General features: G+C 55.0%; 55 protein-coding genes, 1 tRNA gene, 1 pseudogene and 2 riboswitches (2 of these 59 running past the window's edge). Of the genes and pseudogenes, 14 read left to right on the top strand and 43 right to left on the bottom strand.

The features are described from left to right. Positions 1-1,264, bottom strand: the 5' portion of a protein-coding gene (locus AC4ED1_RS05590) for a class I SAM-dependent rRNA methyltransferase (protein ID WP_490936521.1). The gene continues 95 nt to the left of window position 1, outside the view; only the first 1,264 of its 1,359 coding nucleotides appear in the window; its start codon is at positions 1,262-1,264; its stop codon lies beyond the left edge, outside the window. 120 nt (positions 1,265-1,384) lie between these two features. Between AC4ED1_RS05590 and AC4ED1_RS05585 the strand changes: the two genes are divergently transcribed. Beyond that, a complete protein-coding gene (locus AC4ED1_RS05585) occupies positions 1,385-2,317 on the top strand; it encodes a Na/Pi cotransporter family protein (RefSeq protein ID WP_490936519.1) in 933 nt (310 codons plus the stop codon). A gap of 127 nt (positions 2,318-2,444) precedes the next feature. On the opposite strand, the gene AC4ED1_RS05580 is transcribed toward AC4ED1_RS05585, so the two are convergent. The 11 genes from AC4ED1_RS05580 to AC4ED1_RS05530 all read right to left on the bottom strand — a co-directional run bounded on the left by AC4ED1_RS05580 (position 2,445) and on the right by AC4ED1_RS05530 (position 10,314). After that, positions 2,445-2,642, bottom strand: a complete 198-nt coding sequence (locus AC4ED1_RS05580) for an FmdB family zinc ribbon protein (RefSeq protein ID WP_490936517.1) — start codon at positions 2,640-2,642, stop codon at positions 2,445-2,447. An 83-nt stretch (positions 2,643-2,725) separates the two neighbouring features. Continuing rightward, entirely contained in the window at positions 2,726-3,493 is a 768-nt protein-coding gene (locus AC4ED1_RS05575) for a LamB/YcsF family protein (protein WP_490936515.1), read from the bottom strand. 15 nt (positions 3,494-3,508) lie between these two features. Continuing rightward, positions 3,509-4,510 (bottom strand): 5-oxoprolinase subunit C family protein, encoded by a 1,002-nt coding sequence (locus AC4ED1_RS05570; protein WP_490936513.1) that lies wholly within the window; start codon positions 4,508-4,510, stop codon positions 3,509-3,511. Continuing rightward, positions 4,507-5,178 carry a 5-oxoprolinase subunit PxpB gene (gene pxpB / locus AC4ED1_RS05565; RefSeq protein WP_490936555.1) on the bottom strand — a complete coding sequence of 224 codons (672 nt, stop codon included), beginning with the start codon at positions 5,176-5,178 and terminating at the stop codon, positions 4,507-4,509. The genes AC4ED1_RS05570 and pxpB overlap by 4 nt, the downstream gene beginning before the upstream one ends. Positions 5,179-5,279: 101 nt before the next feature. Next, positions 5,280-5,396 (bottom strand): IclR family transcriptional regulator domain-containing protein, encoded by a 117-nt coding sequence (locus tag AC4ED1_RS05560; RefSeq protein WP_490936511.1) that lies wholly within the window; start codon positions 5,394-5,396, stop codon positions 5,280-5,282. Between the two features lie 24 nt (positions 5,397-5,420). Next, positions 5,421-6,182 carry a deoxyribose-phosphate aldolase gene (gene deoC / locus AC4ED1_RS05555; RefSeq protein WP_490936509.1) on the bottom strand — a complete coding sequence of 254 codons (762 nt, stop codon included), beginning with the start codon at positions 6,180-6,182 and terminating at the stop codon, positions 5,421-5,423. Further along, positions 6,166-6,651: an NUDIX hydrolase gene (locus tag AC4ED1_RS05550; RefSeq protein WP_490936507.1), complete on the bottom strand. Its 486-nt coding sequence runs from the start codon at positions 6,649-6,651 to the stop codon at positions 6,166-6,168. The genes deoC and AC4ED1_RS05550 overlap by 17 nt, the downstream gene beginning before the upstream one ends. 54 nt (positions 6,652-6,705) lie before the next feature. Continuing rightward, positions 6,706-8,079, bottom strand: coding sequence for a tRNA (N(6)-L-threonylcarbamoyladenosine(37)-C(2))-methylthiotransferase MtaB (gene mtaB / locus AC4ED1_RS05545; RefSeq protein ID WP_490936505.1), 1,374 nt, complete (start codon positions 8,077-8,079; stop codon positions 6,706-6,708). Positions 8,080-8,083: 4 nt separating this feature from the next. Beyond that, positions 8,084-8,854: a 16S rRNA (uracil(1498)-N(3))-methyltransferase gene (locus tag AC4ED1_RS05540; RefSeq protein WP_490936503.1), complete on the bottom strand. Its 771-nt coding sequence runs from the start codon at positions 8,852-8,854 to the stop codon at positions 8,084-8,086. A gap of 19 nt (positions 8,855-8,873) precedes the next feature. Continuing rightward, positions 8,874-9,815, bottom strand: coding sequence for a 50S ribosomal protein L11 methyltransferase (gene prmA, locus AC4ED1_RS05535; RefSeq protein WP_490936501.1), 942 nt, complete (start codon positions 9,813-9,815; stop codon positions 8,874-8,876). Between the two features lie 97 nt (positions 9,816-9,912). Beyond that, on the bottom strand, positions 9,913-10,314 hold the full coding sequence (locus AC4ED1_RS05530) for a FixH family protein (RefSeq protein ID WP_490936499.1): 402 nt from the start codon (positions 10,312-10,314) through the stop codon (positions 9,913-9,915). 488 nt (positions 10,315-10,802) lie between these two features. Here AC4ED1_RS05530 and AC4ED1_RS05525 point away from each other — a divergent pair, with 488 nt between their 5' ends. Both AC4ED1_RS05525 and AC4ED1_RS05520 read left to right on the top strand, forming a co-directional pair. Beyond that, complete coding sequence (locus tag AC4ED1_RS05525; RefSeq protein WP_490936497.1) at positions 10,803-11,570, top strand: ABC transporter ATP-binding protein; 768 nt, start codon at positions 10,803-10,805, stop codon at positions 11,568-11,570. Beyond that, complete coding sequence (locus AC4ED1_RS05520) at positions 11,560-12,351, top strand: ABC transporter permease (RefSeq protein ID WP_490936495.1); 792 nt, start codon at positions 11,560-11,562, stop codon at positions 12,349-12,351. Before AC4ED1_RS05525 ends, AC4ED1_RS05520 begins: the two co-directional genes overlap by 11 nt. A gap of 44 nt (positions 12,352-12,395) precedes the next feature. Here AC4ED1_RS05520 and yihA read toward each other — a convergent pair whose 3' ends face one another. From yihA to uvrC, 19 genes are all read right to left on the bottom strand, one after another. Beyond that, complete coding sequence (yihA, locus tag AC4ED1_RS05515) at positions 12,396-13,037, bottom strand: ribosome biogenesis GTP-binding protein YihA/YsxC (protein ID WP_490936493.1); 642 nt, start codon at positions 13,035-13,037, stop codon at positions 12,396-12,398. Continuing rightward, the gene (gene lon, locus AC4ED1_RS05510) at positions 13,034-15,358 is read right to left on the bottom strand and encodes an endopeptidase La (protein ID WP_490936491.1); all 2,325 of its coding nucleotides are present in this window, start codon (positions 15,356-15,358) and stop codon (positions 13,034-13,036) included. Before lon ends, yihA begins: the two co-directional genes overlap by 4 nt. Positions 15,359-15,566: 208 nt before the next feature. Beyond that, on the bottom strand, positions 15,567-17,273 hold the full coding sequence (gene lonB, locus AC4ED1_RS05505) for an ATP-dependent protease LonB (RefSeq protein ID WP_490936489.1): 1,707 nt from the start codon (positions 17,271-17,273) through the stop codon (positions 15,567-15,569). 110 nt (positions 17,274-17,383) lie between these two features. Further along, a complete protein-coding gene (gene clpX, locus AC4ED1_RS05500) occupies positions 17,384-18,655 on the bottom strand; it encodes an ATP-dependent protease ATP-binding subunit ClpX (RefSeq protein WP_490936487.1) in 1,272 nt (423 codons plus the stop codon). A gap of 12 nt (positions 18,656-18,667) precedes the next feature. Continuing rightward, on the bottom strand, positions 18,668-19,258 hold the full coding sequence (gene clpP / locus AC4ED1_RS05495; protein ID WP_490936485.1) for an ATP-dependent Clp endopeptidase proteolytic subunit ClpP: 591 nt from the start codon (positions 19,256-19,258) through the stop codon (positions 18,668-18,670). A gap of 89 nt (positions 19,259-19,347) precedes the next feature. Then, complete coding sequence (gene tig, locus AC4ED1_RS05490; protein ID WP_490936483.1) at positions 19,348-20,640, bottom strand: trigger factor; 1,293 nt, start codon at positions 20,638-20,640, stop codon at positions 19,348-19,350. A gap of 345 nt (positions 20,641-20,985) precedes the next feature. Continuing rightward, positions 20,986-21,062 (bottom strand) — tRNA-Arg (locus AC4ED1_RS05485). A 171-nt stretch (positions 21,063-21,233) separates the two neighbouring features. Then, positions 21,234-21,761, bottom strand: coding sequence for a metallophosphoesterase (locus AC4ED1_RS05480; protein WP_490936481.1), 528 nt, complete (start codon positions 21,759-21,761; stop codon positions 21,234-21,236). After that, complete coding sequence (locus AC4ED1_RS05475) at positions 21,758-22,348, bottom strand: XTP/dITP diphosphatase (protein WP_490936479.1); 591 nt, start codon at positions 22,346-22,348, stop codon at positions 21,758-21,760. Before AC4ED1_RS05475 ends, AC4ED1_RS05480 begins: the two co-directional genes overlap by 4 nt. Positions 22,349-22,372: 24 nt before the next feature. Further along, a complete protein-coding gene (gene rph / locus AC4ED1_RS05470; protein WP_490936478.1) occupies positions 22,373-23,161 on the bottom strand; it encodes a ribonuclease PH in 789 nt (262 codons plus the stop codon). Between the two features lie 123 nt (positions 23,162-23,284). Continuing rightward, positions 23,285-24,286: a GerMN domain-containing protein gene (locus AC4ED1_RS05465; RefSeq protein WP_490936476.1), complete on the bottom strand. Its 1,002-nt coding sequence runs from the start codon at positions 24,284-24,286 to the stop codon at positions 23,285-23,287. A gap of 67 nt (positions 24,287-24,353) precedes the next feature. Further along, positions 24,354-25,166 (bottom strand): glutamate racemase, encoded by an 813-nt coding sequence (gene racE, locus AC4ED1_RS05460; RefSeq protein ID WP_490936474.1) that lies wholly within the window; start codon positions 25,164-25,166, stop codon positions 24,354-24,356. A 96-nt stretch (positions 25,167-25,262) separates the two neighbouring features. After that, positions 25,263-25,490: a helix-turn-helix domain-containing protein gene (locus AC4ED1_RS05455; RefSeq protein ID WP_490936472.1), complete on the bottom strand. Its 228-nt coding sequence runs from the start codon at positions 25,488-25,490 to the stop codon at positions 25,263-25,265. Positions 25,491-25,694: 204 nt separating this feature from the next. After that, positions 25,695-26,447: a succinate dehydrogenase iron-sulfur subunit gene (gene sdhB, locus AC4ED1_RS05450; RefSeq protein WP_490936470.1), complete on the bottom strand. Its 753-nt coding sequence runs from the start codon at positions 26,445-26,447 to the stop codon at positions 25,695-25,697. Beyond that, the gene (gene sdhA, locus AC4ED1_RS05445) at positions 26,444-28,201 is read right to left on the bottom strand and encodes a succinate dehydrogenase flavoprotein subunit (RefSeq protein ID WP_490936468.1); all 1,758 of its coding nucleotides are present in this window, start codon (positions 28,199-28,201) and stop codon (positions 26,444-26,446) included. The genes sdhB and sdhA overlap by 4 nt, the downstream gene beginning before the upstream one ends. A gap of 16 nt (positions 28,202-28,217) precedes the next feature. Further along, the gene (locus AC4ED1_RS05440) at positions 28,218-28,829 is read right to left on the bottom strand and encodes a succinate dehydrogenase cytochrome b558 subunit (protein ID WP_490936466.1); all 612 of its coding nucleotides are present in this window, start codon (positions 28,827-28,829) and stop codon (positions 28,218-28,220) included. A gap of 342 nt (positions 28,830-29,171) precedes the next feature. Further along, a complete protein-coding gene (metX, locus tag AC4ED1_RS05435) occupies positions 29,172-30,266 on the bottom strand; it encodes a homoserine O-acetyltransferase MetX (protein WP_490936464.1) in 1,095 nt (364 codons plus the stop codon). An 87-nt stretch (positions 30,267-30,353) separates the two neighbouring features. Further along, a riboswitch (SAM riboswitch) is annotated at positions 30,354-30,479 on the bottom strand. Between the two features lie 197 nt (positions 30,480-30,676). Further along, positions 30,677-31,915 carry an aspartate kinase gene (locus tag AC4ED1_RS05430; protein WP_490936462.1) on the bottom strand — a complete coding sequence of 413 codons (1,239 nt, stop codon included), beginning with the start codon at positions 31,913-31,915 and terminating at the stop codon, positions 30,677-30,679. Between the two features lie 253 nt (positions 31,916-32,168). Next, a riboswitch (Lysine riboswitch) is annotated at positions 32,169-32,357 on the bottom strand. A 103-nt stretch (positions 32,358-32,460) separates the two neighbouring features. Beyond that, positions 32,461-34,239, bottom strand: a complete 1,779-nt coding sequence (uvrC, locus tag AC4ED1_RS05425; protein WP_490936460.1) for an excinuclease ABC subunit UvrC — start codon at positions 34,237-34,239, stop codon at positions 32,461-32,463. Positions 34,240-34,391: 152 nt separating this feature from the next. On the opposite strand from uvrC, the gene AC4ED1_RS05420 reads away from it, so the two are divergent. Continuing rightward, on the top strand, positions 34,392-34,730 hold the full coding sequence (locus AC4ED1_RS05420; protein WP_490936458.1) for a hypothetical protein: 339 nt from the start codon (positions 34,392-34,394) through the stop codon (positions 34,728-34,730). Between the two features lie 43 nt (positions 34,731-34,773). Here AC4ED1_RS05420 and AC4ED1_RS05415 read toward each other — a convergent pair whose 3' ends face one another. After that, entirely contained in the window at positions 34,774-35,646 is an 873-nt protein-coding gene (locus AC4ED1_RS05415; protein ID WP_490936456.1) for a metal-dependent hydrolase, read from the bottom strand. Positions 35,647-35,754: 108 nt separating this feature from the next. Between AC4ED1_RS05415 and chrA the strand changes: the two genes are divergently transcribed. Continuing rightward, positions 35,755-36,942, top strand: a complete 1,188-nt coding sequence (gene chrA, locus AC4ED1_RS05410; RefSeq protein WP_490936454.1) for a chromate efflux transporter — start codon at positions 35,755-35,757, stop codon at positions 36,940-36,942. Between the two features lie 140 nt (positions 36,943-37,082). On the opposite strand, the gene AC4ED1_RS05405 is transcribed toward chrA, so the two are convergent. Further along, a complete protein-coding gene (locus AC4ED1_RS05405; RefSeq protein WP_490936453.1) occupies positions 37,083-37,511 on the bottom strand; it encodes a universal stress protein in 429 nt (142 codons plus the stop codon). A 183-nt stretch (positions 37,512-37,694) separates the two neighbouring features. Here AC4ED1_RS05405 and AC4ED1_RS05400 point away from each other — a divergent pair, with 183 nt between their 5' ends. Both AC4ED1_RS05400 and AC4ED1_RS05395 read left to right on the top strand, forming a co-directional pair. Continuing rightward, on the top strand, positions 37,695-38,189 hold the full coding sequence (locus AC4ED1_RS05400) for an Lrp/AsnC family transcriptional regulator (RefSeq protein ID WP_490936451.1): 495 nt from the start codon (positions 37,695-37,697) through the stop codon (positions 38,187-38,189). Then, positions 38,186-39,349, top strand: coding sequence for an aminotransferase class I/II-fold pyridoxal phosphate-dependent enzyme (locus AC4ED1_RS05395; RefSeq protein ID WP_490936449.1), 1,164 nt, complete (start codon positions 38,186-38,188; stop codon positions 39,347-39,349). Before AC4ED1_RS05400 ends, AC4ED1_RS05395 begins: the two co-directional genes overlap by 4 nt. 64 nt (positions 39,350-39,413) lie before the next feature. Here the strand turns inward: AC4ED1_RS05395 and AC4ED1_RS05390 are convergent, their stop codons facing one another. From AC4ED1_RS05390 to AC4ED1_RS05365, 6 genes and pseudogenes are all read right to left on the bottom strand, one after another. Continuing rightward, positions 39,414-41,315 carry a bifunctional homocysteine S-methyltransferase/methylenetetrahydrofolate reductase gene (locus AC4ED1_RS05390; RefSeq protein WP_490936447.1) on the bottom strand — a complete coding sequence of 634 codons (1,902 nt, stop codon included), beginning with the start codon at positions 41,313-41,315 and terminating at the stop codon, positions 39,414-39,416. A 253-nt stretch (positions 41,316-41,568) separates the two neighbouring features. Continuing rightward, entirely contained in the window at positions 41,569-42,876 is a 1,308-nt protein-coding gene (locus tag AC4ED1_RS05385) for a methyl-accepting chemotaxis protein (protein ID WP_490936445.1), read from the bottom strand. Between the two features lie 167 nt (positions 42,877-43,043). After that, the gene (locus AC4ED1_RS05380) at positions 43,044-44,174 is read right to left on the bottom strand and encodes a shikimate dehydrogenase (RefSeq protein ID WP_490936443.1); all 1,131 of its coding nucleotides are present in this window, start codon (positions 44,172-44,174) and stop codon (positions 43,044-43,046) included. An 18-nt stretch (positions 44,175-44,192) separates the two neighbouring features. Beyond that, positions 44,193-44,642 carry a type II toxin-antitoxin system RatA family toxin gene (locus AC4ED1_RS05375; RefSeq protein WP_490936441.1) on the bottom strand — a complete coding sequence of 150 codons (450 nt, stop codon included), beginning with the start codon at positions 44,640-44,642 and terminating at the stop codon, positions 44,193-44,195. A gap of 29 nt (positions 44,643-44,671) precedes the next feature. Then, positions 44,672-45,916 carry an aspartate aminotransferase family protein gene (locus AC4ED1_RS05370; protein WP_490936439.1) on the bottom strand — a complete coding sequence of 415 codons (1,245 nt, stop codon included), beginning with the start codon at positions 45,914-45,916 and terminating at the stop codon, positions 44,672-44,674. Between the two features lie 96 nt (positions 45,917-46,012). Then, positions 46,013-47,069, bottom strand: a pseudogene (locus tag AC4ED1_RS05365) (spore germination protein). A 209-nt stretch (positions 47,070-47,278) separates the two neighbouring features. Here AC4ED1_RS05365 and AC4ED1_RS05360 point away from each other — a divergent pair. The 4 genes from AC4ED1_RS05360 (at position 47,279) to AC4ED1_RS05345 (ending at position 50,845) form a co-directional block, all read left to right on the top strand. Beyond that, positions 47,279-47,476 carry a hypothetical protein gene (locus AC4ED1_RS05360; RefSeq protein WP_490936437.1) on the top strand — a complete coding sequence of 66 codons (198 nt, stop codon included), beginning with the start codon at positions 47,279-47,281 and terminating at the stop codon, positions 47,474-47,476. Positions 47,477-47,925: 449 nt separating this feature from the next. Beyond that, positions 47,926-49,038, top strand: coding sequence for a Delta(5) desaturase DesA (gene desA, locus AC4ED1_RS05355; protein WP_490936436.1), 1,113 nt, complete (start codon positions 47,926-47,928; stop codon positions 49,036-49,038). 50 nt (positions 49,039-49,088) lie between these two features. Beyond that, entirely contained in the window at positions 49,089-50,249 is a 1,161-nt protein-coding gene (locus AC4ED1_RS05350) for a sensor histidine kinase (protein WP_490936434.1), read from the top strand. Then, entirely contained in the window at positions 50,246-50,845 is a 600-nt protein-coding gene (locus AC4ED1_RS05345; protein WP_490936432.1) for a response regulator, read from the top strand. The genes AC4ED1_RS05350 and AC4ED1_RS05345 overlap by 4 nt, the downstream gene beginning before the upstream one ends. A gap of 342 nt (positions 50,846-51,187) precedes the next feature. Here AC4ED1_RS05345 and acsA read toward each other — a convergent pair whose 3' ends face one another. Next, on the bottom strand, positions 51,188-52,918 hold the full coding sequence (acsA, locus tag AC4ED1_RS05340; protein ID WP_490936430.1) for an acetate--CoA ligase: 1,731 nt from the start codon (positions 52,916-52,918) through the stop codon (positions 51,188-51,190). Positions 52,919-53,131: 213 nt separating this feature from the next. Here acsA and AC4ED1_RS05335 point away from each other — a divergent pair, with 213 nt between their 5' ends. Genes AC4ED1_RS05335 through AC4ED1_RS05325 form a run of 3 tightly spaced genes read left to right on the top strand, consistent with a single transcriptional unit; the run spans position 53,132 to position 55,584 of the window. Beyond that, complete coding sequence (locus AC4ED1_RS05335; protein WP_490936428.1) at positions 53,132-53,773, top strand: GNAT family N-acetyltransferase; 642 nt, start codon at positions 53,132-53,134, stop codon at positions 53,771-53,773. Positions 53,774-53,784: 11 nt separating this feature from the next. Beyond that, positions 53,785-54,423: an acetoin utilization AcuB family protein gene (locus AC4ED1_RS05330; RefSeq protein WP_490936427.1), complete on the top strand. Its 639-nt coding sequence runs from the start codon at positions 53,785-53,787 to the stop codon at positions 54,421-54,423. Positions 54,424-54,426: 3 nt separating this feature from the next. Beyond that, on the top strand, positions 54,427-55,584 hold the full coding sequence (locus AC4ED1_RS05325; RefSeq protein ID WP_490936425.1) for an acetoin utilization protein AcuC: 1,158 nt from the start codon (positions 54,427-54,429) through the stop codon (positions 55,582-55,584). 48 nt (positions 55,585-55,632) lie between these two features. Here AC4ED1_RS05325 and AC4ED1_RS05320 read toward each other — a convergent pair whose 3' ends face one another. The 3 genes in view from AC4ED1_RS05320 to AC4ED1_RS05310 are tightly spaced (at most 45 nt apart) and all read right to left on the bottom strand, a layout consistent with a single transcriptional unit that may run on beyond the window. After that, the gene (locus tag AC4ED1_RS05320) at positions 55,633-56,016 is read right to left on the bottom strand and encodes a hypothetical protein (RefSeq protein WP_490936423.1); all 384 of its coding nucleotides are present in this window, start codon (positions 56,014-56,016) and stop codon (positions 55,633-55,635) included. 45 nt (positions 56,017-56,061) lie between these two features. Continuing rightward, positions 56,062-56,754, bottom strand: coding sequence for a LutC/YkgG family protein (locus AC4ED1_RS05315; protein WP_490936421.1), 693 nt, complete (start codon positions 56,752-56,754; stop codon positions 56,062-56,064). After that, positions 56,747-57,237 carry the 3' end of a LutB/LldF family L-lactate oxidation iron-sulfur protein gene (locus AC4ED1_RS05310; RefSeq protein ID WP_490936419.1) on the bottom strand. 946 nt of this gene lie beyond the right edge of the window, so only the last 491 of its 1,437 coding nucleotides appear in the window; the start codon falls outside the window, past its right edge — the gene reads right to left on this strand; it ends in the stop codon at positions 56,747-56,749. Before AC4ED1_RS05310 ends, AC4ED1_RS05315 begins: the two co-directional genes overlap by 8 nt.

The raw sequence follows: 57,237 nt of genomic DNA, 5'->3' as shown, positions 1-57,237 counted from the left end.
AGTGCACGAGCCGCAAAATCTTTTTGGCGTCAAAAGCGGCATCCTGAATCACTTCCCTGAACAGTTCGGGCCGCATATGGTAAGAGCAGCTGGCGGTCACCAAAAACCCGCCGTCGCGCACCAGCTTCATCCCGTTCAGATTGATGTCCTTATAGCCTCTGCACGCTCCCTCCACCGCCGCTTTCGTCTTGGCAAAAGCCGGCGGATCGAGAATCACCACGTCCCAGGAATTCCCTTTTTGCACCTGTTCCCGCAGATAATCGAACGCGTTGGCCACCACAAAATCCACCCGGTGCAAATACCCGTTTCTCGTGACATTGCGTTTGGCCGTCTCAATGGCGTGCTCGGAAATGTCCAGACAGGTGACTTTCTTCGCACCGTGTTTGCAGGCGTTCAGCGTAAACGATCCGGTGTGGGAAAAACACTCCAGCACTTCCGCCCCGTCCCAGAACGGATTTTTGATCACTTTCCCTCGTTTGTCGACGGGTCTCAGCGCCGGTTTTCCCTGCTCGTCCAGCAGCGGACGGGCGTTTTCCGCGCCCTTTCCCAGGCGGGAAAGCGGTTCTCCGTTTTCCGCAACTGGCTGTAAAGTAATGCCGCGGCGTGCCCCCCAGCCGGTCATCAGGGGCGCAATCGCCGCCCGATTCTCCCGTTGGTCGAAGAAAAATCCGGTCTTCTGCCCTTCGACGATATCGACGACATAGCGCAGCCCGTTTTCCACGATCTCCACTTCCCGCAGCGCCTCCCCCCACACAAGACCGGTCCGCTGTTCCAGCCCCTCCAGTTCCCGGACGGGGACATCGCTTCGCTCATAGATTCCTTTCGGCCGCAAGACTTGAACCAGCGCCCGCACAAGCTGTCCCCGCCGGACTTCCATCCCGAGCGACAAGATCTGGATGACCAGAACGTCCGCAAACTTGTCGACGACAACTCCCGGCAAAAAATCAGCCTCCCCGTACAGGACGCGGCATGCGTTTGTATCCTTCAGCATGCGTTGGCGGTACTCCCAGGCGTCCCGCACGCGCCGCTCAAAAAACGCGTCGTCGATCTCCTCGGCGGGATTATAAGTCAAAACCCGCACCGCGATTTGCGAATTCGGATTGATCGTGCCCTTCGCCAAAAAATGTCCCGAGTGGTTGACGATCTCCACGATGTCACCCGGCTCATGACTGCCTTCAACACGGTCGATTTCGCTTTGGTACACCCAGGGGTGCCCCTGCTCCAGCCTTTTTTTCCGGTTGCGTTTCAAAACTACCTTTGCCACGATCCGTCCCCCTTGCAGACGATTCCAACTTATGTACAAAACGGCATGTCTGATTCAGGACACGCACGCATACATATGTAAAAATTGCTTAAAGCTTAGTCTACCCTACGGAGGCGCCGCATGTATACATCCATTCTCTTGCTCGCCGCCGGGTTGGCCGGTTTTCTGTGCGGGATCCGGGGAATGCGGCACGGGCTTGAACAAATGGCGATGGAAAAACTGCCCGTAATCCTTAAGCGGTTTGTCAAAACGCCGGCGCGAGGTTTACTGACGGGAGCCGTCGTTTCCGCATTGCTGCACAGTTCGGCCGCCGTTACGGTGGTCACAATCGGGTTCGTGGCAGCCGGCACCCTGACGTTTGCCGATTCACTGGGAGTGATTCTCGGGTCCAACATCGGAACGACCGTCACCACGCAAATCATCGCGTGGAACCCGGATGACCTGATCCTGCCCTGCGTCGCGCTGGGGGCGCTCTTGTGGTTCTGGCTGCCGGGGAAAAGGAGATACGCGGGATTGGCGGTATTCGGATTCGGCGCGACACTGTTTGCCCTCAATCTGATGACGGCCGCCCTGGCGCCGCTTGGCGGCACGGAATGGTTCCGCAAAGTGTTGCAAACCGCTTCGCAAAGCCCGGTTCTCGGCGTTTTGGCAGGAGCCGGTTTGACCGCGCTTGTGCAAAGCTCGACAGCCACCACCGCCCTGACGATTGCGATGGCCTCCCAAGACCTGATCGATTTGCAGGGGGCCATCGCGATTGTACTCGGCAACAATGTCGGCACGTGCATCACCGCCGTACTGGCCTCGCTCGGCAGTCCGCTCCCCGCCAAACGGGTGGCGGCGGCGCACGTTGTACTGAATGTGGCGGGGGTTTTGGCGTTCTTGCCGATCCTCAACACTTTTGCCCGGATCGTGGAACTGTTCAGCCCGTCGCTTCCGGTTCAGGTCGCCACCTCCCACACACTGTTCAACGTCGTCTCTTCCCTGGCGGTCTGGCCGTTTACCGGCTCATTCGCCGCATTGATCGAATGGATGCTGCCGGAAAGAAGACAGTAAAAATGCCAGCCGTCCCCCCATCGGCGGGCGACTGGCGGCAGCGGCCGGGACATGGCCGACTTTTGTTCAATTTGTTGACCGAGTCGAAAATCCCGGAAACACCCTGTTTCCGTTCCCATCATCCCGCTCAGGAGAAACCGGAGCCGGAGCCGCAAGCGGAACCGGACGATCCGGAGACCGGCCCTTTCACCGTACCCGGCTTGAAAATTTGCTGCTTTTCCTTGCTTCCGCATTTCGGACAAGCGACTTCATCCTTTTTTGAGTAGGCGACCAATTCCTCAAACTCGTGGTTGCACCGGCTGCAGCGAAAATCGAAATAGGGCATGGTTCTGGCCTCCTTTCGCGTTTTTATATACCCATACAGGTATTTTAACGCCTCCGGAACCGATTTTCAATTGTGCCCGTTTGTTATGTTGTGTGTCCAACCGCCTGCACGAAAATCCCGGATGACTCCAGGGCTTCCCGGATCCGGCGGGCGAACTGCAACGCATGGGGACCGTCGCCGTGGATACATACCGTATCCGCCTTGATAACGACATCGACTCCTTGCCGGGACAGCACTTTTCCTTCAAGAATCATCCGTACGACCTGCCGGACGGCTTCGTCATGATCCGTAATCAATGCGTCCGGTTGACGGCGCGGAGTCAGGGAACCATCCCGTTGATAGGTTCTGTCGGCAAACACTTCATGCGCCGTTCGCAGGCCGATCGCTTCACCCGCTTTGACCAGTTCGCTGCCGGACAGGCCGAACAGAATCAGTTCCGGATCGACTTTGTAGACCGCTTCCGCGATCGCTTTCGCCAGCTCCGGGCTGTTCGCCGCCATGTTGTACAAGGCGCCGTGCGGTTTCACATGCTGCATGGCACCGCCTTCCGCTTTGACAAAGCCGTATAAAGCGCCAATCTGATAGACCACCATGTCATGCGCTTCCTGCGGAGAAATGTCCATGTTACGGCGGCCGAAACCGACCAGGTCGGGCAACCCGGGATGGGCTCCAACGGCCACCCCTTTTTTCAACGCCAGGCTGACCGTCTTTCGCATCACAGCCGGGTCACCCGCGTGAAACCCGCAGGCGATGTTGGCCGACGTGACGAAGCCGAGAATTTCCTCGTCGGTCCCCATCTTGTAGGTGCCGAAACTTTCTCCCATATCGCAGTTCAAATCGATACGAAACATCGCTTCCCCCCTTAACTAGCGTTTCGTTGCGATGCCTAGTTTCAACAGGCGAAGCTCCATCTCGCGCAGCACATAGAGCTCTTGGGCGGCGTCAAGCGGGATCTCTTGGAAACGGATTTTCTCGCCCGGTTTGACCTGGGCAATCACCGGCAGATCCACGGTGATGACTTGGGCGATCTTCGGATAACCGCCCGTCGTCTGCCTGTCCGCCAACAGCACGATCGGGTTTCCCTCCGAAGGCACCTGCACGGTTCCGGCCGACACTGCCTCCGAGACGAGTTCTTCCCGTTTCGACAAGCTCAGACGCGGTCCCGCCAGGCGATACCCCATCCGGTCCGATTGCGGCGTCACCAGAAACTCGCTGTTGAAAAACCGCTCCCTGCTGTCCGGGGCAAACCGGTCAAACTGCCCTCCCCGCACCACGCGCAGCACCGGATTTTTCCCGTAAGCCGGAAAGATCTCGCGGCTTACGCCCCAGTCGCTCGCAACAAATGAATGGGAACCGGCCGTCGCGGCAAGCTCGTTCATTCTCCGTACCGCCCATTCGGAAGGAGGTCGTACCGGCAAGACGTCGCCTTCCCGCAAATCCCGCCCTTGAAAGCCGCCGATTCCGGCGCGCAAATAGGTGCTCCGGCTGCCCATCACCACCGGGACGTCAAACCCGCCGGCCACCGCCAGATAAGCGCGGCATCCGCTCAAAGGCGCTCCGAATTGCAGAACGCTGCCCCGTTTCACATATACCGGCCGCCACCCGGGGACGGGACGACCGTCGATTGTCGGGGACAAGTTGCCGCCGCAGACGGAAATCAGCGAATTTTCCTCAAACAAAAGCGCCGGTCCGAGCATTGTGATTTCAAGAGCGCCTTCCCCTTCCTCGTTGCCGACCAACAGATTCGCGACCCGCAGCGCGAAGGAATCCATGGCACCGCTTACAATCACCCCGTGTTTTTGCAGCCCGTATCTGCCAAGATCCTGTACCGAAGTGAGCAACCCGGAACGAATCACCCTGATGCTCATCGTGCCCCCTCCTGCCACGCATCAAATTCCTCGCGGGAGATCGGGCGAAACCGCACGATATCGCCGGCTTGCAGCAAACTCGGCGGATCTTCGTTCGGCCGAAACAGGGCCAGCGGCGTGCGTCCGATCAGTTGCCAGCCACCCGGCGTTTCGATCGGATACACTCCAGTCTGCATGCCGGCAATTCCCACCGAGCCCGCCGGAATCGCGAGCCGCGGCGACGGACGGCGCGGCGCCGCAATCTTGTCCGACAGGCCGCCAAGATAGGGAAAACCCGGCGCAAACCCGATCATGTACACCAGGTACTCGCCGCCGGAATGGATCGCAATCACTTCGTCAGGCGTAAGTCCGTTATGATCGGCGACAAATTTGAGGTCCGGACCGAGTTCCCCGCCGTAACAGACGGGAATCTCGACGATCCTCGACCGGGAATCGGCCGCGTCTCCCAGTTCGGCAACAATTTGTTCCAGTTTGCGGCACACGGCTTGGTAATCCAACCGTAGGGGATCATAAAACACCGTAACGGTCGTAAAAGCGGGAATAGATTCAACCATTCCGAAGAACGGGTACCGGTCCAGGTATGTCGCCAAGGTTTTCACTTTACGGTGCGTTTCGGGATTGATGGTTCGACCGAATTGAACGACGACAGCGGTATCTCCAAGCGGCATCAAATCGACGGACGAAACGCTCGGCACCCTCTCACCTCCCGTACATCCCTGTCCATCCGGGTTATCGCGAAATTTTTCCGCCGCGGACTTTACCTTTTCAATCAAAAAATCGGATCGATCAAAACCGGCAGACGCTCTTCCCGGAACCGGCTCTCCGGACCGGCGATGCTGAGACCCGCGACGACTTTCCCGGCATGGTCAAAAATAGGGGCCGCCACGGCCGAAGATATGTATGAAAAATTTCAGCAGCCCGCTCCGGACACCGGCCGGCTCTGCATAATCGCAACCGACGCGCTGGCCCCGATTCGCGTGGCGCCCGCCGCCAGCATCGCCAGCGCATCCGACCGCGTGCGTATGCCGCCGGACGCTTTGACCCCCATCCGCGGCCCGACAGCGGCCCGCATCAACGCGACATCCTCCTTTGTCGCGCCGCCGTTTCCGAATCCCGTCGAGGTCTTTACATAATCCGCCCCCGCGTGTTTGGCAAGCAGACACGCCGCGATCTTTTCCTCGTCTGTCAGGAGCGATGTCTCGAGAATCACTTTCACGATCGCCCGTCCCTTCGCTGCACGGACGACAGCCCGGATATCTTCCGCCACTCCCCGGTAGTCTCCCGCTTTCAGCAGGCCTACCGGAATCACCATGTCCACTTCGGCCGCCCCGTTTTGCAGCGCGTTCTCCGTTTCAAACGCTTTTGTCTCCGAAGTGGCGGCCCCAAGCGGAAACCCGATCACCGTGCAAACTTTCACGCCGGTTCCGGCCAATTCGGAAGCCGCAAGCGACACGTACACCGGATTTACGCATACGGACGCAAAGCCAAACTTTCTCGCTTCGGCGCAAAGGTTCCGCACTTGATCCGGAACGGCTTCCGGTTTCAGCAGGGTATGGTCGATGCAGGAAGCCAATTTTTTCCCTGAAACGGGAACAAATGGCCCTTCTTCGACCGCCAGGGCGCCGATGACCGGTTCCAGGCCGGCGCGGACCGCTTCAATACTCTGTTTCATGGCCGGTCTCCTCTCCATCTTGCGATTCAAACTTACACCCTCTATCCTGCAATCCCAATCTTTTGACCGCTCGCTCGAGTATCGCCTGATTATTCTCATAGCCCCGTTCCGCATGAATGTCCGCCACCCGTTCCAGCGGATACCAGAACGCGTCCCGGATTTCTTCCAACTGCGCCTTTGTTTCCCCCGAAACGGCCTCCATCAAAAAATAGGTGACCTGTTTCGTAACCAACCCTTTGTCGTGCGACTCGAATTGATACGAGATGACGCCGAGCGGATCGCCGACGATCCGCGCCTCGATGCCGGTTTCTTCCCGCACTTCCCGCACGGCGGCTTCCGTTTCGGTTTCCCCTTCCTCCAGGTGTCCTTTCGGCAACGTCATTCTGCCGAACCGGTCATGGATCAAAAGGACTTCCGTCCGGTCGGCGACCTTGCGAAACACGACTCCGCCAGCCGAGTACTCTTTCATCCTGCCACCCCCGTACCGCCATTATAGATGAAAAAAGCGCGAGTTCAAAGGAACTCACGCTTGCACCCCATCGAGCTGAATCAGCCCCGGCATTGCGGCTTCCGCCCCCCCTGCGGGTTTAAACGTCAACTGCCCGACGAAGGTTCCTTTTGAAACATCCGCTTTCGCCTCGTCCAGGCGCACGGCGACGATTTGTCCCAGCATGTCCGGGTGACCGTGGAACGCGATCTTGATATAGTTGTCGGAATATCCTTCAAGCAGGCCTTCCGCGTTGATGTCTTCCGGGATCACTTCCAGCGTTTGGCCTGCAAACCGGTTCGCGTACTGCACCTGCAATTCCTTCGCCAACCCGATCAGCTTTGCGACGCGGGCCTCCTTGACCGCTTCCGGCACCTGATCCCTGTATTTCGCGGCAGGCGTTCCTTTCCGTCGGGAATAAGGGAAGACGTGCAGGTCGGCAAACTTCTGGCCTTTGATGAAATCGTACGTCTCCGCAAAATGGGCGTCAGACTCGCCCGGGAATCCGACGATCACGTCGCTTGTGACCGCAAGATCCGGCAGCGCTTTGCGGAGCTCGGCCAATTTGGCCGCAAACTCTTCCGCCGTATATTTCCGGTTCATCCGATCCAACACATAGTTGGAGCCCGATTGCAAAGGAATGTGCAGATGGCGGCAGACCTTTTCGGAACGGGTCAGCACATCCAGCATTTTCCCGTCGATTTCGCTCGCTTCGATGGATGAGATGCGAATCCGCCGGAGCCCTTCCACTTTTTCCAGATCGACGAGCAAATCGGCCAGGGTGTATCCGTCCAGATCGTCGCCGTAACCGCCCGTGTGGATGCCCGACAGCACGATTTCATGGTATCCCGCCGCCACCAGTTTGTTCGCCTGTTGGATGACGTTTTCAGGTTTCCGGCTGCGAATGAACCCGCGGGAATACGGGATGATACAAAATGTGCAGAAGTTGTTGCAGCCTTCCTGGATCTTCAGGAAGGCGCGGGTGTGCCCCTGAAATTCCGGCACGTCCAGTTCCTCAAATTCCCGCTGGGAGCGGACAGAAGACACAAACCTGACCGGTTTCTTCTCGGCCTGCACCTTCTCGACAAGATCGACAATCCGGTCCCGGTGCTGCGTCCCGATGACGAGATCGACGCCCGGGATGGCGAGAATCTCGTCCGGCGCCATTTGAGCGTAGCAGCCGGTTACGACCACGGTCGCGTCTTTGCTGCGGCGGATGGCGCGGCGGATCATCTGCCGCGACTTTTTGTCGCCGGTGTCGGTCACGGTGCAGGTGTTGATCACATACACATCCGCAATATCGTGAAAATCGACCTGGGTATATCCGCGCTGCCTGAACAGATTCCAGATCGCTTCCGTATCGTACGAATTGACCTTGCAGCCCAATGTGTGAAAAGCCACTGTCGACATGGTCTCACCCTCCCATCTGTCCAAAGTGGTAGAAAATCAGTGCGGCGGCCACCGGCCCCGCCGTTTCCGTTCTTAAGATACGGGGTCCCAGCGTAATCGTATGGGCCCCTTTTTCCGCGGCAAGGCGGACTTCCCGTTCGTCGAGTCCCCCTTCCGGCCCGATTACGATCGCAACCGACGGGGGCACACGGTCCGCAAAACCGCTCTCCGCGGCAATCTCACCCAGCACCTGGCGCAGACCGCGTTCCGATTCGCCTTCATAAGCGAGCAGGACCAGATCGAACGAACCGGCTTCCCGCTCCAGCCATTGCGCAAAGGGGACAATTTTTCCAATCTCCGGTATGACAAGGCGGTGCGCCTGTTCGGCTGCTTCCTTCGCAATGCGCTGCCAGCGCTCCCGCCGTTTGCTTTCCTTCTTCGCGTCATATTCAACGACTGTGCGGGTCGTTGCGACGGGAACGAAGCGGCTGATTCCGACCTCGGTCCCTTTTTGCACAATCAGATCCATTTTATCACCTTTCGGCAGCCCTTGAACCAGCGTAAGTTTTACCTCCGGTTCCACTTTTTCGGCAAGCGGCTCGACGATTTCCGCGAGGATCTGATCGGGACCGAACTCCGTCAAACGAACGCGGTAGGACTCGCCCTGGCCGTTTGCGCAGATCACCTCGTCACCCGGCCGGAAACGCATGACGCGGGTCATGTGCTTGACGTCTTCGCCCATGATCCGGATCCGTCCGCCTTGGATCGCTTGCGGAGAAACAAAATACCGTTGCATGACATACGGAACCTCCCGCCTATTTGCCCGGTTTTTCGGCGACCAGCACCGTCCAATCCTGCTCGATCAGCGATTCCCTGACGGCAAATCCGTGCCGCGCAAGTTCGGAAGCCACCCATTCCGCCTTTTCCTTGATGATGCCGGATGCGATGAAGACGCCGTTTTCTTCTAAAACCCGGTACGCGTCCGGTATCATGCGGACCACGATTTCGGCCAGAATATTGGCGACAACCACCGAAAACGGCCCCTCCACGCCGTTCAGCAAATCGTTGGCCCGAACGCTTACCCGGTCTTCCACACCGTTTTGTGCCACATTTCCCCGGGCCACTTTGACGGCAACCGGGTCCAGATCCAGCGCCAACACCCGCTCGGCGCCCAATTTGGCGCAGGCGATCGCCAACACGGCGGTTCCGGTTCCCACGTCGGCGACCCGCGCACTGGCAGGGAGCCATTTTTCCAGCATGCGAAGGCAAAGCACCGTCGTCGGATGGGTGCCCGTGCCAAACGCCATGCCGGGATCGAGTTCGATGATCTCCTCGCCGGGGCCCGGCTCGTAGGATTCCCAGGTCGGTTTGATCGTCAGCCGGCCGGTCACCCGCACCGGCTTGAAAAATTGCTTCCAGGCGTTCGCCCAGTCTTCTTCGTCGACTTCCCGCGTCTCAATCTCCCCGCGCCCGGGGTCGAGACCGTAACCGGCAAAAGCGGCCAGCTCGTTTTTGATCGTTTCCACGAATGAACCCGTGTCGACCAACTCCGGAAAATAGGCGGACACGCGTGCTCCTTCCGCCGGAAGCAGGTCATCCGCCACTTCGTACCAGTTCCCGTAGGGGTTGTTGCGGACGTGTTCCAAGTCGTTCGGATCCTCGATCGCCACGCCGGCAGCCCCAAGCCGGGTCAGCAGTTCCGATACCGCTTCGCTCGCCTCGTGGCTCGTCCAAACTGTCACTTCCGTCCATTTCATGCGCAATCCCCCCGAAAACCCGCCAAAGTTACGTTCAGAAAGAAAAACCACACTTCATCATACAGGAAGCGTGGGGGAAAATCAATTTTTACGCCCATTACGGCTTGACCTGAAAATCGACCGTCGGCATTTGGTGAATCTCGCTTGTGGTCGTGTGCAGGGTGACATGATACGTTCCCGCCTCGGCAAACGTCTTGTTGACCTTATAAGCCCCTTTGCCGTCCGGTGCCGCTTTGACCGTTTCATGTTTCGTTTCGCCCTCGCGCCACATCTCCATCTCGACGACCGCGTCCTGCACCGGTTGATTGGCCCTGGAGACGCGGGCGATCAACTGCGCTTTTGTACCAGCACGAATCTCGGACGGATTTGTCGCAAAATCGATCGTCAGCTTCTGCGGAAGAACGGACCCCTGCGGAGGGGTGCGATCGGCCCCGCAAGCGGACAATGCCAGTGTGGAAATCAAAACGGACAATCGGATCAATGGTTGCTGAAGTTTCATTTTTGCCGCTGCATTCCTTTTATTTTTTGTAGTATTCGTTTCGCTTGAAGCGTTCGCTAAAATATTGTACCAAATTTGTTCCGTACAATAAACCTTTGCGAATGCGCTTTTGTCTGCGGGAACAGCGCGAAAAAAAGGATACTACCCATCGTAAAGGCTGCGGCCGGTAGGGAACGGGATTCCGCTACATCGGGAACTAGCAGGGCTGATGAAGATTAAAAGCAAGTCGGCTAATTTGCGTGTCGTATACAGGTCGGTGGACGAGTGGAGTGAAGAATGTATACCCTTTTTAATGTTCCGCAAGAACAATCCGCCTTAACACCGACAGAAAACCGCACACAAAAAAAGGACCTTCTCGCGAAGGCCCAAAAAAGGAGAGGAGAAATATGGGTTTCACTGGTATCCTCTCCCGTTCGACGCCGTTTTATACACCCTTTTCCGGGCTTTTTCATATTCTGTATGAGCCCATCAAACAGGAGGGAAACGCGATGACGGCAGCGATCGCTTTTGACAATGTCACAAAGAAATACTTGTCTTTGTCGGGCGAAACCGTCGCGGTCGAAGAATTTACCTGCGCCATCGGGGAAGGCGAGTTTGCCGGAATCGTCGGACCCAGCGGCTGCGGCAAAAGCACCTTGCTGTCGATGCTCGCCGGGCTTTTTTCCCCCACCTCGGGAGAGGTGCGGTTGTTCGGCGAACCGGTCACGGAACCGTCTCCGGCGATCGGATACATGCTGCAACAGGATTACCTGCTCCCGTGGCGCACCATTCTTGACAACGTGTGCATCGGATTGGAAATCCGCAGGCAGAAAGAGGACAAACGAATCGAATACGCCAAAAGCTTGCTGTACGAAATGGGGCTGGCGGGCACCGAGAAAAAATACCCCCACCAACTGTCAGGAGGCATGCGGCAACGGGCGGCGCTCGTCCGCACGCTGGCCGTGGGCCCCAAGCTCCTGCTGCTGGACGAACCGTTCTCCGCATTGGATTACCAGATCAAACTGCAGTTGGAGGATTTGATCTCGCGGACGCTCCAAAAGCACAAAATCACTTCCGTACTGGTCACCCACGACCTGGGGGAAGCGATTGCAATGTGCGACCGTGTGCTGGTCTTGACGGGACGTCCCGGCCGCTTGAAAAGCGTTGTCGACGTGCCGCCCGAAATCCGCGCCCTGTCGCCGCTGGAAGCGCGTGAACATCCGGAATTTCACCAGCTTTTCCGCCGGTTGTGGGGGGACTTGCAAAATGAAGAATGAACATGCGGAATATCTGAAACAACATCGGTTGCTGAAGCTCAAGGTGTCAGCCGCCCAGTGGGGCCTGCTCGCCGCATTGCTTGCCCTATGGGAAATCGCCGCCCGCCAGAATTGGATCAACCCGTTCATTTTTTCCTACCCGTCAAAAGTGTGGAGCCTGTTCCTGCAGATGAGCAGGGACGGCAGCCTTTTGCACCATTCCTGGATTACCGTGTCGGAAACGATCGCCGGGTTTTTGATCGGAACGTTCACCGGAACGCTGATCGCGATTTTGATCTGGTGGTCGCCCTTTCTCGGCAGGGTTCTCGACCCGTATATCGTGGTGTTCAACTCGATGCCGAAAGTGGCGCTGGGCCCTATTTTTATCGTGGCGTTCGGGCAGGGCTACCTGTCGATCGTGATGATGGCGCTGGCAATCTCCGTCGTCATCACGACAATTGTCGTATACACCGCTTTTCAGGAAGTCGACGTCAACATGATCAAAATGGTGCAAACCTTCGGCGCGACAAGGCGGCAAGTCTTTCAAAAAGTGATTTTTCCGGCGGCCCGTCCCGCCATTCTTTCCACGTTAAAAGTCAATGTCGGGTTGTCTTGGGTCGGAGTGATCGTCGGCGAGTTTCTTGTCGCCAAATCGGGGCTCGGCTACCTGATGATTTACGGCTTCCAGGTGTTCAACCTGACCCTTGTGATGATGAGCCTACTGCTCGTGTCGATTCTCGCCACGCTCATGTACCAGGCTGTCGCCATCGTTGAAAAACGCTGGCAGACTTACAAGGAGTAAAGTGATTTTTTCAAAATCTTGATTTTGCTGTTCTCCAAACGGGATCAATGATCCGCACGGTGTTTTGTTGCCGCACCGGCTTCCCCTTCGGAGTCCGCATCCGTTTGCAGATACGGTTCCAGCAAACTCCACAGTTCCTCTTTTCCAAGTCCCGTCTCGGACGAGAACAGCACCACCGGAACGTCCTTCGGAACCCGCAGCGCTTCACGGATGATTTTCTGATGCTTCGGCCAGTTCCCCCGCGAAACCTTGTCGGCTTTTGTCATGACGACAATGCGGGGGATTCCAAAATGTTCGAGCCAGTCGAACATGATGACATCCTCTTTGGTCGGCGGGTGCCGGAGGTCCACCAGCTGCAGTACGACTTTCAGTTGCTCCCGTGTGGACAAATACTGTTCGATAAACTTGCCCCATTGTTCCTTCAACGCTTTCGGAACCTGCGCAAACCCGTAGCCCGGCAGGTCGACAAAGTAAAACCGCTTATTGATATGGTAAAAATTTAACGTTTGCGTTTTCCCCGGTTTTGATGACGTTCGCGCCAGATTTTTGCGGTTGATCATTCGGTTGATCAGGGATGACTTGCCGACATTGGAACGGCCGGCCAAAGCGACCTCCGGCTGGTTGCCTTCCGGATATTGCTTCGGCCCGACGGCCGATATGACAAACTCGGACGAATGCACATTCATGCCCGCACCAACGCCTCTTTCAGCACCTGATCCAGATGTTCGACCAGCACGATTTTCAATTCCTTGCGGACGCTTTCCGGGATTTCGTCGAGGTCCTTGCCGTTCTCCTTCGGCAACAGCACTTTCTTGATCCCCGCGCGATGGGCGGACAAACACTTCTCTTTGACGCCCCCGATCGGCAGCACACGGCCGCGTAGCGTGATTTCACCGGTCATCGCCACTTCCCTCGACACCGGTATCCCCGTCAAGGCGGAGACCAGCGCGGTTGCCATCGAAATGCCGGCGGAGGGCCCGTCCTTCGGGATGGCACCTTCCGGCACATGAATGTGAATGTCGTTTTTCTCGTGAAAATCGGCCGGAATCTTCAGTTCTTCCGCCCGCGACCGGATATAGCTGAACGCGGCCTGCGCGCTCTCTTTCATCACATCGCCAAGCTGCCCGGTCAGCAACAGCTTGCCCTTGCCGGGCGCGATCGCGACTTCGATCGACAAAGTGTCGCCGCCCGTTTCCGTCCAGGCAAGCCCGGTGACCACTCCGACCTGGTCTTCCTGTTCCGCGATCCCGAAACGGAATTTGGGCGCTCCCAGATATTTGTCAAGATTGCGGGGCGAAATGATCACCCGCTTTTTCTCGCCGGCTACGATCCGCTTGGCAGCCTTGCGGCAGAGCGACCCGATCTGTCGCTCCAGGTTGCGGACTCCCGATTCGCGGGTATATTCGCGAATCACCTTCTGAATCGTCTCGTCCGACAGACCCAATTTTTCCTTGGTTAATCCGTGCGCCTCCAACTGTTTCGGCAGCAAGTGGTTCTTTACGATGTAAAGTTTCTCGAGTTCCGTGTAGCCCGGAATGTGGATCATTTCCATCCGGTCGAGCAAGGGGCGTGGAATATTGTGCGCCACGTTGGCGGTGCAAATGAACATCACTTTTGACAAATCGTAAGGAATCTCAATGTAATGATCGCTGAACATGTGGTTCTGTTCCGGGTCCAGCACTTCCAGCATGGCGGAAGCGGGATCGCCGCGGAAATCGTGCGCCATCTTGTCGATTTCATCCAGCAAAAACACGGGATTGACCGTTCCCGCCGTTTTCATTCCCTGAATGATCCGCCCCGGCAAAGCTCCGATATAAGTTCGCCGGTGACCGCGGATCTCCGCTTCGTCCCGCACGCCCCCAAGAGAGACGCGGACGAATTTGCGGTTGAGCGAATTGGCGATGGATCTGGCCAGCGACGTTTTTCCGACTCCCGGCGGTCCCACCAGGCAGAGAATCGGCCCCCGCAATTTTTTGACGAGTTTTTGGACGGCAAGATATTCCAAAATCCGCTCTTTCACTTTCTCAAGACCGTAATGCTCGTCGTTGAGGATTTTTTCGGCTTTCACAATGTCGATGTCGTCCGTCGTTTCCTCCGTCCACGGCAACGACAAAACCCAATCGATATACGTGCGGACCACCGACCCTTCCGCGGAAGTGGGAGGCATCTTCTCCAGGCGGTCAATTTCTTTTTCCACCTTCTCCAGCACCGCTTGCGGCAAAGTCAGCTTTGCGAGCTTTTCCCGGAGTTCGTCCGCCTCCGCCTGCCGGCCTTCCTTTTCGCCGAGTTCTTTTTGAATCGCCTTCATTTGTTCCCGCAAATAATACTCTTTTTGCGTTTTCTCCATCTGTTTGCGGACGCGTTGATGAATCCTGCGTTCCAATTCCATGACCTCGCGTTCGTCCGACAGGATCCGCAACAAAGTCTCCAGGCGCGTCTTGACATCGATCGCTTCAAGAATCGCCTGTTTGTCTTTGAGCTTGAGAGTCAGATGGGAAGCGATGGCATCGGCCAGGCGCCCTGGTTCCTCAATGTCGGTGACAACGGCAATCGTTTCCTGGCTGACTTTTTTGGAGAGCTTTATGTACTGCTCAAACTGCTGCAAAACGGCACGCATCAGCGCTTCCACTTCCGGATCGGTGTCCTGATGCTCGTCAATCTCATAAACCTCGACTTCGTAATGGTCGTCGGTTTCCGTGTATTCCAGGACTTTGGCGCGTGACAAACCCTCGACCAGCACCCGGATCGTGCCGTTGGGCAGCTTCAGCATCTGCTTGACCCGGGCGACCGTTCCCATCCGGAAAATGTCGTCCGGTTCCGGGTCGTCGATGTTGGTTTCCGTCTGCGAAGCCAGCACGATCAGATTATCGTGAACCATCGCCTTTTCCAAGGCACGGACCGATTTTTCACGGCCAACGTCAAGGTGAAGCACCATAGTGGGATATACCAGCAGCCCGCGGAGCGGCAACAGCGGCAAATTTCGTCTTGAAGTGGGACTGGTCGTCATTGGACTCACCTCCACAGGTTCGTGCAAATCGAAGATCAAAAGTTATGAAAATCATTGTACCTTATTTTTCTTCAAGATTGCAATGAGCGGAAGCAACCAAAAAAGCAGGGAGCGACCTCCCTGCATTCCCCTTTTGAGCCTGCCGATTTCCAAGAAAGCGGACTGGTTCCGAAACAGGTTCCTTGCCTGCGAGGCAATCCGGAAGTCTTCAACTGGGCTGCCGGACTGACTGAACCGAGGGCGATGCGGCCAGGATGCCGGCGGCAGGAGTGACAACCGGAACCGGCTCCGCGCTTTCCTGTGCAGTCAAAGCCAGCTTGATGGCCTGCTCGATGCGGTCAACCGGTATCACCTGAATGCCCACAAACGAGCGGAAAATTCCCTGCCAGTTGTCCCGCGGAATCAAAACCCGGGTCGCACCCGCTTCGCGTGCGGCCTCCACTTTGGCAACAACCCCGCCGACTGGCTTCACATAGCCCCTGATGGATACTTCTCCCGTCATGGCGATGCAGTTGTCCACCGGAATCCCTTTGATGGCCGAATAGATTGCGGTGGCCATCGTAATTCCGGCCGAAGGGCCGTCAATCGGCGTCCCGCCCGGAAAATTCACATGAATGTCATAGTCAAACGGATTCACTTCCATCGTTCTTTGCAGCGCAGTCATCACATTCTCAATCGACCCCCGCGCCATGCTTTTCCGTTTCATGACCCGTTGACCGCCGCCCATCTCTTCCTCTTCCACCACACCGGTGATGGTAAGGCGCCCTTTTCCCGGTTCCTTCGCCGCTTGCGCCGTGACTTCCACCTCCAACAGCATCCCCATATTCGGACCGTAAACGGCAAGGCCGTTGACAAATCCGACCTGCGGTTGGGAAGGCACCCGTTTTTCGGGGCGCGGTGAGATCTGCGAAGAATGGATGACCCATTCGACATCTTCGGTTATGATCGAGTTGCGATTTTCCGACAATGCGATGCCGGCTGAAATTTGCACCACATTGACCGCTTCCCGACCGTTGGTCGCATAGCGCTTAATGACATCAACAGCCGTCTCTTCAATCGGGAACCGGATCTTTTGGGCGGCTTTGCGAACGATGGTGCCAATCTCTTCCGGCGTCAAAGCGCGGAAAAAAATTTCCACACAGCGGGACCGGATGGCCGGCGGTATCTCATGCGGGGTACGGGTGGTGGCACCTACCAGACGAAAATCGGCCGGCAGCCCATTTTGGAAAATATCGTGAATGTGAGTCGGAATGTTTGTGTCCTCGGAACTGTAATAGGCGCTTTCCAAAAAAACCTTCCGGTCCTCCAGCACTTTCAACAGTTTGTTCATCTGAATCGGATGAAGCTCCCCAATCTCGTCGACGAAAAGCATTCCGCCATGCGCTTTCGTCACCGCTCCCGCCTTGGGCTGGGGGATTCCCGCCATTCCCATCGCGCCGGCCCCCTGGTAGATCGGATCATGGACGGAACCGATCAGCGGGTCGGCAATTCCCCGTTCGTCAAACCTGGCAGTTGTTGCGTCCAATTCCACAAACTTCGATTCGCTGGTGAACGGCGACAAGGGATTCTTCTTTGCCTCTTCCAGGATTACACGAGCGGCTGCCGTTTTGCCCACTCCGGGCGGTCCGTAGATGATAACATGCTGCGGATTCGGCCCGCAGAGCGCGGCCCGCAAGGCACGCAGGCCTTCTTGTTGACCGACGATATCGGCAAGCGAGGCCGGACGGGTTTTTTCCGCCAGCGGCTCGGTTAAGGAGATGGCACGTAATTTGCGGAGTCTCTCCAGTTCTTTTTTCGACTCCCGTTCCACCGCGGAGCGATTGTTCTGCTGTGATTTCAGCAAATTCCAAAAATAAAGTCCGATCACCACCGCAAAAAAGACCTGGATCAGACTTACAATCGTCATCACGTTCATTCCAACTCCCCCCTTTGTCCGAAAGATTCTGGGAACTAGTATGCCCAACGCAGGTAAAAATAAACGAAGGCAGGAGAGATCAGGCGCTCCTGCCTTCAAATCGCTTCAGGTTATGCGGTTTCTTCCTTTTTCTTTTTCTTGCGGTTTTCCGATGTGACAATCACCGGCGGTTCCTTTTGGACAACCGTTTCCCGGGTGACCACGACTTTGGTGATATCTGCCCGGGACGGCACGTCGTACATCACATCCAGCATGATGTTCTCGATAATGGCACGCAGCCCGCGTGCACCCGTGTTGCGCTTGATCGCCTCCTTGGCGATTTCCTGCAGCGCTTCTTCCGTAAACTCCAGATGGATGTCGTCCATTTCCATCAACTTCTGATATTGCTTCACCAATGCATTCTTTGGCTGGGTAAGGATCTGAACCAGCGCTTGCTCATCGAGCGCTTCCAGTGTGGTGATTACCGGAAGACGACCGACAAATTCCGGAATCAAACCGAATTTCAGCAAATCTTCCGGTAAAACCTTGGACAGATATGTCCCCGTTTTTTGTTCGTCGGCAAGTCTCTCCTCGGCGGTTGAAAAACCGATGACCTTTTTGCCCAGACGCCGTTTGATGATCTGCTCCATACCGTCGAACGCCCCGCCGCAGATGAAGAGGATGTTGCTCGTGTCGATTTGGATAAATTCCTGATGCGGATGTTTGCGCCCGCCTTGCGGAGGAACGCTCGCCACGGTTCCTTCCAGGATCTTTAACAAGGCTTGTTGTACACCCTCGCCCGACACATCGCGGGTGATCGACGGATTTTCAGACTTCCGGGCGATTTTGTCGATTTCGTCGATGTAGATGATGCCTTTTTCCGCTTTTTCCACGTCATAGTCAGCCGCCTGAATCAGCTTGAGCAGGATGTTCTCAACATCCTCTCCGACATACCCGGCTTCCGTAAGCGATGTGGCATCGGCGATGGCAAACGGCACATTCAGAATGCGGGCCAGAGTTTGCGCCAATAGGGTTTTCCCGCTGCCTGTCGGGCCGATCAGCAGAATGTTGCTTTTTGACAACTCGACATCATCCGTGTTCTTCTGGTTGGTATTGATCCGCTTGTAGTGATTGTAAACGGCCACCGCCAGCGATTTTTTCGCCATTTCCTGGCCAATCACGTATTGGTCAAGGATTTCCCGAATCTCATGCGGTTTCGGAACATCCTTCAGCTCAAATTCCTGCTCTTCGCCAAGTTCCTCCTCGACGATTTCGTTGCAAAGCTCGATGCACTCGTCGCAGATGTAGACGCCGGGTCCGGCTACCAGCTTGCGAACCTGGTCTTGTGTCTTGCCGCAAAAAGAACACTTCAATTGGCCTTTTTCATCGTTAAATTTGAACAATCTCTTCACCCCTTATTTCGAGTCTGCCCGGGCAATCACCGCGTCAATCAATCCGTATTCTTTCGCTTGCTCGGCGGTCATGAAGTTGTCGCGATCCGTATCCCGCTCGATTTTTTCGATCGGTTGCCCGGTGCGTTCCGCATAAATACGGTTGATCTTTGTTTTGGTCCTGAGAATCCAATCAGCGTGAATCTTGATGTCCGTCGCTTGCCCGCGGACTCCACCGAGCGGCTGGTGGATCATGATCTCACTGTTTGGCAGCGCATACCGTTTGCCTTTTGCGCCCGCCATCAGCAGAAACGATCCCATCGAAGCGGCCATGCCGACGCAAATCGTCGAGACGTCCGGCTTTATAAACTGCATTGTATCATAAATCGCCATTCCAGCCGTAATCGAACCGCCGGGGCTGTTTATGTACAGATGGATGTCTTTTTCCGGGTCTTCCGCCGCCAAAAACAACAATTGCGCGACGGCCAGATTGGCCACCATATCGTCAATCGGAGTACCGATGAACACAATTCGATCCTTCAACAGGCGGGAGTAAATGTCGTAAGCGCGTTCTCCTCTGCTGGTCTGCTCGATCACCATGGGAACCAAATTCATATGCGAACCTCCTACCGCGGCAAAGTGGAAAAACAAGGCACTTTAAAAAAGTGCCTTGTTCAAATTCTTATTCTCTATATTACACAATATTACGATACTTTGCTATTCTCAACAAGCAAAGAAATCGTTTTGCGCATGACGATATCGCTGCGCAGAACCGTCAGATCCGCGTCGCGCGATTCCAAAATCCCCTTCACCTGATGGAAGTCCATCCGCGCCGAGTCTGCAATTTTGGCGATCTCTTCGTGAATGTCGTCCTCCGTGGCTTCCACTTTTTCCACCTTGCCGATCTCTTCCAACACAAGCCGGGTACGAACCCGCTTTTCGGCGTTGTCCTTCATCTTCGAACGCAGCTTCTCTTCGGAAGAACCCGTGATCTGAAGATACGCGTCATACGGAATTCCCTGCATCTGCAACCGTCGTTTGAAATCTTCAAGCATCGCGTCAACTTCGTTGTCGATCATGACTTCAGGCAGATCAATGGTCGCATTGGCGACCGCCTGGTCGATCACTCGTTCTTCGATATAATTTTTTTCTTCGTTTTCCGCCCTTGCCTTCAGTTTGTTCTCAATGTCGGCTTTCAATTCGTTTAATGTGTCGAATTCGGAAATGTCCTTCGCAAATTCATCGTCAAGAGCCGGCAGTTGCTTGCGCTTGATTTCGTGCAGGTGGATTTTAAACACAGCCGGTTTGCCGGCCAGCGTCGGAACGTGATAGTGATCCGGGAAGGTTACGCTGATTTCCTTGTCTTCGCCTTTTTTCATGCCGATCAGTTGTTCCTCAAAACCCGGAATGAAGGTTCCGGAGCCAATTTCAAGCTGGTATTTTTCCGCTTCCCCGCCTTCGAACGCTTCTCCGTCGACAAAGCCTTTGAAATCGAGAATCACGAGATCCCCGTTTTCGACGGCACCGTCCTCAAGCACCACGATTTCCGCGTGGGATTTTTGCAGATTTTCCAACTCTTTTTGGACGTCTTCGGCAGTTACCGTGAACTCTTTCTTCTCAACTGCCAAGCCTTTGTAATCGCCAAGCTGCACTTCCGGTTTCACAGTTACGGTCGCTTTAAAAATAAGCGGTTTTCCCTTTTCGATCTGCACAATGTCGATTTCCGGGCGGGAAACGGGCTCGATCTCCGCTTCCTTCACCGCCTGCATGTATGCTTCCGGCAGCAGGATGTCCAACGCGTCCTCGTACAATACGGCGATTCCGAAACGTTGTTCAAAGATTGGACGCGGAACTTTCCCCTTGCGGAAACCCGGGACATTTACCCGCTTTACGACTTTTTTAAACGCTTTGTCGATCGCTTCGTCGACTTTGGCGCTGTCCACTTCCACTTCAAGCACTCCGACATTTTTTGCTGTTTTCTCCCATTTGGCAGACATTCCGCTTTTTCCTCCTTACAAATCCCAACACCTATATGTATGGCGTATAATTTGCTGAAAACAACCATTTCATTATAGCATAACTAACCGGGCTTTCAAAGTAGTTGAACCGTCAGAGTTGAACCGTCAGAAGAGCCGGAAATAAGCAGTCGAAAGGGACACCCAAACGCAAAAAGAGCGGCCGCAACCGCTCCGGGCAATCATTTCGCAAAAGCTTTTCTGTTGGACAAAGCTGAGATTTTCCGGTATCTGTTCATATTCCGGTATCTGTTCATTAGGTTCGGACAAAGCCGAGGATCTTTTCGCCGCTTTGACGGACCTTTGTCTGGTTGACGGGCCTTTGTCTGGCGTGCCTGGCAGGATTCGAACCTGCGACCGTTCGCTTAGAAGGCGAATGCTCTATCCAGCTGAGCTACAGGCACACGATCCGGAGCCCTGGAACAACCGAATAAACGTGGGTGTGACACAAAAATAAGCGTGCACACGGAACAAAACCAGTATATGAAAATCCGTCCCCTGCCGTCAAGAGGAAAAAGGAACAGAGGAGAAAGGAACCGGGAAAAGGAAAAAAACCGCAAAGCGAACAGAGAATGTCACCCCTTGAAAGTATGCTCAAACCGGAACCCGGACAACGCCTCTCCACCGACGCCATACAAAGCGATGCGAACCTTCCGGCCGGCAGAAAGAGGAACCACTTCCAAAATTCCGTACGAAGGAACGGAAACCGTACCGCGGGGGTAGGACAAGCTTCCGGGGTTCAAAAAAATCGTCCCTCCCTCTTCGGCGATGACAGGTACATGCGAATGACCGAATACGACGAGATCCGCGTTTGTTTCTTTTGCCCTGTAACTTAGGGGAAGCAACGTTTGTTTCACCTTGTACAAATGGCCGTGTGTCAAAAACAGCCGGATTCCCGATACGTCAAAAATCTCCTCAGCCGGCGCCGAATTGCAGGGATCACAGTTGCCGCTGACGGTTTTGACCGGTACGCCTTGCCGAAACAGCACATCTTCCGCATGGTCGCCCGCATGGATCAACAGTTCGATATCCGAATGCCGGGCCAGCACCGCATCGATCCGATCCGTCCGTCCGTGACTGTCGCTGATGACGCAAATTTTCACGGGCGATCACCCGCCGACAAAATTTCGATCAGAGAACGGATCGCGTTCGCCCGGTGACTGATCTGGTTTTTTTCTTCCACCGACAGCTCACCGAAGGTTCTTTGCAGTTTGGAAACAAAAAACAACGGATCGTATCCGAATCCCCCTTCCCCCCTAGGTTCATCAAGGATCACGCCTGCGCATTCGCCCCGCACCGTGAGAGTCGGTTGGTTGGGAGCCGCCAACGCCAGCACGCAGACGAACCTGGCGGATCGCTTTTCGGCAGGCACGCCGCTCAAGGCTGTAAGCAGCTTCCGGTTATTGTCGGAATCAGTCGCATGCTCGCCGGCATATCTGGCGGAAAACACGCCGGGTGCACCGTTCAGCGCATCCACTTCCAGGCCGGAATCGTCGGCTAAAACCGGTGTCTGCAAAAATTTTGCGACCGTTTCAGCCTTTTTCCGGGCATTCTCTTCAAAAGTAAGCCCGTCTTCGATAACCTCCGGAGCGGAAGCGGGCAATCCCTCGACGATCCAATCCAGACCGGACAAAGCCTCCGCGAACTCGCGGACTTTCCCCTGATTGCGCGTGGCCAGCACCACTTTCATGTTCTCTCTCCCCCACGATAAAACTTAACGATCCGTCACCTTCAACCTCGTCCCGGCGTCCGCCTGTTCCCGATCCTTCGGGCCGATCAGGGACGCAATGTCACCCAAGGCTTCTTTTTGTTTGCCGATCAACCGATCGATGCCCTGTTTGGCCAGCGACAACATGCTTTGCAGCTCATCCGGTGAGAACGGCGTCTCTTCCCCGGTTCCCTGCACTTCCACATACTCGCCGCTGCCGGTCATCACCACGTTCATGTCCACCTTGGCGACCGAATCTTCCATGTAACTTAAATCCAGCACCGGAGTGCCGTTGACAACGCCGACGCTGACAGCGGCCAGATAGTCGGTCAACGGGATGCGTTCCAAAGCCCCTTTTTCCGTGAGGTCGTGCAAAGCGTCAGCCATCGCGACGAACGCTCCCGTAATCGACGCGGTGCGCGTCCCGCCATCCGCCTGGATCACGTCGCAATCCAGCCAGATCGTCCGCTCGCCAAGATTCGGCAAATCGACCACCGACCGCAGCGCCCGGCCGATCAGACGCTGGATCTCCATCGTCCGGCCGCTGACCTTCCCTTTGGTTGATTCGCGCTGATTGCGCGTCGGTGTCGCTCTCGGCAACATGGAATATTCGGCGGTAATCCATCCCTGTCCGCTCCCCCGCAAGAATGGCGGAACTTTATCCTCAATCGTGGCGGTGCAAATCACTTTGGTGTCGCCAACGGAAATCAGGACAGACCCTTCCGCATGCTTGACGTAATGCCGTTCGATTGTTACGTTTCTCGCTTGGTTCGCTTCGCGTCCGTCCGGTCTCATAAAATACCTCCGCCAACTGAATCTGCAATCAATAGTATCATACCCTTTCTAAAAAAATCCATTGTTGCCCGAAAAAAAGCCGGCGAACAATGTTGTCCGCACGGCGTAAAAAACCCGGTTGCCTCACAGTTGCTTCTCGTTGATGGCCTGCGGGCGAACCACCGGTTTGCTGAGATCCATGCCCGTAACGGCGGGAGGTTGCCCTTTTACGGTGATTTTCACTTTTTGCGCAGAAGTGTTCTCCAAAACCGACAACACAATCGCATTGAACAGCTTCTTCTGTTCCGTGCTGCCGCCTTCAGCCAGCAGGTTGTCGAAATCAAGCGTCACCGTATCCCCGTTTACGCTTCCGTTCAGCAATTTGGTTGCCGGGGAAACCGTCGGATTCAAACCGGGAGTCATGGGGCCTGAGATCAATTGGGCAATCGTCGTTTTCACGGGATCCTCATTCGTTTTTCCGATAATCCGGGTAACCGGCACCAAATAACTGAAATTGCCCGCCGCATTGCTGCGCTGGAAATACAGGGTGACTTTTGTCGTCTCGGCCGGGTTGATGTTCGGCGCAACCTGCAGATTAATACCGTTCGCGCGGGTCAGCGGATAACCGATCGGGGTCCCACTGGCAGGCAAAGCGGACATGACGTGACCGTTCACTTTGATTTGGACTTGCTTGACATTGGGAAACTCCGTGAGAGTCCAAACGACGGCGTCCACCAATTGCTGCTCCGCTTTCGGCACGTTGATTTTGAGAACCTCGCCGCTGAAATCGACGATCGCCGTATTCTCCTTGATGTTCACCGACATTTTGGTCCCTTCCGGAATGACGGAATGAAGCCCCGTGCCGTTCAGGAAACCTTTGGCTTTATCCGGCGCCAAATAGGAAAGCGCCTGGTTAGCAACCGCTTCCACTTTTGGAATCGGCACCCGCAACGGCACGACAAACCCTTTTTCATCCGCAAAATACAAGTTTGTCGAGATCGTTTCCGTTTTCTTGTCAAAAGCCTGATTGGCGCCGGGAGGCGGTTCATCGATCGGACTCGAGGTCTTCGTCAACAGACCGCACCCTGCCGTTCCCGCCAAACTTAAAATCAATACACCGGCCAACACTTTTTTCTGATGGCGCATCCCACGTCCTCCTCAACCGCTTATTCTATTTCTATGTATACGGAGAGGCGGACGAAGTATGCTTGTTTTAGACGGACAATTCCTTCAGGACAAGAGACTCGACGGATACCGGCTGTCCGAGCCAGCGTTCGGCGATCTCGGAAAAATGCCCGGTGTCCCCCGTCGTGAAAAAGCGGTGAACCGGCTCCGGGTTGTCATGATTCAACAGGTTGCCCTCCGCTAAAATCAGCGACGCTTCCCTGGCGGTTTCTTCGGCGGACGAGATCAATCGGACGCCGCCCCCCGTCACTTTTTGAATCACCGGTTCCAAAATCGGATAATGCGTACACCCGAGAATCAGGACATCGATCATTTCCCTTTGCAGCGGAGCCAGATACTCGGCCACTGTCCGCTCCGCCTCGGGCGAAGCGGGATCCCCTTCCTCCACGATCCTGACAAACGGCGGACACGCCTGGCTGACCACCTGCAAACGCGGATTGATCCTGTGGATCTCCCGTGCGTAGGCTCCCGTGTGCACGGTGACCTCCGTGCCGATCACCCCGATTCTCCCAGTGCGGGTGGCAGAGATGGCGGCCCGGCTGCCGGGCGTGATCACACCCAGTACGGGGATCGGGTAGCGTTCCCGGGCGGCGGACAGGCTGGCCGCCGTCGCCGTATTGCAGGCGATGACAATCATCTTCACGCCGAGCCTCATTAGAAAATCCATAATCTCAAAGGCGAATGCCCGCACTTCCCCCGGCGGTCTGCTGCCATACGGACACCGCGCGTTATCCCCCACATAAATGAGGTCTTCCTGCGGCAGTTGCCGAAACATTTCCTTAACGACCGTCAGTCCCCCGACCCCCGAATCAAAAAGACCTATCGGTTGTCTGCTTGCCATCTGGTCTCCCCTCTTTTCTTCGACTCTTAGCCCATTATAGCACGAAAAGTAAAATACCCTACTTTTCACAAGTAGGGCAAGCCAGGCAAAAATTTTTTAAATCTGGATTTCCCCGAGCCGCACCAATTCCACGACGGCTTGGGACCGTCCTTTTACGTTAAGTTTTTTCATAACGTTGCTGATATGGTTACGGACGGTCTTTTCACTTATAAAGAGAACTTCTGCAATCTCCTTTGTCGTCTTGTCTTGTACCAACAACTCAAACACTTCACGCTCGCGATTGGTGAGAAGAGATTTGCCCCGTAAGTCCTTTCCCGCAGACACCTTCCTCGATCCCTCCTTGCTCGGGTCATGATTGACAAGGTCAAGGGATACAGTCAGATTATATTATGACCAATGAAAGGTGTTGGTGCAGTCAGGCAACGTGAATACGGCTTTCATAACGCCCATTTCTTCTTGCAGCGGCTAAAAAAGAGCCTTCCGCATGGAGGAAGGCTCTGCCAGATGGGCTTTCTGCCGTTTGACTTATCATTTGCGCAACCAACTGGTCAGCGCATATTTGTTGACAGCCGCATTCATCGCCGCAATGGATGTTGTCAGCGGAATGTTTTTCGGACATACCTGCACGCAGTTCTGCGAGTTGCCGCATTCGTGAATTCCGCCTTCGGCCATCAAAGCTTCCAAGCGTTCATGCGAGTGCATCGCGCCGGTCGGATGCGTGTTGAAAAGGCGAACCTGCGAGATCGCAAACGGACCGATAAAGCTCGTTTTCTCGTTAACGTTCGGACAAGCTTCCACACAACAGCCGCAGGTGAAACACTTGGACAGCTCATACGCCCACTGGCGGTCGCGTTCCGCCATCCGGGGACCGGGCCCCAGATCATAGGTGCCGTCAATCGGAATCCATGCTTTGACGCGCTTTAACGCTTCAAACATGCGTGAACGGTCGACGACCAGGTCACGGATAACAGGGAAAGTGCGTGCCGGCTTCAGGCGAATCGGTTGCTCCAGCTTATCGACAAGAGCGGTACATGCCTGACGTGGCTTGCCGTTGATCACCATCATGCAGGCGCCGCAGATTTCTTCCAGGCAGTTGGATTCCCACGCGACCGGAGCCACTTTCTCCCCTTTTGCGTTGACGGGATTGCGCTGGATTTCCATCAGGGCGGCAATCACGTTCATACCGGGACGGTAAGGCACCTTAAACTCTTCAGTGTAAGGTTGGGAATTATGGGTATCCTGACGTTCAACGATCAGATGCACCATTTTTTGTTCGCTCATGATTTGGTCGCCTCCTTATCCACGCTGTAGTTGCGCAGACGCGGTTTGATCAGCGAAGTGTCGACCTCTTCGTATTCAAAGACAGGTCCGTTTGGCGTCCACTTGGCTTTCGTCGTCTTCAGCCAGTTCGCGTCATCGCGTTCCGGAAACTCGGGTTTATAGTGAGCACCGCGGGATTCGTTACGGTTCAAGGCTCCGATCGTAATCACGCGGGCAAGTTCCAGCATATTCCACAACTGACGCGTAAACGGCGCCATCATGTTTTCCCAGCGGGACTTGTCCGCCATTCCGATCCGCTTCCAACGCTCCATCAATTCAAGGATCTTTTCGTCCGTTTTCTTCAAGCGGTCATTGTAACGGACAACCGTTACGTTGTCGGTCATCCATTGACCCAGTTCGCGATGGATCTGGTAGGGGTTCTCGTTCCCCTCCATCTTAAGAATGCTTTCGTACTGCTCTTCCCGCTTTTTGCGTTCCGCTTCGAAATAATGCTGGGCAACGTCGCCGGAAGCCTTTTTCAGGCCTTTGATGTATTTCACGGCATTCGGGCCGGCTACCATCCCGCCGTAGATTGCCGACAGAAGCGAGTTGGCCCCCAGGCGGTTCGCGCCGTGCTGCGAATAATCGCATTCACCCGCCGCAAACAGGCCTTTGATGTTCGTATGCTGGTCAAAGTCAATCCACAGCCCGCCCATTGAATAGTGGACAGCCGGGAAAATTTTCATCGGAACTTTGCGCGGATCGTCACCGACGAATTTCTCGTAGATTTCCAAGATACCGCCCAGTTTTACGTTCAGCACTTCCTTCGGAATGTGGGAAACGTCGAGATATACCATGTTTTCCCCGTTGATCCCAAGCCCCAAGTCCACACAGACGTGGAAGATTTCGCGGGTTGCAATGTCGCGCGGAACGAGATTGCCGTATGCCGGATATTTTTCCTCAAGGAAATACCAGGGTTTTCCGTCCTTGTAAGTCCAGACGCGACCGCCTTCACCGCGGGCCGACTCGGACATCAAGCGCAGCTTGTCATCGCCCGGAATGGCAGTCGGGTGAATCTGAATAAATTCGCCGTTTGCGTAGTAAGCTCCCTGTTGGTATACGGCGGAAGCCGCTGTACCGGTGTTGATGATCGAGTTGGTCGTACGGCCGAAGATCAAGCCGGGTCCGCCGGTTGCAAGAATCACCGCGTCGCCGACAAAGCTGTGAATTTCCATGGAACGGAGATCCTGGGCGACGATGCCGCGGCAGGTCCCTTCGTCGTCCTGAACGATCGACAGGAACTCCCAACCTTCATATTTTTGAACGAGACCGGCAGCTTCAAAACGGCGAACCTGTTCGTCAAGGGCATAAAGCAATTGCTGACCGGTGGTCGCACCGGCAAAAGCGGTGCGGTGATGCTTCGTACCGCCAAAACGGCGGAAATCGAGAAGTCCTTCCGGCGTGCGGTTGAACATAACGCCCATCCGGTCCAAAAGATGGATAATGCCGGGCGCCGCTTCACACATCGCCAATACCGGCGGTTGGTTCGCCAGGAAGTCGCCGCCATAAATCGTATCGTCAAAGTGTTCCCACGGAGAGTCGCCTTCCCCTTTGGTGTTTACCGCTCCGTTGATGCCGCCCTGCGCACAAGCGGAGTGGGAACGTTTTACGGGTACCAATGAAAACAGATCGACCGGAACACCGGCCTCGGCGCATTTGATCGTCGCCATGAGACCTGCCAATCCGCCACCTACGACAATAATACGTTGACTCATTTTTCAGTCCACTCCCTTACGCCCCAGGATACTTAAACGCCAGAAGGGCGCTTACACCAAGGAATGAGATCGCCAGCCAAAGGCCGCCCATAACATACGCAGACATGCGCTGCGAACGAGGACCCACCGTTACACCCCAATGGATCAAGAAGCCCCAAAGACCGTTTACAAAGTGGAATGCCGACGCTACGACACCGACAATCATAAACCAGAACGTAAACGGACTATCGACGAGATGTTTCACCATATCAAAGCTGGGGGCATTGCCGCTGAAACGGGTTGTCCATAAATGGTATGCCACGAAGATAAACGTGATGACCCCCGTTATGCGCTGCCAGACGAACATATGGTTCCTGAACCAGGTATACTGGCCGTTGTTATATCCGGCAGTGAACGCGATGTACATGCCATAAACCCCATGATATAAAAGCGGCAAGAAAACAAACAAAAATTCGATTGCCGTTAAGAATGGCAGAGTGCGAATATCCGCCACCGCATGGTTAAAATTGTCCGCTCCTCTTGTCGCTTTGGCATTGGTAAACAGGTGAAAAACCAAGAAAAGGCCGACAGGCAGAACGCCTGTCAAAGAATGCAGACGTCGAAACCAAAAATCTTTTTGTTGTGACACTTGAGTCTGGTCCTCCCTTCCATAATCGACGCTTTGGGCGTCCGTCTCTTGCGGCATGCAATTTCTTTCACATGCCATTTTAGACTTTTCTCTGGTGTATGCCCCCTTATGTAATAAAGATGAAAGCCGACTACGTAAAGAAGGGTAACCGCTTTCTTCGGTTACCATTCTTCACTGAATAGCCGTTCACTCTATCGAAAATTGTCGCATTTATTTAAGATTGTGTCAAGATTGTTACAGGGGCATTTTCCCAAAAAACATCCGGTTTGGGGAACAATCCTCCGCTTTTCTTTGACAATTGGGACAAATCTGGCAGAGGACGCTTTTTTTGTCGTGTAGGAATCATTTTTTCTCCAAAAATTCCCCCACCCACTCGTTCATGATTTCAAATTCGATCAAGAACGCGTCATGTCCGTGAATCGAATGCATCTCCCGGTATACGACGTCCTTGCCTTTCGCTTTCAGCCGCTCGGCGGTTTGAAAAAGTACGCGGGCCGGAAACAAGAAGTCGGAGTCGATTCCGATCATCAACGAACGGGCCTGAATGCGGTCCAATACTTTGCCGTAATCTCCCCGCCCCCTCGCCACGTCGTGCAGGTCCATCGATTTCAACAGATACAAGTACGAATTGGCATCAAACCGCTGCACCAGTTTCGTTCCCTGGTAGTGCAGGTACTTTTCGACTTGAAACCGGGATTCCATCCCGAAAGGATCTTCCGTCGGAACCATCGACAGACCGAAACGTTCCTCGTACAGCTCAAAACTGCGATATGTGATCATGCCAACCTGCCGGGCGAGATTCAAACCCTTTTCCGGAAACGTCCGGCCGTAGTAATCCCCGTTGCACCAATCGGGGTCGTTGCAGATCGCCTGCCGCATCACATTGTTGTAAGCGATCCCCATCGACGAAAAACGGTCGCAGGTCGCAATCGGGATATACGTTTCAAGCATGTCGGGGAATGTCACCGCCCATTCAAACACCTGCATCCCGCCCATGGAACCGCCGATCACGGAATACAGCCGGTCGATGCCGAGGCTTTTGACAAGGTGATATTGCGCCTGCACCATGTCCCGGATGGTGACGGTCGGGAAGCGCATCCCGTAAGGCCGCCCGTCCGCCGGATTGACCGACGCGGGACCGGTCGATCCGTAGCAGCCGCCAAGCACATTCGCGCAAATGATAAAATAGCGGTTGGTGTCCAACGCTTTTCCGGGGCCGATCAACCCGTCCCACCAGCCGGGATTTCCAGCCGTGCTACCCGCGTGGGAATCGCCGGTCAACGCGTGACAGACCAAAATCGCATTGTCTTTGGCGGCATTCAACGCTCCAAAGGTCTCATAGGCAAGAACCGCGCCGGATAACAGCTTTCCGCTTTGCAGCACCATGTCCGGCAGCCTGTATTCTTTTTTGATTCCCTCTTCAATTCGAACCGCCATGCGATCACCCCGCACTTGACTTCTCCCCAAAAATAAAACCATAAATGAAAAACCCCCTGAGAGGGGGTCACAAATTCTGTTCGCCGCCTCTTATCTTTCAGAATCGATCGATCCTGCAGGAATTGGCACCAAGAACCCTGCCGCGCAAAGTCGGTTACGGATTCCGGTTGCCGGGCTTCATCGGGCCAGTCCCTCCGCCGCTCTGGATAAGAGTCAAAACCGCTTTATTCGTTTGAATTTGAAATGAGTGTATCACGCGTCACGGGAATCGTCAAGACGCGGAACAACAGACAGACGGAACAATAGACGCGGAACCCGCCAGACTGCCTGCTGCCAGGCGTGTGTGGCCAAGCCACCAGGTTTGCGGCCATCGCATGAACGCAAATGCAATTCGCTATCAAGCTGTTTTGTCATTTCGCCACGGTGGCCGCTTCCATCGCATCCAGGCCAAAGGAGGTATGGAGGGCCCGCACCGCTTTCTCGACATCGGCCGCGTCAATCACGCAGGACACTTTGATCTCCGAGGTGCTGACCATCTTGATGGACATGCCGCTTTCAATCAGAGCCTGAAACATCTGGGCCGCCACACCCGGATTGCTGATCATGCCGGCGCCGACAATCGACACTTTGGCCAGGTCTTCCTCGCAAACGATCCCTTTCGCGCCCAACCGGGGCTGCAATGCACCGAGCACATCCATCGCCCGGGGCAAATCGTCTTTCGTCACCGTAAACGAAATATCGCTGCAATCGTTATGAACGACGCTTTGCACGATAATGTCCACATTGACGTTTTCTTTTGCCAGCGATTGGAAGATCACCTGCAGGTTGTCCTGCCGGTTTGGAACGCCGACCAGCGCCACCTTCGCCACATTCAGATCGTGTGCAATACCGCGTACTACAATCCCTTTTTCCATAGCTGCCTCCTCTTTGACAAGCGTTCCCGGATTCGGTGTGAAACTCGACCGCACCATCAGCGGAACCTGATATTGTTTCGCATATTCAACCGCCCGCGGATGCAGCACCGCGGCGCCCAAATTCGCCAACTCCAGCATTTCGTCATACGAAATTTCAGGAATCTTGCGCGCAAACTTGACGACACGCGGGTCGGTGGAGTAAACCCCTTCCACGTCCGTATAGATTTCGCACAGATCCGCCTTCAGAGCGGCCGCCAACGCAACGGCCGTGGTATCGGACCCGCCGCGCCCCAGCGTCGTGATGTCCCCGCCCTCGGTTATCCCCTGGAAACCGGCCACGACGACGATTCTGCCCTTTTCCAGTTCGGCGGCAATGCGTGACGGATCCATATCGGTAATACGCGCTTTGCTGTGTACCGCCTCCGTCCGGATGCCCGCCTGCCAGCCGGTAAAGGACACGCTGTCTTTGCCGAGATCCTGCAGGGCCATCGCCAACAAAGCGATAGAGACCTGCTCCCCGGTTGTCAGAAGCATATCCATCTCGCGGGCAGACCGGTTCCCGGAAACTTTTTGCGCAAGATCGATCAGATCGTCCGTTGTGTCGCCCATGGCGGAAACGACTACCACGCAGGAATTGCCCTGATCCGCGGTATCGGCCACCCGCCGCGCCACTCTCTTGATGTGTTCGGGGCTGGCCACCGAACTGCCGCCAAACTTTTGAACGATTAACGTCACTCTCTCCACTCCTCATCTGAAAAGCTTTATAAGAGAAATAGAATCCCTCCGGATCGTAAAGGGAATCCATCTGCTTTTGAATGCGCCGCTTCCCAGGCCAGGCTTCCCGCATAAACATAAATAAAAGCGGCAATAGCAGGTTGAACCAGAGTCACCCGTCTACTGCCGCCCGACAAGCGTTTCAGCGTAGCAGTGCCTCCTCTCCCGCAAACGAAAAGCTAACGCCTTTCAATTTGCTCCCTTTTCCGACTCGCAGCGAGATAGTTCTCCACAGAAAGCCAAAGGGAAGCTTTCCGTGACAGTCCTGCACCTGTTCGATGCAGACCCAGCCAGACATTTCCGGGAAAATGCCCGCTTCGGCGAAGACCCCTTTCCCTCCGAGTCTTTGAGATCCCGTCTCTCGTCGGAGATACTCTTGGCCGTTCGCGCCTCTACCTCACCTCTTCCGAGATGAGGCCATATTCAATTCCCGGACATTATACCATCGGCTTCGCAAACTGTCCAGATACAGACACGGACGGCATGCAAAAAATTTTCGCTTTTCCTCACGCCTGCCGCAAAAAACTCAAGATCTCGCCCGCCAGCTTGTCACCGATCCCGATTTTCCGGAACTCTTCGACAGGCGCGTCTTTGATCGCTTCCACCGACCCGAAATGTTTCAAAAGCTGTTTGCGGCGCTTCTCCCCCACGCCCGGAATCTCGTCCAATACGGAACGCATCGCCTGTTTGCCGCGGGTTTGCCGGTGAAACGAAATTGCGAACCGGTGCACTTCGTCCTGAATGCGGGTCAACAGATAAAACGCTTGCGACGACCGATCAATCGGAATCGGGTCCGGATCGTCGCCAAAGTAAAGCTGGCCGGTGCGGTGCCGTTCGTCTTTTGCCAAGCCGCAGACGGGAATGTCAAGATCGAGTTCGTTTTGCAATACATCCAGCGCCGCGCCGATTTGCCCCTTTCCGCCGTCGATCACGATCAGGTCGGGGAGCGGCTGTCTTTCTTTCAAAGCACGGACGAACCGGCGGCGGATCACTTCCCGCATGGAACCGTAATCGTCCGGCCCCTGCACCGTTTTGATTTTGTATTTGCGGTATTCCTTCTTCGCCGGCTGCCCATTGATGAACACCACCATGGCAGCCACCGCGTCCGCCCCCTGCATGTTCGAATTGTCGAACGCCTCGATCCGCACCGGCGTCGGGATCGCCAGGAGCTCGCCCAATTGTTCCACGGCGCGGACGGTGCGATCCATGTCCCGGTCCATCATCCTGAACCGCTCTTCCAGCGCGATCTTTGCATTTTCGCAAGCCATGTCGACAAGCTGCTTTTTGATTCCGCGCACCGGTGCTTTCACTTTGACAGACAGCCATTCCTCCAGGATTTCCGCGTCAAGCCCGGCAGGCAGCAGAATCTCCCGCGGCAGATCCGCGTTTTCAAAATAAAATTGGGTGACGTAAGAAAGAAAGTCCTCTTTTGCGTCCCCGTGGTGCCGGAACACCGCCACGTCGCGCTCGATCAGCTTGCCCGACCGAACATAGAAGACTTGTACGCACATCATTCCTTTATCCGCGTAATAGCCGAACACGTCCCGGTTTACCGTGTCGCCGAGATCGATCTTCTGTTTTTCCATCACCGCGTCGATATGCCGAATCAGGTCGCGCAACTCCTTCGCCCGTTCAAAATTCAGCGCTTCCGCCTCCTGGTGCATCTTCTCGGTCAACTGGGCTTTGATCTCGTTGTGGCCGCCGTTGAGGAATTTGACGATCTCCTTGACCATTCGGTCGTAGGTTTCCCGCCCGACTGGGAACTCGCAGGGAGCCAGACACTGATTGATGTGGTAATAGAGACAGACCTTTTGTTTCAGATTTTTGCATTTGCGAAGCGGGTATAACCGGTCCAGCAGTCTTTTTGTCTCGTTGGCAGCCCCCGCGTTCGGATAAGGCCCGAAATACTTGCCGCCGTCCTTTTTGACACGCCGCACGATCTCCAGCTTCGGATGTTCCTCGTTGGTGATTTTGATGTACGGGTAGGTCTTGTCGTCCTTCAGCAGAATATTGTAGTAGGGCGAATGCTTTTTGATCAGGTTGTTTTCCAGAATCAGGGCTTCAACCACCGTGTCAGTGACGATATATTCAAAATCAGCGATATGCGACACCAAAAGCTGCGTTTTTCCGTCGTGGGAACCGGTGAAATAGGAGCGCACCCGGTTTTTCAGCACTTTGGCCTTGCCGACATAAAGAATTTGCCCGTTTTCGTCTTTCATCAGATAGACGCCGGGCTTTGCCGGCAGGAGCGCCAGTTTTTCCTTGATTTTTTCGCGAACAGACATGACCTATCACCTAAATCAAATCTTACCACAACAGTCAAGACTGAGAGGCAAAGCCCAATTTTCTCGGAAATATGTCAAATGGGGCACCTGGAATGCCAACCAGTTGACAAAATTCTGGTTCGCCCAATAGTCCTTGCAGGGAGGTACGATCCATGAGACTTCGTCTGCGCTTGGCGCTCCTTTTCATGTCAATCCTTTTGATTCTGGCAGCCATCCTCGATATCCGGCTATGGTTTGACTGGCAGGTTCCATACTCCAATCGCTTGTACCGCATCCTGTCCGGGGCCCCCGAAGTTCATGTTAATGGCCAACTGCTGACGTATAGTGGTACGTTCAAAGCATCGCCGGACTATTTTGAACCCTATAAAATCAGCGACGAAGGGATGCAATTGTACAAAGCCGGCAGCATCGGCGAAATGAAACCGCCCTGGATTTTCATTCCCCAAAGCGATGGCCAAGCCTACCGCTACAAATATCCCAAAACTCCTTGAGGGTTTTAGTTCTCGCTTTCACTGGTGAGCTCAGCCTTTGCAGTTACAGGCTGCTCTTCTCGACATATTCGAACAGGAACGACTGCCCGTTGCGGTAGAACCTCGGATCGTAGATGCCCAGCCGTTTCTCGTCGTCCACGATCACGACAAACGGCGACCATTCGTACAAAGTCTTCGCTTTCGGATTTTGCGCGAACAGGCGGTCGAGGTTCGCGTTTTCTTTCGAAGTCAGACGGTGAACCAGCCGGGGTTCCGACCATGCCGTCGCTTCCAGGATCTCCACCTGATCGCCTTTCTTCCCGATCACCTTATAATGCCAAGGCGTGAAGTCGGCCGCCAGCGCCTGTTGATCATAACGTCCGGCAACCGATTGATATACGGCATACCCCTGGACGGACTGGATGAAAAAATGGGCCGCGATCAATCCCCAAACGGCTTTGTACACGACATGCGGCCGGTATTTCCGAAACCGGGCAACAAGAAAGCCGGCCAGAATCAAGCCCCAGACCACAAAATCGACGATCGGCACGGTGCCAAAGGTGAGGCGGATGTGAGAAAAAGGTTCCAGATAGCCCGTGCCCCACGCATTGAACAGATCGCTGCTGATGTGAATGAATACCGCCAGCAGCCCGATCCCGAAAATCCGCCTGTCCCTTGTCCCAAACAGCCAGTAACAAAACCCGGCCATCACAAGCGCCCAGACCGGAACCATAAACACCGAATGCGTAATCCCACGGTGCCACATCTGATACAGCCCCTGGGTGTCCCAGAGCCTCGAAATCACGTCGATATCGGGAATTTGGCTGCCGACCAGGGAGGTCGCAAACAGCGCTTTTTTCAACTTGCCATCCATCTCGTCTTTCCTGATTGCACCGTAGATCGTTAAACCGAACAGTGTGTGCGTGACCGTGTCCATACTCACACCCCGCCTTGCGTTTACGTTTTCTTCACCCCATTATAACGCAAAAATGGTATTCTTTTTGTAAAGGGAAATCGAAATCGGCAATCAGATGTGGAGGGTTTTATGACAGACGACCAAAAGCGGAACTTGCTGGAAGTGGCAAAGGTGTTTTTGAAACTGGGGACAATCGGCTTTGGCGGGCCCGCCGCCCATATCGCCCTGATGGAAGAGGAGGTCGTCCGGCGCAGAAACTGGCTGGACCGGAAACGGTTTCTCGACATGCTCGGAGCGACCAACCTGATCCCCGGCCCCAATTCGACCGAGATGGCGATTCACCTCGGCTATCATCGCGCCGGTTGGCCGGGACTCGTCGTGGGCGGTGCTTGTTTTATCCTGCCGGCGATGCTGATCGTTCTCGCGTTTTCCGCCCTTTACGCCGCTTACGGTTCTTTGCCGGAAGCGCACTGGCTGTTATACGGCATCAAGCCGGTGATCGTTGCAATTGTCCTGCAGGCGTTGTGGTCTCTCGGCAAATCGGCGCTGAAAAACAGACAGACAACGCTGGCCGCCGTCCTGGCCGCCGCGCTGTCCCTGGCAGGATGGAACGAGATTTTGCTGCTGTTTCTGGCGGGCATCTTCACGATGGCAATCAGCAACCGTTCCCGACTCCGCAGAAACATGCCGGGGTTCGCGGTCCTGCCGTTTGTTTCGTTTCCGTCGCAGGTAGGCCCGGCAGCCGCAACGCCGTTCCAACTGGCTGCGATCCCCCCGCAGGAAGGGATGGCTGCCCTGTCCCTTGCGAAATTGTTTTTCCTGTTTGTCAAAATCGGCTCCGTGCTGTACGGCAGCGGATATGTCCTGCTGGCGTTTTTGCAATCCGATTTTGTCGACCGCTACCGGGCGCTGACTTCCCAGCAGCTTCTGGACGCGGTTGCCATCGGACAATTTACGCCCGGGCCCCTGTTTACGACGGCGACATTCATCGGCTATCTGGTTCACGGCGTTCCCGGCGCGGTTCTGGCAACCATCGGAATTTTCCTCCCCGCATTTGTGTTTGTCGCCCTGGTCTCGCCCTGGGTGTCCAGGCTTCGCACCTCGCCCTGGGTCGGCGGCTTTCTGGACGGCGTCAACGCCGCCTCCCTGGCATTGATGGCGGTGGTCAGCTGGCAGTTGGGAAAAACGGCGATCCTCGACTGGACGACCGCCGTTACAGCCGCAGCGAGTTTTCTGCTCGCAATCCGGTACAAAGTGAATTCCGCCTGGCTCGTTCTCGGCGGAGGGGGCGTGGGACTGCTGGCGCACGTTTTTTAACCGCCGCTTCCACCAGATGCCAAAACAGCAAGTCGCGGACGGGTACACCCGCTTTTCAGCAAGCTGTTGCATAATATGGGAGCCACCCCAAAAACAGCCGCCCGCACGATGTACGGGCGGCGGGTTTTATGCCAGCGCGATCAGCGGACGATCAAGACCGGACATGGCGCGTGGTGCAGGACCTTATGGCTGACGCTGCCGAGAACGAGTTCACCGAAGGTCCCCAATCCTCTGCTCCCCATCACAATCAAATCATAGGGTTCATGCTTTGCAAGCAGGCAAATTTCATGGGCAGGATCGCCGGTTTCCACAACCACGGTGGACTCGATTCCGCATGCGCCCAGTTTGTCCTTCGGCTCCCGCGTGACCGATTCCCCTTCACGCTGCACGACCGCTTCCAAATCAATGTCCAAATTCATCATTTCCGGGCTGTAAGAAAGAATCGGAGCGACGTAAAACAGAGTGACCCGGCAATCCTGCTCACGCCCTTCACAAAGGGAAATCACGGCATCGACCGCTTTTTTGGAATGTGCGGAGCCGTCGATCGGCAACAGAATCTTTTTGTACATGAACAATCTCCTCCCGGTTTTTTCTCACTTTCACTATACCGCTGATACGGTTCCAAGATAAATCGGGGGATCCCCTGAAACGCACGGCTGCATTCCCTGCAGGAATTTTGCATTTTGCCTTCCCCTGCGCCGGAAAATCTGACATAATATTGAAGAACTATCAATTCAACGGAGAGGAAAGTCATGGATTCAAGCTCAAAAATTCAAATCTTAAACCTGCTGCACGAAAATTCCCGCCTGTCCCACGAAAGCATCGCCAACATGCTGGGACTGGAAACCGCTGAAGTCACCAAGCTGATTGAAGAGTTGGAACGGGACAAAGTGATTCTCCGCTATTCCGCGGTTATCAACTGGGACAAAGTCGAATCGCAACGGGTTACCGCCGTCATCGACGTAAAAGTGACGCCGCAGCGGGAAGTCGGTTTCGATTTTATTGCGGAACGCATCTACCGATTCCCCGAGGTGAAATCGGTATCCCTGATGTCGGGAGCGTACGATCTGCAGGTGATCGTCGAGGGCGCCCATCTGAAAGAAGTCGCAAACTTTGTTTCCGAGAAACTGTCGACGATCGAACACGTAACGTCTACCACGACCCATTTTCTGTTGAAGACGTACAAATCGGACGGTGTGATTTTTGACGACCACGAAGATGACCAGCGGCTGGTGATCACCCCGTGAAGCCCAACTACGACCGCCTGTCTCCCGTTGTCCAATCGATTCCTCCATCCGGCATTCGCCGTTTTTTTGACCTGGCGAACCAGATGGAAGACGTGATCTCGCTGGGGGTGGGCGAACCGGATTTTGTGACCCCGTGGCATGTGCGGGAAGCGTGTTTCTACTCGCTGGAGCGCGGGTATACCACCTATACGTCGAACAAAGGTCTGCCCGAACTGCGGGAGGCGATCGCCGACTACTTGCGGGGATTCAATCTGGACTATGACCCGGAAGAACTGATCGTCACCGTCGGCGGCAGCGAAGCGATCGACATCGCGCTGCGCGCTTTGCTTTGCCCCGGCGATGAAGTGCTGGTTCCGGAACCGGCTTACGTATCCTACAGCCCGTGCGCCGTTTTGGCGGGCGGCAAAGCGGTGGGAGTTCCGACTTGCGCGGAAGACGAATTCCGTCTGACACCCGAAAATCTTCGGGCCAAGATCACTCCCCGGTCGAAGGTGCTCATTCTCTGCTTCCCGAACAATCCGACCGGCGCCACCATGTCGGAAGAGGATTTACGGGCAATCGCGGACGTCGTCATCGAGCATGACCTGTTTGTGATTTCCGACGAAATCTATGCGGAGCTCACCTACGAGGGACGGCATGTGAGCATCGCCTCCCTGCCGGGGATGAAAGAACGCACCGTCCTGATCAGCGGAATGTCGAAAGCGTTTGCGATGACCGGCTGGCGGATCGGATATGCGGCCGCTCCGCCGGAAATTTTGAACGCGATGCTGAAGATTCACCAGTATACCATCCTTTGCGCTCCGATCATGGGGCAAATGGCGGCTCTCGAGGCGCTTCGCCACGGCCATGCGGAGAAACAAAAAATGGTGGAGCGGTACAACCAGCGCCGCCGTTTGATCGTCAAAGGGTTCCGGGACATCGGCCTGCCCTGCCATGAACCGAAAGGCGCATTCTATGCGTTTCCCGACATCCGCCCGACGGGGCTTACCTCCGAGGAGTTTGCCGAGCGGCTACTGCACCACAGCCGCGTCGCGGTCGTTCCGGGCAACGTGTTTGGTCAGGGCGGGGAGGGGTTCGTCCGTTGCTCCTACGCGACTTCCATTGAGCAGATTCAAAGAGCGTTGGAAAGAATCGGGGATTTTGTCAATTCGCTGCGTTAAAGAACGCACATCATAAGGAAAAGGGGCGAACGGTTAAAAGCGCACCGTCTGCCCCTTTTCTGGCTTATTCTCCGACAACAGTTCTTGCAGCCCGCGTTATCTTATGCACATACCGGGTCAATTCCACTGTCATTTCATAATAGTGAAACGGCGTAATGAGGTAAATCCCTTTGAAATATTTTACCGCCACTTCCGCCAATTCCTGGGCAATCCGCACCCCTTCCTCCCGCGCCCGGGCTCCTTCAAACCTTTTGATGCGCTCCAGGGTCGATTGGGAAATCTTGATGCCCGGCACTTCGTTGTGCAAAAACTCCGCGTTGCGGGGACCCGTCAGCGGCATGATCCCGATAAAAATCGGCACCGGGATATGACGGGTCGCTTCGTGGATCGCCACCAGCGTCTCCGCATCGTAAACCGGCTGGGTCATGATAAAATCGGCTCCCGCCTCCACTTTCCGCTCAAGCCGCGCCACAGCCGTCTCAAGGCGGCGGACGTGCGGATTAAACGCCGCGCCGACAACGAACTGCGCCTTATTTTTCATCGGCCTGCCGGAGAAGGCAATCCCTTCGTTCAATTGCTTCACCATGCGGATCAACTCAAAGGAAGACACATCAAATACCGAACTCGCTCCCGGCAGATCGCCGACCCTGGCCGGATCTCCGGTGATGACGAGAATCTGATTCATTCCAAGCGCATGCAGACCCATCAAATGCGACTGCTGACCGATCAGGTTGCGGTCGCGACACGCAACGTGCACAATCGGCTCGATTCCGAGTTCCCGCTTGATGATCGCTGCCAGCGCCATGTTGCTGACTCTTGCGGTTGCCAACGAGTTGTCCGCCAGCGTGATCGCGTCGGCACCCGCCTGCCGCAAGGCAATGCTGCCTTGAATATACTTCGCAATGTCCAGATCCCGCGGCGTGTCGTACTCGACAATCACAGTGTGGCGCCGTTTGACCAGATCGACAATCGAAGGCTTCATTGGCGGGGTGTCCTCCGTTTTCCGCTCCCCAACGACCACAACGGTTTCCTTGACGGAATGGGGTTCCACCGCCGGATTGTGCCGCTTCACCCGCTTCCGTCCGGCCAGCGCTTTCGCGATGGCCCGGATATGTTCCGGCGTGGTGCCGCAGCATCCGCCGATCAACCCTACGCCTTGTTCCAGAAGTTGAACCGCCGTTTCACCGAAATACTGCGCGTTGGATTTAAAAGCAAATTCGCCGTCCACAAACGCCGGCCGCCCGGCGTTCGGATACGCCGTCAACGGCAGGCGATCCGGCACCACCGTTTTTTCGAAGGAGCGGAGGATCTCGATCGGCCCCAACCTGCAGTTCAAGCCTGCCGCGTCCGCACCGGCCGCCTGCAGTTGCGAAAACGCATTGGTAAGCTCGTATCCGTCCCGCGTTCGCCCCACTTCCAAAAGAGCCAATTGGGCGATGATCGGAGTGCCGGAAGTTCGCGTCAGCGGGCGGATCACATCCAGTGCCAGCAGCAGTTCTTCAAGGTCATAGAAGGTCTCCAGCACAATGCCGTCAACCCCCTCCTGCAGCAACGCCACCGCCTGCTCTTCAAATATGTCCCGGTATTCCTCCAGCCGATTGCTGCGTACGCGCCCCGCCAAGATCGAACCGATGCTGCCTATTACAAATGCGTCCTGTCCCGACTGTTCCACGGCTTCCCGGGCGATTCTGACGGCAGCCCGGTTCATGTCGGCGGTTCTCCCCTCCATCCCGTATCTCGCCAAGGCTTCCCGGTTAGCAGCAAAAGAGTTGGTCTCGATCACCCGGGCGCCCGCATCCAGATACGCCAAGTGCACCTGCCGCACCCAATCCGGATTGAACAAACACAATTGCTCCGTCGAAAAACCCGCCGTATATCCCTGCTGGTAAAAAAGCGTGGCGATGGCTCCATCCCCCACCAAAACCCCGGAACGCAACCGCGTTTTCAATTCTTCCTGCCGATTCATCGCTGTACCGCCTTTCCCTTGTCCGACACTTTGCTTCGAACACCGTTTCAAGCCGATGACATAGATGACATAGATGAAATAAAAGGAAGTCCTCTTCTTGGCACCAAGAAGAGGACGAATTGCCAGTCAGCGAAGGCGCTGCTCACGATTCCTCTCTTATCTGCCAAAACGCAGGATTCTTTCAGCGTTTTGCCAGAAATGTATTGCAATCATACCAACTGGATACTCGAATGTCAATCATTCAAAAGCGGAATCAGTTGGCAAAAAAGCTTTTGATGTCTTCGACCACTTGGCCGGAAGCCTGTTCGAGGATTTTCCGGTTTTGCTCGATGGCACCTCTGTCTCCCCGCTGCAACGCGGCGGCGATTTCCCGTGCGCAGCTATGTACCGTTTTGTGAGCCTCCTCGAACTTTTGCCTGACCGCCGCCGGAAGAGTCTCCTTTTTCGCGTCGTACCACTTCCCTAAACGGCATTTGTGATGATCTCCCACTTCCTCCGGCTGCAATTGACCAAATCCGTAAATGGCGTTGTAAACCCGCCACACCCACCATTGATGGTCTTGGATGAGGATCTCTTTTAAAATCGGCGTTTCCAGCTGGTCAATTCCGGCTTCGGTAACGCTGCTGACACGCAGATCGTTGATCGCCTGCGACAAAGCCTCGATCCCGCTCCCGATATGATGCCAAGCTTCGTTCGAAGCGTTCAGTTTCTGCAGCACTTCGCCGATACTTTCGGCTATACTGCTGGTGGCGGCAGCCTGTTCCTCCGAAACCGCCGCAATGTTCGCGGTTTGCCCGTTGATGTTTTTGATCTCTGCGATGATTTCCAGCAAGGCGGCATGAGCTTCGGTGGCGTCGCGGGCACCGTTTTCGACCTGGTTTTCCGTTCCTTTCATCTGATCGAGCATCTCTTCCATTTTGACGAACAACCCCTGGATGTTGTTTGTGATGTCCTCCAGCGATCTTTTGGTGCCCTCCGCGAGTTTGCGGACTTCAGTCGCCACAACGGAAAATCCGCGCCCGTGCTCACCGGCGCGGGCCGCTTCGATCGAGGCGTTCAGAGCGAGCAAATTCGTTTGATCGGCAATTCCCTTGATGATCTCGATCATTTGTTTGGTTGAGTCAATGCTTGTTTGAAACTCGGAAAATTTTTGCGCCATGACTTGGAAAGAATTTTTCACTTCCAACAGGGAGTTCAGGGCTTTGTCGATCTTCTCCCCTCCCTCGGTTGCTTTGACCGAAGTCTGATCGGTATACTCGGCAACCTTTGTCGCGCTGTTGGCAACTTCGTGCACAGATGCGGACAACTGCTGGGAAGCGGCTCCCACGCTGTTTGAATTTTCAATCACATGCGACAGCTCATCCAACAGTTGGCCGGTTTTGTTCAACTCCAATACTTGATTGAACAGGTCGATACTGTGTTTGATATTTGAATCAAGCAACTCTTTCGCTTTTGCATCAGACTGTTCCATATCCGCCGGTTCCGGATTTCGCAATGGGCTCCAAGAATCGGATTTGATCGTTTCCGTTTTGTTTTCGGTGAATTTGTTGAATAAAAACATCCATCTGCCCCTCCACCCAAAAAGATCCTTGCCGTCGGATCGAGTCCGGCCGACGGTTGATTTGCTACACCATGTAACATTATTGTAACACAGATCACCGCTTCTCACATTTTAATTTTTTATAGGTTTAAAAACTTTAAAAAGACGCAGGCACAAGGCCGTGAACTTCAATTTAACGCCGGCGACCGCTTCTGCCGCCGCTTCCGCTCCGGGGCGTACTTGCCCGCATCCTGCCGGATTTCCCGAACCTTGCGGATTTCGCGGATCATATCGGGCGTCAACTGCCTGCCAAACGAGCGGAATCCGGCCAGTTTAAAACCGTGTTTTCGCGCGATTTCATCAATTTGGACCACCTGTTCGAACCGGATGTTCCGTCCGAGCGTAAAACACTCGTACCGCTTCTCCAACGCCAGCAGCATCGTTTCCGCCATGCAGGCGTAGACAACTCCCTTCGGCAGCCCGAACCGCAATTTCGATTGACAGTCGCCGGGCACCTCCACCAAGCCGCCTTCGATCACCAGCACATCCGGACGCTGTTCGGCCACGGACCGGGCGACATCCCGTGGACGGGCCACATCGCAAACGACTGCTCCCGGCCGCAAATCTTCCGGATATAAAACCGTATCCGCGCTCCCCGTTACAGTGACCACCAGTTCCGCTTGCCGGACCGCCCGGCGGGCATCCGTCGAGATGTCGACCGGCTTGCCCGATTCACTCATAATCATTCCCGCCAAACGTTCCAGTTTGGACTCATCTCTCGCGACGAGTGTCAACCGTCCCACATGCGGGGCGAGCATTCTTGCACAAACCGCCCCGATGGCTCCCGTGGCGCCAACGACCACCAAATGGGCTTTGTCCGGTTCGATATCCATCAACACTGCCGCCTGCCGCGTCGCCTGGATCGCGGTGGCGACCGTGTAACTGTTGCCCGTCGTTACGGGGATTTTCAAGTTTTTGGCAATCGTGATTCCCGCATCGCCGACGACTTTTGTAAACGCGCCAAGACCGAGGATTTTGGCACCGGCCCGCTCCGCGCGTTTGCCCGCCCGGATGATCTTGTTCAGCACCGTCGACAAAGGAAGTTCCAACATTTGCTTGGCGGTCAAAGTTGCCGCGACAAACCAGCCTTCCACCTCATTGTGTTCCGACCGGATGCCCGTCAGGTGATCCACCAGGAGCGGGGGGCTGAACCGCATCATTTTTTCGATTACCGGAGGCGGCCATTTTTTTAACGACGGAAACTTCTTCTCCACATCCGACATATCTTCCGGGTGCATCAAAAACCCAAACGTATCCATAAGTCATCCCCCAAGCTGTCAATTGTTGGCCAAACCGCCTTCAAACCGCTCTTTGATCGCTTTCAGCATCGCCTCTCCGTTTTGCCGCAGCTTCACTTTTGCCACCGGGTTCAAAAGCGCCGACAGCATCGGCACGCCAAATTCAAAATCCACCTTTAACGTCACCCGGGTGTGCTCACCGTCCTGCTCGACAATCCACTCGCCTTCAAATTTTTTCAGATCCCCGTCAATCTGGGCATACCGGATTGTGCGCGTCGTTTCGTCAAAATCGTCCCGTTCGCGCCATTTGAACGACATGCCGTTCAATGTGGTGTCCCAGGTGGTGATTGTCCAATTTTCGCCGCGTTCCAATACCCGAACTTCATTCAGGGAAGGCATGAAACGCGGATACGATTCCATGTCCTTCACCAACGCGTATACTTCGTCCGGCCGTCCGCAGATCGTTTCCCGCACTTCCACAAGCGGCATCCGTCATCCCCCTCTTTTCTTCGCAATTCTCAGGAAATCTGCACCAGCGGGTAACTTTGCGCCAATGCCCTGTCAAAAGCTTCCGCCACCAGATCGAGTTCCTGTTTGGCGATGTTGAGCGGCGGTTCCATCCGGGTGACGCGGAGATTGTTCAAAGCAAATGCGGCCAGTACACCGTGTTCGATCAATCCGGCCATCACCAGACCGCCGATCTCCTCACTGGCAAACTCGATTCCGATCATCAGGCCGGGCCCGCGAATTTCCGCGACCGTTCCCGGATACCGCCGGGCTGACATTTGCAGCCGGGCTGTCAAATAGGCGCCCTTGCTTTCCGCTTGCTCATGCAGTTTCTCTTCCAGCAGCACGTCGATCGCCGCGTTCGCCGCCGCACAAGCCAGCGGGTTTCCGCCAAATGTCGACGTATGCAGCAACGGAGCATCCATATAAGCGTCATAAAGGTGCGGTCTCGCGACAAACGCACCCACCGGCATCACTCCGCCGCCAAGCGCCTTGGCCAGACACATGATGTCAGGCACCACTTCTTCTTTTTCACAGGCGAAAATCCGGCCCGTGCGCCCCATGCCCGTCTGCACTTCATCCGCGATCAACAACACGCCTTTGCGGTCGCAAAGCTCCCGTACGGCGCGCAAGTAACCGGACGGCGGTACAATGATCCCCGCTTCCCCCTGGACCGGTTCGAGAATCACGGCCGCCGTTTGCCCGTCGATGGCCGCTTCCAGGCGATCCGGATCGCCAAACGGAACATGGACGAATCCGGCGAGCAGCGGCTGAAAAGGAGCGCGATACAAGTCTTTGCCGGATGCGGACAACGCCCCCATCGTCTTGCCGTGAAACGAATTCAGCATCGACACGATTTTCGGTTTGCCGGTGGCGATCCTCGCCAGCTTGATCGCGCCCTCCACCGCTTCCGCGCCTGAATTGCAGACAAACGCGTAAGTGAGGTCGCCAGGTGTGATGCGGGCCAATTTTTCCGCCAAATCGGCCATCGGCTCGCAAAGCATGACTTTGCTTGACAGCGGCATCTTCCGCAATTGGTCTTCCACCGCCCGGACAATCCGCGGATGCCTGTGTCCGAAAGCAAACGTCCCGTAGCCGCCGACGCAATCGATCATCCGTCTGCCGTCCCAGTCGGTGACCACTGCGCCCTTCGCTTCCCGCTCGACGGCGGACAATCCCATAAACCGCAAAAGCCTTGCCAGCCCCGGGTTGAGATAAGCTTCGTATTTCGCCAAGACCTGCTCGCTTTTTGTCATGAGGCACCTCCAAATGTAACTGCATTATGTGGAAATTCAGGCAAAGTTATGCATGCGGGATCTGTTTTCGCGCAGCACGGCCGCGCTTGCGGGCGTCTACTTACGCCGCTTGTCCATCGGATGCAGGATGGGCGGACGCTTTTGGTTCCAGAGGATGGGCGTCCGCATCATCACATGCAAAAATGATCTGCCGTTGAAAGGCAACAACGGCCACAAATAAGGGGGTCATCCACCGCGATTTCGCCCAAAATAACCGCCGCCACCAATCCCATCGCGGTCGCCAGAGAAGAGGGCGTATGAATCGCGGCCATTCTCAGCACATCGATTCCCAGTTCCGCAATCAGCAGTTGCCAAAACAGATGGAGCTTCCCCGTATTTCCCGGGATGACGAACCGGAGCGTTTCCGGCACCACAGACGGACTCAGCGCAAACGCCAGCCAGAGCGGCGGAACCAGCACGGACCCGAGGATGGCAAGCAACCGAATCCAGCGCAAATAAGCGCCTACAACCGGTTTTTGACGGTATTCCTCGGCGTGCTGCATATGGTGAAAAAAGTGGTTGGCGTAATCATCGGATAAGGATTCCAGTTTTGCCGAAACACCAGTTCTTCAATCGTTTTCTCCGCCATCGGCAGTCCGTCGATTTCGACTTTCCGCAGTTCGCCGCGCAGCAAATCGACGAGTTCGGGATTGGCAATGTCTTTCACGTAAGCCAGGCAAACGTCGGTTTTCGATCTGGCTCCGACCCGCAGATATTCAAACCGCAGCCGCGGGTCCCGGATTCGCCTGCGGGTCAGCGCGGTGTTAAAGACAATCGTTTCCGTAAAACCGTCCCGCGCTCCGCGAACGACCCGTTCCGTATCGGGTTCCTCCGGTCCTCTGGCCGGGTAGGTGCGGGCGTCAATGACGATCGCTTCGGTTTCCCCGTCAACCAGCAACACCAGTGAACCGGATAGGACCGCATCGGCAATTTTGCCGATATCGGCTGTCGCCTCCACTTCCAAATACGCGACATGGGCTTGCAGCAAGCGGCGGCAGATCATGTCAAAACTTTCGTTGACGCCCAAAAGCTCGTTCAAATACTTGACATTGACCGCCAAATCGGAATCGAGAACCCTGCGTCGCGGATCGGCCTCTGCAGTCCCTGTCGGCATGCGGCTATCCCCTTTGCCAATCAGTATGGCAAAAAAAGGGGAGCATCAAACACTGCCGAATCGGAATGCTTCCCGGAAAAACGGGGAAAAATCTAACGTCAACAAAAAAATCGGACAAAAGGGGGTGTACGGGTCTGGGGTACTACAAACTGAGCAGGGAGCGCGAAGATTACAACAAGCGAATGCAGGGGAACCAGGAGCTTGAGATTGTGCAAGCCTGGCAGAAGGATGTGCTGATCGAGGAATTCCCGGAAGGTCCGTATGGAGCCCAAGTGTACCTGGATCAAAAAATCGGCAAATCCTCCGAATGGAGGCACGGACAGCACGTGGTAAACCGCTTCCAGGACGAAAACCCGACGACCAACGATTTCAAAGTGCCTTCCGACGCACAATTGCCCGATCCGTAATGCAACCAAATCCGCAAAGCTGACGCCCTTGCTGGGTGTACTACTACAAAGCGGTATACCTTGACCCCGAAGGTATACCGCTTTGTTCATATCGCAACTTTTTCAGGATTCTCTTGATTCAGCGACGCTCCGCAAGAATTTCAATTCGGCGTTCGGGCGTGTTTTTAGTTCTGACGCATGGTTCGTTGTTTGTGGTACCATGTTGCTAGGGACATTTCCTCTCGTTGGTTATTCTGTGGTGGTTTAACCTTGATTATAATCAAGAACATGCTAGGATTTCAAAGATTCAGGTAAGAAACACCCCGATGACCCGTATGACATTTGTCATACGCTCCTCTTGACGTTTATGAATTCAGGAGAGCGCACGTATTCCCCTATAATATAAGGAAAACAAAGAAAGACATCAATGCACGAATTCGCGCAACGGATTCAATGGGGAGGATTACATCATGTCGGCATCCCATCTTGCCAACCTGAAAAAAGAAGTGAGCGCTTTTCAGAGAACCGATACGAAATCGAGCCTGCTGCAAGTCATCAATACCCTCGTGCCACTGGTCTTGCTCTGGTGTGCCGCGTACGCCAGCCTGTCCTTTTCGTACGGGCTTACGTTGCTGATCGCGGCCGTCGCTTCCGGCTTTTTGATTCGGACATTCATTCTATTTCACGACTGCTGCCATCAATCGTTTTTCAAAAGCCGCAAAGCCAACGATATACTCGGCACCATTACCGGAGTATTGACACACGTGCCCTACTGCCAATGGAAGCACGACCATTCCGTGCACCACGCGACGAGCGGCAATCTTGCCAAAAGAGGCATCGGGGATGTTTGGCTGCTCACGGTGGAAGAGTATGCAGCTTCCCCCCTGTGGCGGCGCATCTTCTACCGTTGTTACCGAAACCCGCTCGTCATGTTCGGCTTCGGCCCGATTGCGGTGTTTCTGGTTCAATACAGGTTCAACCGCAGGGGAGCACCTCGCAAGGAACGGATCAACACCTACTTGACCAATCTGCTGATTGCCGTCATGTACGCGCTGCTCTACCAAGCTGTCGGTTGGCAGGCATTGCTGGCCGTGCAGGGACCGATCTTTTTCCTTTCCGGCATGTTCGGTATCTGGCTGTTTTACGTGCAGCACCAGTTCGAACGCTCCTATTTTGAAAGGGAAGAAGAATGGAATTATGTGCAGGCTGCCTTGGAAGGCAGTTCCTTTTACAAGCTGCCCCGGCCTTTGCAGTGGATCACCGGCAATATCGGCTTTCATCACGTGCATCATTTGAATCCGAGAGTGCCGAACTACCATCTGGAAGAAGCTCATCTCGCTGTTCCATTCCTGCAAAAGGCGACCACGATTACGCTCGCCACCAGCCTGAAATCGTTGCGGTACCGGCTGTGGCATGAAGCCGAGAAAACGTTTGTCAGTTTCAAAGAGGCCCGAACCATAATCCGCAGTTTGCACAATGCCGCTTCGAAACGCTCCAAACGCAGGGGGATAGCGGCGGTCGCGGCAAAAATTGAGCAGGAGCCCGGACAGACTGAGAGGGAAACCGCTGTAGAGCCGGTGTAGTATGATATACACACATGCTGTTTCAGCGAAAGAAATCGGAGGAAAACACCATGCGTACAGTGCTGCAAAAACTAAATACCATGTTTCGAAAAAATACAGGGCTCAGCCCCTACGTGTGGATCGTTTTCTACATTCTTCCGTTTTACTTCATTTTCCGGACTTCTTCTCTTTATCAGGTGGCGATCGGCATCGCGATGGTCATCCTGTTTTCCGTTTGCTACCTGTTGTCCTTTTTTTCTAAAGGTTGGCTCGTGTATTTCTGGACGGGTGTGCAAATCATCATTTCCACAGCGATGGGTTTTCTGTACGGTTACGTTTATTTTTCGCTGTTTCTGGCGTTTTTCATCGGAAATTTGCGCAACCGGGCAGCGTTTTTCACATTGTATGCAGTGCATCTGATCAGCACGCTGGCCGCCGTCAACTATGGGTTTGCCAAGCAAGATCCCGAGTTCATCAAGCAGCTTCCGTTTGTACTGCTGAGCCTCATCGCAGTCATTTTGCTTCCAGTCAGTTCCTACAACAAAAACAGGGAGGACAGCTTAATCGGGCAGTTGGAAAACGCCAACAAACGCATCGCTGAACTTGTCAAACTGGAGGAAAGACAGCGGATCGCCCGCGATTTGCATGACACACTTGGTCAAAAGCTGTCTCTCATCGGATTGAAAAGCGATTTGGCCCTGAAATTGATCAAGAAGAATCCGAAACAGGCGGAAGCAGAAATGCGCAATGTGTTGGAAACGGCCCGTGCCGCATTGAAGGAAACCCGGCAATTGGTGACCCGAATGCGGGGGGCCAAGCTGGAGGACGAAATTGAGCGCGCCCGCCAACTGCTGACGGCAGCGCAGATCGAATTTGAAGTGGAAGGCGACCCCAGTCGCACGAACACGTCTTTGATTCATGAAAATGTTGCGTGTATGTGTCTGAAGGAAGCGGTCACCAATATCGCAAAGCACAGCGGTGCGACCCGGTGTACCGTTTCCATCGACTCTACTCCGATCGAACTGGTCGTTCGCGTCTGGGACAACGGTTTGGGCTTTGTCCCTTGGACAGCAAACCTCCGGGGGAGCGGACTGAGAGGAATGAAAGAAAGATTGGAGTTTGTCAACGGCAACCTCGATATACGTTCGGAGGAAAACGGGGAAGGAACGACGGTCATCATCACAGTGCCGAACATGCCGAAACGACCTGCGGAACAGGGGGCGGGCGTATGATCCGGGTTCTTATTGCTGAAGACCAGAAAATGCTGCTTGGCGCGCTGGCCGCACTGCTTGAATTGGAAGAAGACATCGAGGTTGTCGGCAAGGCGGCTAACGGAGAGGAAGCGGTACGTCTCGCCGGTCTGCTTCAGCCCGACGTTTGCATCATGGATATTGAAATGCCTGGCATGAGCGGGCTGGACGCCGCGGAGCAGCTGAAGGGAACCGGATGCAAGGTGATTATTCTCACCACCTTTGCGCGTCCGGGGTATTTTGAACGTGCGGTGAAAGCGGGCGTACACGCATATTTGCTGAAGGACAGCCCGAGCGAAGAACTGGCCGAAGCGATCCGCGGCGTGACGGTTGGCAAGCGGATTTTTGCGTCCGAATTGGTGGAAGTTGCCTATAACGACGAGAATCCCCTGACCGAACGGGAACATGAAGTGCTGATGCTGATGGCCGAGGGAAAAAGCACAAATCAAATCGCCAGCGAGCTTTATCTTACCACAGGGACGGTGCGCAACTACATTTCCGTTATTCTCAGCAAGCTGAATGTCGGCAACCGCATCGAAGCGATCAAACGGTTCAAGGAAAAAGGATGGTTCAAATAACATGCACTTGGAATCGTTCACTTAGACTCCCTTGCCGCTTCAGCGGCACCAACAGAATCAAGCACTATCTTCGATATTGAGACAAATTTCCCTCCATTTTGCTATGAGGAAAGTTATGCGGAATCGCTATCCGCTGCTATTGGGGATTTTACATCCGATGTTGACACCTCCGGCAACATCAGCTTCCGCCTCGCAACGGACACCCTTGCTTTAAGCTATGGCTACTGCTACCTTCGCCATTCGGGACTCTCACCCTATAGACAACGCCCATGCCGGGCGCACACAAAAAGGGAAGGCCCCGTATGCAACGTGGCCTTCCCTGCCGCTTGCAGGCCTTCCGTATCAATCTTCCATGGTGGACAGGTCGCCGGTCGGCAGCCCCAGTTCCCATGCCTTCAGAACGCGGCGCATGATCTTTCCGGAACGGGTTTTCGGCAGCTTGTCGCGGAACTCGATTTCCCGCGGAGCCGCATGGGCAGCCAGTCCCTTTTTCACGAATTCCTGAATCTCTTTGATCAGTTCCTCAGACGGTTGATAGCCGTCGCGCAAGGAGATGAAGGCTTTGATAATCTCCCCGCGGAGCGGATCCGGCTTCCCGATAACGCCCGCTTCCGCAACAGCCGGATGTTCAACGAGCTTGCTTTCCACTTCAAACGGCCCCACACGCTCGCCGGAGGTATTGATCACGTCGTCGACACGGCCTTGGAACCAGAAGTAACCGTCTTCGTCCCTGTAAGCGGAATCGCCGGAAATATACCAAGGTTTCAGGCGGAAGTACTCTTCATATTTCGCCGGGTTGTTCCAGATTGCACGCATCATCGACGGCCAGGGAGCGCGGATTGCAAGGTTCCCCATCCTGTACGGCGGCAGTTCGTTACCTTCATCGTCAACGATCGCCGCATAAACGCCGGGAATCGGTTTGCCCATCGAACCCGGCTTGATCGGCATCGACGGATAGTTGCAAATCAGCTGACCGCCTGTCTCCGTCATCCACCAGGTATCGTGGATCCGCTTGCCGTAAACCTTCAGCCCCCAACGGACCACTTCCGCGTTGAGAGGTTCGCCGACGGACAGAACGTGACGGAGCGAGGACAGATCGTACTTCTTGACCAATTCGTCGCCAGCGCCCATCAGCATGCGGAAGGCGGTCGGTGCGGAATACCAGACGGTAACTTTATACTTCTCAATCGTTTGATACCAATCGTCAGGAGAGAAACGACCGCCCCGGATCACGGTTGTCACACCGTTCAACCACGGCGACCACATACCGTAAACGGTGCCGGTAACCCAACCCGGGTCAGCCGTACACCAATAAATGTCATCCTGTTTAAGGTCAAGCACCCATTTGCCGGTTTGGAGATGCTGAATCATGGCGTTGTGAACGTGCAAAACGCCTTTCGGTTTGCCGGTGGAGCCGGATGTGTAGTGAAGCTGCAGGCCGTCTTCACGGTCAACCCATTCGATGTCCAACTGGTCGGAAGCCTCGGCCATCAGTTTTTCGTAGCTCAGCTCGCGCTCGCCAAGTTCTCCTTCCGCTCCCACCAGAATCACGTGCTTCAGGGCGGGAAGTTCCGCCACCGGAACCCGGCCTTTCAATTGCGGAGTGGTGACGATCGCAACCGCTTCCGAATCCTGCAGACGGTCTTTGACAGCCGCTTCCATAAACGCTTCAAAAAGCGGTCCGACGATCGCGCCGATCTTCACCGCACCGACGTAAACGGCGTACAATTCGGGAGAACGCGGCATGAACACGAACACGCGGTCCCCTTTTTTGATGCCCAGCGAACGCAAAACATTGCCAAACTTATTTGAAAGTGCTTTCATTTGAGCGAATGTGTAAGATTCGTCGCGCGTCGCGTCGCTGAACAAAAGCGCGAGTTTGTCTCCGCGGCCTTCGTCCACATGGCGGTCGACCGCTTCATACGCGATATTCACCTTTCCGGTCTGCGACCAGGTGAATTCCTTTTCCACGTCTTCCCATTTGAAATTCGCGTACGCTTCTTCGTAGCTTTTCAGGTTGTTGTCTGAAGTCATTACCGGAACGAGTTCTTGTTCCTTCATCTGTTCCGCCATTAACCCCCGCCTCCTATACGGATTCTATTTTTTTAGATTATTGAAATTACTGTGTCTATTTTAGCACAGCCAAATTCAGACTACAATCGACTTGTGCAAAACAAATCAATGATATTTTTCATCATAATTTCACATATTGTATTGAAAATTGTTGCGTCATGTTTGCAGCCGCTGCGCTATAATAACACTAACAAGTGGAGGTGGTCAGAAAGCATGCCGGCTCTTGAACATAAAAAGACTTTTTACTCGAAAGCTCTATCCACTCCAAAGGGAGTCCTTCACATAGAAGGTCCAGTTGCGCCGGAAACGCTCGCTTCGCTTGAATTTCACGAAGGACTGAAAGCGTTTCGCCCCGCGCCGCAACAGCATAGAGCCCTGATCGAAATCGCAGGACTGCCGGAAGGACGCATCATCATAGCCCGTCATGGCCAGACTGTCGTCGGATACGTTACATATCTCTATCCGGATCCTCTGGAACGCTGGTCGGAGGCACATCTCGACAATCTGCTGGAACTCGGGGCAGTGGAAGTGATTGCCGAATTCCGCCACGGGGGAGTCGCCAAAGCGCTGCTTGAAGTCTCGTTTATGGACGATGCGATGAACGATTATATCGTGATCTCCACCGAGTATTATTGGCATTGGGATCTGCAAGGAACCGGCCTGTCCGTGTGGGAGTACAAAGAAGTGATGAAAAAAGTCATGGGTTCAGTGGGGATGGAAGTGTACGCAACAGACGATCCGGAAATCACTTGCCATCCGGCCAATATGCTGATGGCTCGTATCGGCAGCCGGGTTCCGGAGGAGTCTGTCGAATGTTTCCATAACATTCGTTTCAAAAATAGATATATGTTTTAGGGAGGAACAACATGCTCGTCGAACAGGCAATGACCCCCAACGTGATCTGCGTTTCGCCGGACACTCCAATCGAAGAAGCGCTGGCTCTCACCACTGTCAACCGGATTCGCCATCTGCCGGTCGTCGAGGACGGACGGCTGGTGGGAATCATCTCCGACAGGGATTTGCGAAACGCCATGCCTTCCTGTTTAATTAAAGACAAAAGCGAGGTTTTAAAAGACACTCCCGTCAAATCGGTCATGAAAACAAACGTCATCACCGCGCATCCGCTGGATTTCGTGGAAGATGCAGCGCACATCCTTTATCAAAAACGGATCGGTTGCCTGCCAGTAGTTTCCTGCGGTAAATTGGTCGGCATTATCACCGAGCGAGATATCCTCCACACACTGGTTGAAATGATGGGGGTATCCTCGCCGACTTCCAGAGTCGAAATCCAGGTTCCCGACCGTCCCGGGATGCTTGCCGAGATAGCGGACTTGCTTCGCGCCAGAAAAATCAACGTGTCAAGCGTGATGGTATTCCCCGGTACCGAGCATGGCCAAAAAACCATTGTCTTCCGGCTAAAGACAATGGATCCTCGCCGTTTTATTTGCGATGTGGAAAACGCAGGCTACAAAGTCGTACAACCGCCTGCTCTAAGCCGGGAGTAACGTATGAATCACCGAGTGGCGTTCATCCATAGCGAATCGTTTCTGAATTACAAATTCGGGGAAGAGCATCCGTTCAATCCCAAACGTCTGCAAATGACGTGGGATTTGATGCAAGAACTGGGCCTGCTAAACGAATCCCATCTCGTGGCGCCGCGGCCGGCAACCCTGGAAGAATTGTTCCGGGTGCACGATCCGGACTTTGTGCATGCCGTCCAAACAGCATCGACACTGCCGCCCGAAGCCGATCCTGCCGAGATCGGTTTCGGGCTTGGCACGGAAGATACGCCAATTTTTCCCAACATGCACGAAGCGACCAGCCTGATTGTCGGCGGAACCGTTGTCGCCGCCGAACTCGTCATGTCGGGGCAGGTCGATCACGCGCTGAACCTGGCGGGAGGTCTGCATCACTCCCGCCGCAACGAAGCGTCCGGTTTTTGCGTATATAACGATATCGGCGCGGCAATCGCTTACATAAAAGACCGTTACAACGCCCGTGTCCTGTACTTGGACACCGACGCACACCACGGCGACGGCGTGCAATGGATGTTCTACGACGATCCGGACGTGCTGACCATCTCTTTTCACGAAACGGGGAAATATTTGTATCCGGGTACGGGGGACATTGAAGAACGCGGGGACGGACGAGGATACGGATATTCGCTGAACATTCCGCTGGAACCTTTTACGGAAGACGATTCATGGCTCGCGTCTCTCCGTTCCGTATTGCCGCATGTGTTTCACAAATTTAAACCCGATGTGGTGATTTCGCAAAACGGCTGCGACGCCCACCATTACGATCCTTTGACCCATTTGTCCGCAACGACGCTTCTCTACCGGGAAATCCCGAAAATGGTGCACGAACTCGTGCATGAAGTTTGCAACGGCAGATGGGTTGCGGTCGGCGGCGGCGGATATGACATTTGGCGGGTCGTCCCGCGGGCCTGGACGATGCTGTGGGCGGAACTGTCCGATCAGGAACTGCCGGACGAAATCCCGCAAGCCTGGTTGGACAGGTGGCAGCCTCAGGCACCCGTCTCCCTGCCAACAACGTTTCTCGATCCGCCCGGCCTGTTTCCGCCGATTCCCCGCCGCGCGGAAATCGAAGAAAAAAACCGCATCACAATCCGGCGGGCGCTGTTGGGAACTCCGTTTTTGCTTTAGTTTTGGGCAAAATAAAAACAAGAGGCGGGCCTGCGGGTCCGCCTTCGTTCACGATTCGTCGCATTTGCCATCGCGTGCTTTTGCCAGTCCGTAATAATACCCTCCGAAGAAAATCACATGCCGGCCGATCCACCCCGGAATCCAGGCGGTGATCAGATACATGCCGGCGGCGACCACGAACAAAAACGCCAAAAAGCGGTACACCCCGACACTTTTTACATACTCTTCCTTATCCTGCCGCGCAAGCAACCGTTTCCGCATCAACTCTCCGATTGCTCTCCCAAGCGCCAACAGTACAAAGAAATAGGCGATTTCCAAACCATAGCGGTATACGATGTAGCGCCCCGCTTGATTCGGTTGCCCCGTGATCGCCGTTTCGGCGATGAGTATGGCAATCGCGGTCAACGCCAACAGCCAGTGCCACCATTTCATTTTCCGCGCCCCCTTGCAACAGAATCCTTGGAATGCCGTTCCGATTCATTTTAAGAGGATCACGTGAACCTTGCCGGGACCATGCACGCCGAAGGCCAAATCCCCTTCAATGTCACCGGTTCGGCTGGGGCCCGTTATAAAATTGATGCAGGCAGGCAGTCCCGCTGCGGCATGGCGGCGAATGAAGGCAGCCGCCTCGGTCAACCGGGGGACAATTTTGCTTTCGGGCAGAACCGCCACATACACGGGGGGAAGGAGGCTTACCAACCGTCCCCGGCCGCCGCCGTTGAACAATACGACAGACCCCGTTTCCGACAACCCCATTTCCGCAAACGTGATTCCCATATCCACATTGGCCGCGTAAGAACGCAGCACCCGTTCGTCTTCAGATGTATCCCACTTTCGGTGTTCCACTTTTTTTGCCGTCAACCATTCTTCCAGTCGAAGACCCCGCAGACGCCGGTCATCCCAGTACAGAACCGACTTCACCGCAAATTTGTCGATCACCCCGGCAAGGGCTTTGCCGAAATCGGCCTCTGCGACCCGGTCCACTTCCGTATTGAGAGCGGTCAAATTTTCGATAAACTGCCGGATCAAACCTTCCTGATCAAGCCCCTGATGAAGATGCCGGTACGGCTTTTGCATCCAGTCGGGAGGCGTGACCCCGAACCGGCGGGGACGCCCGAGCTTGCCGGCGATCTTGTCAAGAAACGATGCTTGCCGCGCCTGATCACTCATGGCGGCTTCCCCTTCCTTTCCTTTCTTTTTTCCACTCTTTTTTCCACCATTCCCGGAAGGACTGTTTGGCCTGCTGCGGCAACTCCCTTCCCTCCGTCCATCGCGCCAGCGGCTCCGGGCCACCGGACCGAAAGCCGTTCCCGACAACAACCCCCAAACCGGTACGGGCCATTTTCACCGCCTTTTCATATATGGCAGGGTGGCTTGCCAGATACCCGAATCCCTTGAAGGCCAATTTTTCCGTCCAGGGGACAAATCCCCGCTCCGCTTCATCCTTGCGGTGTCTGATCAGCAGATCGTGCAGCGGGATCTTCACCGGACAGACTTCCGTGCAAGCCCCGCACAAGCTGGACGCAAAGGGAAGTTCTTTCCATTCTTCGTATCCTTCCAAAAGCGGCGTTAGCACGGCTCCGATCGGCCCGCTGTACACGCCGCCGTATGCGTGCCCTCCAATGTGCCTGTAAACGGGGCACACGTTCAGGC

This window comes from Effusibacillus sp. SKA8 (genome assembly GCF_058273125.1).
The sequence above is the reverse complement of the archived record's forward strand: the minus strand, read 5'-3'. Positions and strand labels throughout refer to the sequence as shown.

Coding starts and splice junctions, on each gene's coding strand:
- lonB (WP_490936489.1), bottom strand. CDS start 17,273: ATGAACGTGATGACGATTGTAAGTCTGATCCAGGTCTTTTTTGCGGTG.
- AC4ED1_RS05520 (WP_490936495.1), top strand. CDS start 11,560: ATGAAGAATGAACATGCGGAATATCTGAAACAACATCGGTTGCTGAAG.
- chrA (WP_490936454.1), top strand. CDS start 35,755: ATGACAGACGACCAAAAGCGGAACTTGCTGGAAGTGGCAAAGGTGTTT.
- acsA (WP_490936430.1), bottom strand. CDS start 52,918: ATGGCGGAACAGATGAAGGAACAAGAACTCGTTCCGGTAATGACTTCA.
- AC4ED1_RS05375 (WP_490936441.1), bottom strand. CDS start 44,642: ATGCCGCTTGTGGAAGTGCGGGAAACGATCTGCGGACGGCCGGACGAA.
- AC4ED1_RS05530 (WP_490936499.1), bottom strand. CDS start 10,314: ATGAAACTTCAGCAACCATTGATCCGATTGTCCGTTTTGATTTCCACA.
- AC4ED1_RS05330 (WP_490936427.1), top strand. CDS start 53,785: ATGCTCGTCGAACAGGCAATGACCCCCAACGTGATCTGCGTTTCGCCG.
- AC4ED1_RS05525 (WP_490936497.1), top strand. CDS start 10,803: ATGACGGCAGCGATCGCTTTTGACAATGTCACAAAGAAATACTTGTCT.
- rph (WP_490936478.1), bottom strand. CDS start 23,161: ATGAGACCGGACGGACGCGAAGCGAACCAAGCGAGAAACGTAACAATC.
- AC4ED1_RS05325 (WP_490936425.1), top strand. CDS start 54,427: ATGAATCACCGAGTGGCGTTCATCCATAGCGAATCGTTTCTGAATTAC.
- deoC (WP_490936509.1), bottom strand. CDS start 6,182: ATGAAACAGAGTATTGAAGCGGTCCGCGCCGGCCTGGAACCGGTCATC.
- AC4ED1_RS05540 (WP_490936503.1), bottom strand. CDS start 8,854: ATGCAACGGTATTTTGTTTCTCCGCAAGCGATCCAAGGCGGACGGATC.
- AC4ED1_RS05385 (WP_490936445.1), bottom strand. CDS start 42,876: ATGTTTTTATTCAACAAATTCACCGAAAACAAAACGGAAACGATCAAA.
- AC4ED1_RS05415 (WP_490936456.1), bottom strand. CDS start 35,646: ATGGACACGGTCACGCACACACTGTTCGGTTTAACGATCTACGGTGCA.
- AC4ED1_RS05585 (WP_490936519.1), top strand. CDS start 1,385: ATGTATACATCCATTCTCTTGCTCGCCGCCGGGTTGGCCGGTTTTCTG.
- sdhB (WP_490936470.1), bottom strand. CDS start 26,447: ATGAGCGAACAAAAAATGGTGCATCTGATCGTTGAACGTCAGGATACC.
- AC4ED1_RS05570 (WP_490936513.1), bottom strand. CDS start 4,510: ATGAGCATCAGGGTGATTCGTTCCGGGTTGCTCACTTCGGTACAGGAT.
- uvrC (WP_490936460.1), bottom strand. CDS start 34,239: ATGTCTGTTCGCGAAAAAATCAAGGAAAAACTGGCGCTCCTGCCGGCA.
- AC4ED1_RS05580 (WP_490936517.1), bottom strand. CDS start 2,642: ATGCCCTATTTCGATTTTCGCTGCAGCCGGTGCAACCACGAGTTTGAG.
- AC4ED1_RS05315 (WP_490936421.1), bottom strand. CDS start 56,754: ATGAGTGATCAGGCGCGGCAAGCATCGTTTCTTGACAAGATCGCCGGC.
- metX (WP_490936464.1), bottom strand. CDS start 30,266: ATGGCGGTTCGAATTGAAGAGGGAATCAAAAAAGAATACAGGCTGCCG.
- AC4ED1_RS05575 (WP_490936515.1), bottom strand. CDS start 3,493: ATGTTTCGTATCGATTTGAACTGCGATATGGGAGAAAGTTTCGGCACC.
- AC4ED1_RS05335 (WP_490936428.1), top strand. CDS start 53,132: ATGCCGGCTCTTGAACATAAAAAGACTTTTTACTCGAAAGCTCTATCC.
- AC4ED1_RS05350 (WP_490936434.1), top strand. CDS start 49,089: ATGCGTACAGTGCTGCAAAAACTAAATACCATGTTTCGAAAAAATACA.
- AC4ED1_RS05380 (WP_490936443.1), bottom strand. CDS start 44,174: ATGGATACGTTTGGGTTTTTGATGCACCCGGAAGATATGTCGGATGTG.
- lon (WP_490936491.1), bottom strand. CDS start 15,358: ATGACGACCAGTCCCACTTCAAGACGAAATTTGCCGCTGTTGCCGCTC.
- yihA (WP_490936493.1), bottom strand. CDS start 13,037: ATGAATGTGCATTCGTCCGAGTTTGTCATATCGGCCGTCGGGCCGAAG.
- sdhA (WP_490936468.1), bottom strand. CDS start 28,201: ATGAGTCAACGTATTATTGTCGTAGGTGGCGGATTGGCAGGTCTCATG.
- AC4ED1_RS05345 (WP_490936432.1), top strand. CDS start 50,246: ATGATCCGGGTTCTTATTGCTGAAGACCAGAAAATGCTGCTTGGCGCG.
- AC4ED1_RS05465 (WP_490936476.1), bottom strand. CDS start 24,286: ATGCGCCATCAGAAAAAAGTGTTGGCCGGTGTATTGATTTTAAGTTTG.
- tig (WP_490936483.1), bottom strand. CDS start 20,640: ATGTCTGCCAAATGGGAGAAAACAGCAAAAAATGTCGGAGTGCTTGAA.
- pxpB (WP_490936555.1), bottom strand. CDS start 5,178: ATGCCGCTTGGAGATACCGCTGTCGTCGTTCAATTCGGTCGAACCATC.
- AC4ED1_RS05405 (WP_490936453.1), bottom strand. CDS start 37,511: ATGTACAAAAAGATTCTGTTGCCGATCGACGGCTCCGCACATTCCAAA.
- AC4ED1_RS05320 (WP_490936423.1), bottom strand. CDS start 56,016: ATGAAATGGTGGCACTGGCTGTTGGCGTTGACCGCGATTGCCATACTC.
- clpP (WP_490936485.1), bottom strand. CDS start 19,258: ATGAATTTGGTTCCCATGGTGATCGAGCAGACCAGCAGAGGAGAACGC.
- racE (WP_490936474.1), bottom strand. CDS start 25,166: ATGGCAAGCAGACAACCGATAGGTCTTTTTGATTCGGGGGTCGGGGGA.
- AC4ED1_RS05390 (WP_490936447.1), bottom strand. CDS start 41,315: ATGAATCGGCAGGAAGAATTGAAAACGCGGTTGCGTTCCGGGGTTTTG.
- AC4ED1_RS05400 (WP_490936451.1), top strand. CDS start 37,695: ATGGATTCAAGCTCAAAAATTCAAATCTTAAACCTGCTGCACGAAAAT.
- desA (WP_490936436.1), top strand. CDS start 47,926: ATGTCGGCATCCCATCTTGCCAACCTGAAAAAAGAAGTGAGCGCTTTT.
- AC4ED1_RS05550 (WP_490936507.1), bottom strand. CDS start 6,651: ATGAAAGAGTACTCGGCTGGCGGAGTCGTGTTTCGCAAGGTCGCCGAC.
- mtaB (WP_490936505.1), bottom strand. CDS start 8,079: ATGTCGACAGTGGCTTTTCACACATTGGGCTGCAAGGTCAATTCGTAC.
- AC4ED1_RS05475 (WP_490936479.1), bottom strand. CDS start 22,348: ATGAAAGTGGTGCTGGCCACGCGCAATCAGGGGAAAGTCCGCGAGTTC.
- AC4ED1_RS05420 (WP_490936458.1), top strand. CDS start 34,392: ATGAGACTTCGTCTGCGCTTGGCGCTCCTTTTCATGTCAATCCTTTTG.
- AC4ED1_RS05370 (WP_490936439.1), bottom strand. CDS start 45,916: ATGACAAAAAGCGAGCAGGTCTTGGCGAAATACGAAGCTTATCTCAAC.
- prmA (WP_490936501.1), bottom strand. CDS start 9,815: ATGAAATGGACGGAAGTGACAGTTTGGACGAGCCACGAGGCGAGCGAA.